This window comes from Nonomuraea deserti (assembly GCF_004348685.1).
Classification (GTDB): Bacteria; Actinomycetota; Actinomycetes; order Streptosporangiales; family Streptosporangiaceae; genus Nonomuraea; species Nonomuraea deserti.
In genome coordinates this window covers 1-44,377 of sequence record NZ_SMKO01000068.1, presented here as the reverse complement: position 1 = coordinate 44,377, position 44,377 = coordinate 1, and the positions used below count along the sequence as shown (strand labels likewise).

The 44,377-nt window shown below is 71.9% G+C and carries 40 protein-coding genes; 17 read left to right on the top strand and 23 right to left on the bottom strand.

The window, feature by feature from the left end; all coding sequences use genetic code 11:
• The 3 genes from E1292_RS24370 to E1292_RS24360 form a co-directional block, all read right to left on the bottom strand.
• Positions 1 to 597, bottom strand: a 597-nt coding sequence (locus E1292_RS24370; protein ID WP_132597529.1) for an alpha/beta fold hydrolase, incomplete at its 3' end; no start/stop codon positions are given.
• 90 nt (positions 598 to 687) lie between these two features.
• Positions 688 to 1,086, bottom strand: a complete 399-nt coding sequence (locus E1292_RS24365) for an RNHCP domain-containing protein (RefSeq protein WP_132597528.1) — start codon at positions 1,084 to 1,086, stop codon at positions 688 to 690.
• Positions 1,086 to 1,445, bottom strand: coding sequence for an RNHCP domain-containing protein (locus tag E1292_RS24360; protein WP_132597527.1), 360 nt, complete (start codon positions 1,443 to 1,445; stop codon positions 1,086 to 1,088). The genes E1292_RS24365 and E1292_RS24360 overlap by 1 nt, the downstream gene beginning before the upstream one ends.
• Positions 1,446 to 1,737: 292 nt before the next feature.
• Here E1292_RS24360 and E1292_RS53985 point away from each other — a divergent pair, with 292 nt between their 5' ends.
• Complete coding sequence (locus tag E1292_RS53985) at positions 1,738 to 4,317, top strand: acyl-CoA dehydrogenase family protein (RefSeq protein ID WP_246090300.1); 2,580 nt, start codon at positions 1,738 to 1,740, stop codon at positions 4,315 to 4,317.
• Here the strand turns inward: E1292_RS53985 and E1292_RS24345 are convergent, their stop codons facing one another.
• Both E1292_RS24345 and E1292_RS24340 read right to left on the bottom strand, forming a co-directional pair.
• The gene (locus tag E1292_RS24345) at positions 4,318 to 5,007 is read right to left on the bottom strand and encodes a class F sortase (protein ID WP_246090299.1); all 690 of its coding nucleotides are present in this window, start codon (positions 5,005 to 5,007) and stop codon (positions 4,318 to 4,320) included.
• Between the two features lies 1 nt (position 5,008).
• Entirely contained in the window at positions 5,009 to 5,470 is a 462-nt protein-coding gene (locus E1292_RS24340) for a hypothetical protein (RefSeq protein WP_132597526.1), read from the bottom strand.
• Positions 5,471 to 5,648: 178 nt separating this feature from the next.
• Between E1292_RS24340 and E1292_RS24335 the strand changes: the two genes are divergently transcribed.
• Positions 5,649 to 6,458, top strand: coding sequence for an MBL fold metallo-hydrolase (locus E1292_RS24335; protein ID WP_132597525.1), 810 nt, complete (start codon positions 5,649 to 5,651; stop codon positions 6,456 to 6,458).
• 127 nt (positions 6,459 to 6,585) lie between these two features.
• Here the strand turns inward: E1292_RS24335 and ligD are convergent, their stop codons facing one another.
• Positions 6,586 to 7,593, bottom strand: coding sequence for a non-homologous end-joining DNA ligase (ligD, locus tag E1292_RS24330; protein ID WP_132597524.1), 1,008 nt, complete (start codon positions 7,591 to 7,593; stop codon positions 6,586 to 6,588).
• Between the two features lie 326 nt (positions 7,594 to 7,919).
• Between ligD and msrB the strand changes: the two genes are divergently transcribed.
• A complete protein-coding gene (gene msrB, locus E1292_RS24325; protein WP_132520334.1) occupies positions 7,920 to 8,321 on the top strand; it encodes a peptide-methionine (R)-S-oxide reductase MsrB in 402 nt (133 codons plus the stop codon).
• A 181-nt stretch (positions 8,322 to 8,502) separates the two neighbouring features.
• On the opposite strand, the gene E1292_RS24320 is transcribed toward msrB, so the two are convergent.
• The 3 genes from E1292_RS24320 to hemG form a co-directional block, all read right to left on the bottom strand.
• Complete coding sequence (locus E1292_RS24320; protein WP_132597523.1) at positions 8,503 to 9,363, bottom strand: hypothetical protein; 861 nt, start codon at positions 9,361 to 9,363, stop codon at positions 8,503 to 8,505.
• Positions 9,364 to 9,528: 165 nt separating this feature from the next.
• Positions 9,529 to 10,230 (bottom strand): hydrogen peroxide-dependent heme synthase, encoded by a 702-nt coding sequence (hemQ, locus tag E1292_RS24315; RefSeq protein ID WP_439331901.1) that lies wholly within the window; start codon positions 10,228 to 10,230, stop codon positions 9,529 to 9,531.
• 5 nt (positions 10,231 to 10,235) lie between these two features.
• Entirely contained in the window at positions 10,236 to 11,639 is a 1,404-nt protein-coding gene (gene hemG, locus E1292_RS24310) for a protoporphyrinogen oxidase (RefSeq protein WP_165974709.1), read from the bottom strand.
• Positions 11,640 to 11,854: 215 nt separating this feature from the next.
• Between hemG and E1292_RS24305 the strand changes: the two genes are divergently transcribed.
• The gene (locus E1292_RS24305; RefSeq protein ID WP_132597521.1) at positions 11,855 to 12,838 is read left to right on the top strand and encodes a DUF4349 domain-containing protein; all 984 of its coding nucleotides are present in this window, start codon (positions 11,855 to 11,857) and stop codon (positions 12,836 to 12,838) included.
• A 63-nt stretch (positions 12,839 to 12,901) separates the two neighbouring features.
• Here the strand turns inward: E1292_RS24305 and hemE are convergent, their stop codons facing one another.
• Positions 12,902 to 13,906 carry a uroporphyrinogen decarboxylase gene (gene hemE, locus E1292_RS24300; RefSeq protein WP_220447037.1) on the bottom strand — a complete coding sequence of 335 codons (1,005 nt, stop codon included), beginning with the start codon at positions 13,904 to 13,906 and terminating at the stop codon, positions 12,902 to 12,904.
• A 698-nt stretch (positions 13,907 to 14,604) separates the two neighbouring features.
• On the opposite strand from hemE, the gene E1292_RS24290 reads away from it, so the two are divergent.
• From E1292_RS24290 to E1292_RS24270, 5 genes are all read left to right on the top strand, one after another.
• Positions 14,605 to 15,186 (top strand): DUF3000 domain-containing protein, encoded by a 582-nt coding sequence (locus E1292_RS24290; protein WP_132597519.1) that lies wholly within the window; start codon positions 14,605 to 14,607, stop codon positions 15,184 to 15,186.
• 111 nt (positions 15,187 to 15,297) lie between these two features.
• A complete protein-coding gene (locus tag E1292_RS24285; protein ID WP_132597518.1) occupies positions 15,298 to 16,524 on the top strand; it encodes a ribonuclease D in 1,227 nt (408 codons plus the stop codon).
• 134 nt (positions 16,525 to 16,658) lie between these two features.
• Positions 16,659 to 17,804 (top strand): Gfo/Idh/MocA family protein, encoded by a 1,146-nt coding sequence (locus E1292_RS24280; RefSeq protein ID WP_132597517.1) that lies wholly within the window; start codon positions 16,659 to 16,661, stop codon positions 17,802 to 17,804.
• Complete coding sequence (locus tag E1292_RS24275) at positions 17,801 to 18,967, top strand: dihydrodipicolinate synthase family protein (protein ID WP_132597516.1); 1,167 nt, start codon at positions 17,801 to 17,803, stop codon at positions 18,965 to 18,967. The genes E1292_RS24280 and E1292_RS24275 overlap by 4 nt, the downstream gene beginning before the upstream one ends.
• A complete protein-coding gene (locus tag E1292_RS24270; RefSeq protein ID WP_132597515.1) occupies positions 18,964 to 19,866 on the top strand; it encodes a sugar phosphate isomerase/epimerase family protein in 903 nt (300 codons plus the stop codon). The genes E1292_RS24275 and E1292_RS24270 overlap by 4 nt, the downstream gene beginning before the upstream one ends.
• A gap of 158 nt (positions 19,867 to 20,024) precedes the next feature.
• Here E1292_RS24270 and E1292_RS24265 read toward each other — a convergent pair whose 3' ends face one another.
• The 6 genes from E1292_RS24265 to E1292_RS24240 form a co-directional block, all read right to left on the bottom strand.
• Positions 20,025 to 22,625 (bottom strand): PEP/pyruvate-binding domain-containing protein, encoded by a 2,601-nt coding sequence (locus tag E1292_RS24265; protein WP_132597514.1) that lies wholly within the window; start codon positions 22,623 to 22,625, stop codon positions 20,025 to 20,027.
• A gap of 79 nt (positions 22,626 to 22,704) precedes the next feature.
• Complete coding sequence (locus E1292_RS24260; RefSeq protein WP_132597513.1) at positions 22,705 to 23,625, bottom strand: alkaline phosphatase family protein; 921 nt, start codon at positions 23,623 to 23,625, stop codon at positions 22,705 to 22,707.
• A gap of 8 nt (positions 23,626 to 23,633) precedes the next feature.
• Positions 23,634 to 24,407, bottom strand: a complete 774-nt coding sequence (locus E1292_RS24255; RefSeq protein WP_132597512.1) for a sugar phosphate isomerase/epimerase family protein — start codon at positions 24,405 to 24,407, stop codon at positions 23,634 to 23,636.
• A complete protein-coding gene (locus tag E1292_RS24250; RefSeq protein ID WP_181958286.1) occupies positions 24,404 to 25,396 on the bottom strand; it encodes a LacI family DNA-binding transcriptional regulator in 993 nt (330 codons plus the stop codon). The genes E1292_RS24255 and E1292_RS24250 overlap by 4 nt, the downstream gene beginning before the upstream one ends.
• Positions 25,397 to 25,512: 116 nt before the next feature.
• Positions 25,513 to 26,799 carry a hypothetical protein gene (locus tag E1292_RS52280; RefSeq protein WP_181958285.1) on the bottom strand — a complete coding sequence of 429 codons (1,287 nt, stop codon included), beginning with the start codon at positions 26,797 to 26,799 and terminating at the stop codon, positions 25,513 to 25,515.
• Positions 26,800 to 26,998: 199 nt separating this feature from the next.
• Positions 26,999 to 27,571, bottom strand: coding sequence for a TetR/AcrR family transcriptional regulator (locus E1292_RS24240; protein WP_132597511.1), 573 nt, complete (start codon positions 27,569 to 27,571; stop codon positions 26,999 to 27,001).
• Between the two features lie 75 nt (positions 27,572 to 27,646).
• Between E1292_RS24240 and E1292_RS24235 the strand changes: the two genes are divergently transcribed.
• From E1292_RS24235 to E1292_RS24215, 5 genes are all read left to right on the top strand, one after another.
• Positions 27,647 to 28,378: an SDR family NAD(P)-dependent oxidoreductase gene (locus E1292_RS24235; protein ID WP_132597510.1), complete on the top strand. Its 732-nt coding sequence runs from the start codon at positions 27,647 to 27,649 to the stop codon at positions 28,376 to 28,378.
• Between the two features lie 112 nt (positions 28,379 to 28,490).
• Complete coding sequence (locus tag E1292_RS24230) at positions 28,491 to 29,231, top strand: hypothetical protein (RefSeq protein WP_132597509.1); 741 nt, start codon at positions 28,491 to 28,493, stop codon at positions 29,229 to 29,231.
• A gap of 62 nt (positions 29,232 to 29,293) precedes the next feature.
• Positions 29,294 to 30,457 carry a thiolase family protein gene (locus tag E1292_RS24225; protein WP_220447036.1) on the top strand — a complete coding sequence of 388 codons (1,164 nt, stop codon included), beginning with the start codon at positions 29,294 to 29,296 and terminating at the stop codon, positions 30,455 to 30,457.
• Positions 30,454 to 32,541, top strand: coding sequence for a 3-hydroxyacyl-CoA dehydrogenase NAD-binding domain-containing protein (locus tag E1292_RS24220; protein WP_132597507.1), 2,088 nt, complete (start codon positions 30,454 to 30,456; stop codon positions 32,539 to 32,541). The genes E1292_RS24225 and E1292_RS24220 overlap by 4 nt, the downstream gene beginning before the upstream one ends.
• 100 nt (positions 32,542 to 32,641) lie before the next feature.
• Entirely contained in the window at positions 32,642 to 33,025 is a 384-nt protein-coding gene (locus tag E1292_RS24215) for an SSI family serine proteinase inhibitor (RefSeq protein WP_132597506.1), read from the top strand.
• A 66-nt stretch (positions 33,026 to 33,091) separates the two neighbouring features.
• On the opposite strand, the gene E1292_RS24210 is transcribed toward E1292_RS24215, so the two are convergent.
• Together E1292_RS24210 and dxs are read right to left on the bottom strand one after the other, a co-directional pair.
• Positions 33,092 to 34,564 (bottom strand): amino acid permease, encoded by a 1,473-nt coding sequence (locus E1292_RS24210; protein WP_132597505.1) that lies wholly within the window; start codon positions 34,562 to 34,564, stop codon positions 33,092 to 33,094.
• A 63-nt stretch (positions 34,565 to 34,627) separates the two neighbouring features.
• Positions 34,628 to 36,532 (bottom strand): 1-deoxy-D-xylulose-5-phosphate synthase, encoded by a 1,905-nt coding sequence (gene dxs, locus E1292_RS24205; RefSeq protein WP_132597530.1) that lies wholly within the window; start codon positions 36,530 to 36,532, stop codon positions 34,628 to 34,630.
• A 132-nt stretch (positions 36,533 to 36,664) separates the two neighbouring features.
• On the opposite strand from dxs, the gene E1292_RS24200 reads away from it, so the two are divergent.
• Both E1292_RS24200 and E1292_RS24195 read left to right on the top strand, forming a co-directional pair.
• Positions 36,665 to 37,552, top strand: coding sequence for a neutral zinc metallopeptidase (locus E1292_RS24200; protein ID WP_132597504.1), 888 nt, complete (start codon positions 36,665 to 36,667; stop codon positions 37,550 to 37,552).
• A gap of 49 nt (positions 37,553 to 37,601) precedes the next feature.
• Positions 37,602 to 38,318, top strand: a complete 717-nt coding sequence (locus tag E1292_RS24195) for a neutral zinc metallopeptidase (RefSeq protein ID WP_165974708.1) — start codon at positions 37,602 to 37,604, stop codon at positions 38,316 to 38,318.
• An 88-nt stretch (positions 38,319 to 38,406) separates the two neighbouring features.
• Here E1292_RS24195 and E1292_RS24190 read toward each other — a convergent pair whose 3' ends face one another.
• Genes E1292_RS24190 through E1292_RS24175 form a run of 4 tightly spaced genes read right to left on the bottom strand, consistent with a single transcriptional unit; the run spans position 38,407 to position 42,838 of the window.
• Complete coding sequence (locus E1292_RS24190) at positions 38,407 to 39,609, bottom strand: ROK family transcriptional regulator (RefSeq protein WP_132597502.1); 1,203 nt, start codon at positions 39,607 to 39,609, stop codon at positions 38,407 to 38,409.
• 35 nt (positions 39,610 to 39,644) lie between these two features.
• Positions 39,645 to 40,907, bottom strand: coding sequence for a sugar ABC transporter permease (locus E1292_RS24185; RefSeq protein WP_132597501.1), 1,263 nt, complete (start codon positions 40,905 to 40,907; stop codon positions 39,645 to 39,647).
• A complete protein-coding gene (locus E1292_RS24180; RefSeq protein WP_132597500.1) occupies positions 40,904 to 41,668 on the bottom strand; it encodes an ATP-binding cassette domain-containing protein in 765 nt (254 codons plus the stop codon). The genes E1292_RS24185 and E1292_RS24180 overlap by 4 nt, the downstream gene beginning before the upstream one ends.
• Positions 41,669 to 41,725: 57 nt before the next feature.
• Positions 41,726 to 42,838: a sugar ABC transporter substrate-binding protein gene (locus tag E1292_RS24175; protein WP_132597499.1), complete on the bottom strand. Its 1,113-nt coding sequence runs from the start codon at positions 42,836 to 42,838 to the stop codon at positions 41,726 to 41,728.
• 186 nt (positions 42,839 to 43,024) lie between these two features.
• On the opposite strand from E1292_RS24175, the gene E1292_RS24170 reads away from it, so the two are divergent.
• The gene (locus E1292_RS24170; protein WP_132597498.1) at positions 43,025 to 43,570 is read left to right on the top strand and encodes a GrpB family protein; all 546 of its coding nucleotides are present in this window, start codon (positions 43,025 to 43,027) and stop codon (positions 43,568 to 43,570) included.
• Positions 43,571 to 43,717: 147 nt separating this feature from the next.
• On the opposite strand, the gene E1292_RS24165 is transcribed toward E1292_RS24170, so the two are convergent.
• On the bottom strand, positions 43,718 to 44,377 hold a 660-nt coding region (locus E1292_RS24165; RefSeq protein WP_132597497.1), incomplete at its 5' end, for a sulfite exporter TauE/SafE family protein.

Here is a 44,377-nt window from a genome sequence, read left to right as displayed (position 1 = left end):
GCCCTCCACCGCCGGCCCGACCACGCTGCCGAACCACGACCAGTCGCCGCCCAGCGCGTCGTGATCCGCCGGGGTGAACATCTCCGGGTCGTATGCGGCCGCCGCCTCGTGCCGTTCCTTCGCCGCGCGGCCCGCGACGGCGGCACGCAGGGACGCCTGGCCGGAGACCGACATGCCCGCGAACCAGTCGAGACCGTCCGCGCCGTACGGGGCCGGCCCTGACACGCCGACCACGGCCCTGACACGATCGGGCAGCAGGGCTCCGCAGGCCAGAGCGTGCGAGCCGCCCCCGGAATGGCCCATCACCGCGAACCTGCCGATGCCCAGCTCGTCGGCGACCCTCGACGCGTATCCGGCCGCCGATGCCAGGTCCCGGCCGGGCGACGGCGTGGAACCGCCGTACGCGGGACGGTCGTACGACACCCAGCGGATGCCGAGCCGCTCGGAGACCGCGAAAAGCGGCGCCGGCGGCGAGCCGACATTGGGGGTGCCGTGGTGCCAGAGGACGACCGGCCCGTCGCCGCCGGCGGCCGGACCCGTGTCGTACACGTGGAGTGTGCGGCCGTCGCCGAGGTCCAGATCGTGTTCGCTGACCACGCGGGAAGCCTAACGTCACGGGCCGACAGAATGCGGGGCCTCCGTACGGACGGCGTACGGACGGCGTACGGAGACCCCATCGCGGACCCGTCAGAGGGCCAGCAGGGCGCTGACCGGCAGGCGGGTGTCGTACAGCGGGCGGATGGCGATGCGCAGCAGCGCCAGCGCGTTGTCGTCGCCCGCGATGCGGTTGGCGCTGAGCTCGCCGCAGGACTGGCAGTGATGGATGATCAGCCACTCCCCGTCCTGGCGGACGCTGACGCTCAGCGCCGCCATCCGGCCCCGGCAGGCGGCCCGCCTGTCCCCGGGGATCCGGCGGTCGACGTGCAGGCTGGTCAGGCAGTGCGGGCAGTGGTTGCGGTGCGCGGTGCCCGGCGCGACCGCCGGCACGTCGAGGCGGCACCCCACGCAGCGGAACGCGTCGTCGGGAGCCTGGTGATGTGCCTTGCGCCGTTGCGGCCGTTCCTGGTCCGTTCTCCTGCGCGGCATCAGAGGTCGCCGAACGCTTCGAGCGGGAACGGCGGCTGCGCGATCGGACGTACGGCCATGCGCATGAGGATGAGCTGGTTGTCGTCACCGCAGATGGGGTTGGACGTCAGCTCACCGCACCGGGTGCAGCGGTGGATGAGCATCCAGTCGCCGGCGCGCAGGACGGCGATCGAGATCGGGATCATCCGCGACCCGCACTCCGACGGGCCGCCTTCCGCGTGGTCGAGCACGTGCCGCGAGTGCAGGCAGCTCGGGCAGTGGTTGCGCCGGGTGCCGTCGGGTGCGTTGGCGGTCACGGTCAGGCCGCAGCGTACGCACGGGAAGGTCTCGGTGGTCGTGATGGAACGATGGGTGGACAACCTGGGGTACTCCTTGCCGAATGGATCATGAAAGAGCAGCAAGGTGCGCCAAGCGGGCCTCGCGGGCACGCTGAATACGGCAGGCGGTCCGGCAGGTCAGAGGAGACCTCAGAAGCAGGAGCCGCCCATGGTACGGCGAGGCGCGCGTGGCGCGACGGCAGGCATTCGTCCCCCACTTCCCGGGCACGACGGCCCATAGACGTCACGGTTCGGACAGCAGCGAGGGTAACGGTCGTGGTCTGGCGACCGCGAATGGTTTTCGCCGGCCGAATAACGTTCTAGATTCGTGCGCATGGGCATCGGGCTGACCGAGGAACACCAGGCGCTCGCCGACTCGGTACGAGGATTCGCCGGGCGCGCTGCCGACCACGCCGCGCTGGCCGGCCAGGGCCTGCTGGGCCTGCACCTGCCCGAGGAGGTGGGCGGGCAGGGGTACGGGCTGCTGGAGTTGTGCGTCGCCCTGGAAGCGCTGGGCGAACGGCGCGTCACCGGCGCCTATCTGCCGACGGTCGTGGTGTCGGCGGCGCTCGCCTGGGCGGGCGCCGGCGGGCACGGCGAAGGGCGGGACCTGCTCCAGGTCCTCGCCGACGGCTCCTCGACCGCCACCGTCGTGCTCCCCACCCGGCCTGCCATCACACCACCCGTCACCACACCACGAACAGGGCCACCCTCCGTCACACCGCCCACCTCGGTACCGGCGATCACATCGCCCTCCATCACACCGTCCAACGGAGCACCCGCCGCCGTGTCGCCCACCCGACCAGGCGCGGGGCCGGTCGCCGGCAGTGCCGTTCTCGCGCTGGGGTCGGCGGCGGCCGATCTCTTTCTCGTCCCGGTCGGCGGGGGCACGTGGGCGGTGCTGGACCGCGCCGGCGTCGTCGCCGAGCCCGTCGACGGGGTGGACCTCGACCGGGAGCTCTGCTCCGTCACCGTACGGGCCGCACCCACCGACCGTACGGTGGACGACCCGATCCCCTCCGCCCCGACCACGAACGACCCGACCACGAACGACCGGACGACGGGCCGCCCCATGCCCGCGAGCCGGATGGCCGCCGGTCTGGTGCTGGACGGCGTACCGGTACGGGAGATCGCGGCCGTGCTGCTCGGGGCCGACGGGTGCGGCGTTGCCGCGTGGGCGGTCACGACGGCGGCCGAACACGCCAAGGTGCGCGAGCAGTTCGGGCGGCCCATCGGGCAGTTCCAAGGAGTCAAGCACCGGGTGGCCGCCGCCCTGGTGGCTCTGGAACAGGCCCGCGCCGCCGTGTGGGATGCCGCCAGAGCCATGGACGACCTCCGAACCGTGACCGTCGCCCCCGCCATGAACGTCGCGGCCCGGAGTGACACGGACCGCGACGACGCGAGCAGGGGTGACACGGACGCGCACGGCGAGGCCCGAAGTGACGCGGCCCACCACGGCGAGGCCCGAAGTGACGCGAACCTTGACGACACGGCCGGGAACGACACGAGCCAGGACGACGCGGGCCGGGGCGGCGATGGGGTGCATGGCCTGTGTGACGAGGTCAGGCTGGCGGTCGGGGTGGCGGCGGTGCTCGGGCCGGATGCGGCGGTACGGTGCACGGCGGACACGATCCAGGTGCTGGGCGGCATCGGCTACACCTTCGAGCACGACGCGCACCGCTACTACCGCCGAGCCCTGTCCGGCCGGATGCTGGTGGGAGATCCCGGGCCGTGGGCCGAGGAGGTGGCCGGGCTCGCGGTGTCGGGGACACGTCGCCGGATGGAGCCGGACCTGCCCGAGGAGGCCGCCCCCGTCGGGGACGCCATCAGGGCGCAGGCCCGGTCGCTGCGTGCGGCGAGCCCGGCGGAACGGCGTGACCGGCTCGCGCGGGAGGGCTGGATCATGCCGTACCTGCCCCGGCCGTGGGGCAGGGACGCCACGCCGCTCGAACAGGTGATCATCCACCAGGAATTCCGCGACCTCGGGCGGCCGAACCTGGGCATCGCCGCGTGGGCGGTCCCTTCCATCGTCCGGTACGGCAGCCGCGAGCAGCAGGATCGATTCCTGCCGGGCACGTTCGCCGGGGAGATCGTGTGGTGCCAGCTCTTCAGCGAGCCTGGCGCGGGCTCCGACCTGGCCGGGCTGTCCACGAAGGCCGCCAGGGTGGAGGGCGGCTGGGCGCTGACCGGTCAGAAGATCTGGACGTCGCTCGCGCAGCACGCCCACTGGGGCATCTGCCTCGCCCGGACTTCTCCTGATAAATCAAAACATGACGGCATCACGTACTTTCTGGTGGACATGTCCTCGCCGGGCATCACCGTGCGACCGCTCAAGGAGATCAACGGGGCGGAGGTCTTCAACGAGGTGTTCCTCGACGACGTGTTCGTACCGGACGACCTGGTGGTCGGCGACGTGGACGCAGGCTGGCGGGTGGCCCGCGACACGCTCTCCCACGAACGCGTCGCGCTCGGCGACTCGTGGGGCCCGGGATCCCAGCACACCGACATGGCCGAGCTCATCACGAGGCTGCCGCCGCTCCGGCAGTCGCAGCGGGAGCAGGCGGGCCGGCTGTGGGCGGAGGGCCAGGCCATCTCGGCGCTCGGCCTGCGCGTCACCCTCGCGAAGCTGTCCGCCGCCGCCCGCGACCCGCGCGCACGCCACGATCGCGACCGGGCCGGAGCAAGCCGCCGCGCGTCCGCCGGGGACCCGTGGACCGCGTCCAGCGTGCGCAAGCTGCTCGGCATGCGGCACGCGCAGGCGGTCTCGGAGTTCTGCTGGTCGCTGGCCCCGGCGGACCGGCACTGGAGCCGCATGATCCTCACCACCCGCGCGTTCACGATCGGCGGCGGCACGACGGAGGTGCAGCTCAACATCATCGCCGAGCGCGCGCTCGGCCTGCCACGCGACCCGTGATCAGCTTCCGGGATAGTACGGCGCCGCCAGGTGCGCGTACACGATCGTGTTGTCCTCATAGCTGTGCGCCCGCCGGTCGAACGCCCCGCCGCAGGTCACCAGCCGCAACCCCGGGTAGGAGAGCCTGGCGTAGACCTTCTTGGCGGGGAAGCGGCGCTTCGGGGTGTGCTCGACCTTGTCCACGACGAAGACGGCCACCGAGCGGTCGGCGCGCAGCACCTGCACCTGGTCGCCGCGCTTGACGTTCTTCAGGCTCGCGAAGACGGCCGGGCCGGTCCTGGTGTCCAGGTGGCCGGTGATCACGGCTGCGCCGCGCTGGCCGGGGACGGGCCCGTAGCGGTACCAGCCGGCCTGGTTCGGCGGGTCGAACGGCGGGTTCTCGATGGCGCCGTCGGCGTCCAGGCCGAGTTCCATGAGCGGGGCGGCCACGCCGATGGACGGGATGTAGACGGCCGTGGGCCGGGCGGCCCGCATGGGCTCGGCCACCTTGGACAGCGGCACGTCCGTGAGCGGCACGCCGCTGGTCGGTGCGGGCGACTCGTGACGTACGGAGGCGACGGGCTCCTGCTCGCCACCCACGATGCCGCTGAGCCCGAGCCCGATGAGCAGCACTCCGGCCAGCGACGCGACCGTGGCGACCAGCACGATCGTCCGCTGTCCCGGCGCGCGGCCCCCGGCGGGTCCGGCCACCCTAGGCGACACCCTTGCGGCGCCGGATCGCGAGCCCGGCGAGCCCGGCTCCGGCCAGCAGCGCCGTCCCGCCCAGGGCGAACGGCCACATCGGCTCGCCGGACGCGAGCGCTCCGCCACCGGTTTCCGGATGCCCCTCCGGAACCCGGTGCTCGTGTTCGCCGGCCGGACGCCACGGTTCGCCGGACTCCACCGTTCCCGGCCAAGGATCGGCCGGTTTCGGCTCGTGCGACCAGGACTCCTCCGACTCGTGCTCGTCCGGCCCCGGCTCGGGAACGGGCTCGCCGGAGGGCTCGTCGCAGAGGATCGGCAGCGGGAGGAGGCAGGTGGGCAGCTCGACCGGCACCAGATCGGCGGAGGCGGAGGCGGAGGCGGAGGCAGGGCTGAGGCCTGCTGCCAGGCTCGCGCCCGCGATCGCGAAGGCGGTCATCGCGCCGGCCACGAGACGTCGCGCTCTTGCCATGTGAAGGCTCCAAGATCGGTTGGACGTCCCCCGATACACAAGAGAGCCTTGCGAACTATTAGATCTGGAGTCAAGTTATGTGATCGAAGTGAAACCGACCGGACACGGAGGGTTTGGGCTCTTCCTCAGGTGGCAGCAGAAAAGGTTGCAAAGCGACGAAGGTCAGGGGTGAGCCGCCGTGAAGGGAAGCCTGCAGTTCATCGGCAACGCGACCGTGCTGATCCGCTACAACGGCTTCACGCTGCTGACGGATCCCAACTTCCTGCACCGGGGACAGCTCGCCTACCTCGGCTACGGTCTGGCCTCGCGCCGCCTCGCCGATCCCGCCGTCGAGATCGAGGACCTGCCGCCGCTCGACGCGGTGGTGCTGTCCCACATGCACGGCGACCACTGGGACCGGGTGGCCCGCAAGGGCCTGGACAGGGCGACGCCGATCATCACGACGACCGCCGCGGCCGGTCGGCTGCGCCGCGGCGGGTTCCGGGCGAGCGTGGGTCTGGCGGAGTGGCAGCAGCACGAGCTGCGCGGCCCCGGCGGCCTGGTGAAGATCACCGCCCTGCCGGCCAGACACGCGCCAGGCCCTGCCGAGGCGCTGCTGCCGCCGGTGATCGGCACGATGCTGGAGTTCTGCAACCGGGACGAGCGGGTGGAGCTGACCATGCACATCAGCGGCGACACCCTGCTCGACCGCCGTCTCGACGCGATCCCGCGCCGCTTCCCCGACATCGACCTGGCCGTCGTGCACCTCGGCGGCACGAAGCTGCTCGGCACGCTGCTGGTCACCATGGACGGCGAGCAGGGGGCCGCCTGGGTGGACCTGATCCACCCGCACACCGTCGTGCCCGTGCACTACGACGACTACACCGTTTTCAGCTCGCCGCTGGACGACTTCCGCCACCACATCGAGCGGGCCGGACTGTCCGACAAGGTCGTCTACCTGGAGAGGGGCGAGGTCCGCGAGCTGGTCCCGCACCATCTCGTGCGGTGACCCGTCAGAACGCACCGGCCGCGCGCCGCCGCCGCACCCGGCCGCCGACGTCACTCTACGTCGATCACAGAATGACGTGGGTTCGGGCCGGTTCCCGTGCGCCGGGCGCACGGCCCGGGCGCGAGGTCTATTCCTCCTTGCCGGACCTGGCCCGGCTCGGCTGCACCCGCATCGGCTCGCCCGGCATCTTGGGGTAGTTGGGCGGATAGGGCATGTCGCCGCGGTCGTCCCCGGCGTAGAGGTCGAGCAGAGGCTCAATGGAGTAGGCGCGGTCGTCGATGGCCGCGTGCACGTCGCCCAGCTCGGCGAAGCGGGCGGGCACCGTGCGGATGTCGAAGTCACGCGGGTCGGCGTCGGCCAGCTCGTCCCAGGTGAGCGGCGTCGAGACGGGCGCGTGCGGCTTGGCCCTGACGGAGTAGGCGCTGACCACCGTGCGGTCTCTGGCGTTCTGGTTGTAGTCGATGAACACCCGCTCGCCGCGCTCCTCCTTCCACCACGCCGTGGTCACCAGGCCGGGATCACGCTCCTCCACGGCCCTGGCCAGGGCGATGCCGGCGTGGCGCACCTGGATGAAGTCCCAGCGCGGCTCGATGCGCACGGCGATGTGGGCCCCGCGGTTGCCCGACGTCTTGACGAACCCGTCCATCCCGAGGTCGGCCAGCACCTCGCGGGTGAGGAAAGCGGCCTTGCGCGCCGCGTCGAACTCCAGCCCAGGCTGCGGATCGAGGTCGATGCGCAGCTCGTCGGGGTGTTCGGCGTCGGTGGCGCGCACCTGCCACGGGTGGAAGTCGATGGTGCCGAGGTTGGCGCTGTAGGCGATGGCGGCCACCTCGGTGACCCGCAGCGACTGCGCCGTGCGCCCGCTCGGGAACGTCACCGTCACCGACTGGAGCCAGTCGGGATGCCGGGGCGGCATGCGCTTCTGGTAGATCGCGTCGGTCTGCACGCCGTCGGGGTGGCGCTTCAGGTTGGTTGGCCGGTCTCGTAGCGCCCGCAGCGCTCCCTCGCCGACGCTCACGTAATATTCCACCAGCTCCCGCTTGGTGGCGCCGATCCCAGGGAAATAGACCTTGTCGGGGTTGGTGACCTTGACGGTCCGCTCCCCCACCTCGAGTTCTATGTACGGCGATGCCATGCCACAGAACCTACTCCCCTCCTCCGACAAGGCGGGGTGGGCCCGTCCCGGAGCCTCCTCGGTGGCGGGACCGAGGGCTCGACGGGACGGGCCGCCAGACCGTCCGCCGCCGTTCCGGGCGCTGGCGCGCCACCCGGCCGGCCGTGGCGATCCCCCGGCGGCGCCAGCACGGGCGTGGGCTGTGCCGCTCGGCGGGATCCGCGGACGATCTCACCCCTTGGCAGGAGGCGATGAACACCCCCTTGCCGACAAAGACGCGAATTCGCACCAGAAAGGATGCTTCCCCGGCGGAGATCTCTTTTTGCCGGAAGTCGTACTCTGGAGGCATGGACAAGGTCGTCAAGAGCGAGGCTGAGTGGCGGGCCCAGTTGTCACCCGAGGAGTACCAGGTCCTCAGGGAGGCCGGCACCGAGCGCCCGTTCACGGGGGAGTACGTCGACACCAAGACCGAAGGGGTCTACTCGTGCCGCGCCTGCGGCGCCGAGCTCTTCCGGTCCGACACGAAGTTCGAGTCGCACTGCGGCTGGCCGAGCTTCTTCGAGCCGTCCGGCTCCGAGGCGGTGAAGCTCATCGAGGACCGCAGCCTCGGGATGGTGCGCACGGAGGTGCGCTGCGCCCGGTGCGACTCGCATCTGGGGCACGTGTTCCACGGCGAGGGCTATGCGACTCCGACCGATGATCGGTACTGCATCAACTCGATCTCCCTTACCCTTGAACCCAAGGGGTGATCGGACAATGACAGTGCGTGCCGATCGCCTCCACCGGGTAGGAGAATCGTGTGCGTCGTGTCCATCTTCGCCACCGCTGGGTGACGATCGAGACCATAGGACGCGTGGTGACGCAGCGGTGCGAGCGGTGCGCCAAGACGCGGGTGCGAGTGCGCTAGACCGAAGCTAGACCGCGCCCCGCTCAGCCCGGAGCCGGATGCGTGACCCGGCAGCTGGTATCGGCAGGCCCCAGGATGTTGGCCAGCACCGGGTTGCCGTTCTCGCCGAATCCCGCCTGCACGAAGACCACCGGACGGGCCACCCCGCGGGCGCGCAGATAGTCGAGGCCGCGCCGGCAGAGCGTCAGTGCGGTGGCGGAGTTGTCGGCGGACTCCGGCAGATCCGTGTAGATCCGCAGATACCCGCCGACCGTGCGGATGTCCTTGAGCCGCTTCAGCGCCTTGTCGTCCGCCCCCCAGCGCGTACGGAAGAACTCCGCCGCCTCGCGGTCCGTGTGCCGCGACGGCCCGTCGGCCCGGTAACCGGCGACGTCGCCGGGCTCGGGACCGCCCGCCAGCAGGTCATCCGGGTCGGTCGTGCCCGACACCAGCCCGGGCTCGGCCGCCTCGGGGCTCGCGGCTCCCGGGCCCGCCTCCGGCGCCACCCCGCCGCCGGTGGCCTTGGGCGGCGCGGGCCTGCGCACCTCGCGCGACCTGGCCCGCGCACCGGCATCCGCATGCGCCTCCGCGCCTGCCTTTCCTGGCAGCGCCGACGGGCCGTTTCCCCGCTGGGCGCCACTGCTCGGCAGGGCCGGCGGGGCTTCCGCGGCGGCGGGACGCCCAGCGGTGGTGGCGGCGGTCAGCACGCCGCCGATGGTCCCGTTGGCGCCGAGCACCGCGGCGGCCCCGGCCAGCACGATCGTCCCCACCAGCAGCCCGCGCCCGCGGGTGCGGCGCCGGCCATGCAGCCCTCGTCGGCGGTCCCGCCGCGCGCGCCCCGCCGCATGACGACCCGCCGCATGACGACCGGCCGCGCGCCGGCCGGGCGTGCCCGACTCGTCCACCCCGCCTCCCTGCCCGGACCCGCACGGGGCCCGCGGTTGGAACGTGCCGGCCCTGCGCACGCCCGACGAATTAGGGATCTCCCTGATTGTGACAAGGCGGGCCGATCAAAACAGTTGGATGGCCAACTCGGGTCTTGATCTTTTGCAGCGGGACGGCGGCGCGCGTCAGGGGAGGGCGGCGACGAGCTCCTGCACCGGCTTGCGGGCGCCGGTGTAGAACGGGATCTCGACCCGGGTGTGCCGGCGGGCCTGCGCGCCGCGGAGCGTCCGCATCAGGTCGACGATCCTGTGCAGCTCGTCGGCCTCGAACGCCAGCATCCACTCGTAGTCGTTGAGCGAGAAGCACGCCACCGTGTTGGCCCGCACGTCGGGGTAGTCGCGCGCCATCCGGCCGTGCTCGGCCAGCATCGCCCGGCGCTCGGAGTCGTCGAGCAGGTACCACTCGTAGGAGCGGACGAACGGGTAGACGCTCACGTAGGCGCGCGGCTCCTCCTCGGCGAGGAAGGCCGGGATGTGCGACTTGTTGAACTCGGCCGGCCGGTGCAGCGCCATCGCCGACCAGACGGGCCTGCTGTGCCGGCCCAGCGTGGTGCGGCGGAACCGGGCGTAGACGTCCTGGAGGTCCTCGGGCGTGGGCGCGTGCCACCAGAACATGTAGTCGGCGTCGGCCCTGAACCCCGCCACGTCGTAGACCCCCCTGGTCACGACGTCCTTCCCGGCGGCCTGGTCGAGCAGCTCGGTGACCTCCCGCGCGAGGCCGTCGCGGTCGCTCGGGCACGGCCCGGTCGCCTGGAAGACCGACCACATCGTGTAACGGATCACCTGGTTGAGTTCGCGGGCCTTCGGCCGCGCGGCGCCCTCTGTCATGGTGTTCATTCTCCTCGTAGCGACAGGTGGTCCAGAATCTGGGAGGCCGCCGTACGCGCGGCGCCGATGCACGCCGGGATGCCGATGCCGTCGTAGGCCGCGCCGCACACGGCCAGCCCCGGCTGCACGGCCACCGCGGAACGCACCTTGGCCACCCGGTCGAGGTGGCCCACGTTGTACTGCGGCAGCGCTCCGCCCCAGCGCGTCACCCGGCTGTCCACGGGCAGCCCGCGCACGCCCATCACCTCTCCCATCTCGGCCATGGCCAGCGACACCAGCTCGGTGTCCTCGCGCTGGAGCAGGTGCTCCTCGCCGATCCTGCCGATCGAGCAGCGCAGGATCACCAGGTCTCTGGCCAGGTGAGGCCACTTCACCGAGCTGAACGTGACCGCCTTGACCGGCCGGCCCTCCGCGGGCGGCACCAGGTAGCCGCTGACGGCGGGCGGCTCGGGGAAGGCGTCGACCGGGTAGGCGAGCGTGACGATGGCCATGCTGGCGTAGTCGATCCTGGCCAGCTCTGCCGCCGCCTTGGGAGCCTCGTCCTTGAGCAGCCGGCTCGCGGCGGGCCCCGGCACGGCCACGATCACCGCGTCGGCCTCGATGGTCTCGGGCCTCGGCACGGGGCCCGTCACGAGCCGCCAGCCGTGCTCGGTCCTGCGCAGCTCGCGGGCGGTCACGCCGGTCCTGATGTCGGCTCCGGACGCCTTGGCGACCGCCTCGGGCAGGCCGCCGACGCCGTTCTTGAGCGAGGTGAAGACGGGCCCCGCGTCCTTCGGCGCGTCCTCGACGAGCTGCCGGGCCGCGGACAGCAGCGAGCGCTCGGAGCGTGCCACGGCCGCCACGCGCGGCATCGTGGCCTCCAGCGACAGCATGTCGGAACGGCCCGCGTAGACGCCGCCGAGCAGCGGCTCGACCAGCCGCTCCACGACCTCCGAACCCATCCTGGCGCGGATGTAGGAGGCCACCGACACGTCGGTGCGCACCAGGGTGGGCGGCAGGAGCTGGTCGAGCGGCACACGCAGCAGCCCGCCGGGCGAGACGATGCCGGACCTCGCCAGCTCGGTCAGGTCGGACGGCACGCCCATGACCTGGCCCTTCGGCAGGTGACGGAGCGTGCCCCTGGTGTAGACGGCCGAGCGCGTCGTGCCGGGGAACACCAGCTCCTCCCCGAGCCCGACCGCCCTGGCCAGCTCGGCGCCCTCGGGCCGGCGGGCCAGCATGGCCTCCGCTCCCGCGTCGACGCTCACTCCGGCGACCTCCGAGGCGTACAGTTTGCCGCCGATGCGCGGTGAACCCTCGAGGACCGTCACCTTCACCCGTTCGCCCGCTCCCTGGCGGAGGTGCCACGCGGCGGCCAAACCGGAGATCCCGCCGCCGACCACCACCACGTGCGCCTGATTCCCTTCCACGCCTCCCGACGCTACCGCCTCACAACGTCGCCCACCCGCCCGGGTCGGCCAGGCGGCGGGCAGACGGCGGGCAGGCGGCGGCCAGGCGGCGGGCAGGCGGCGGGCAGGGCCACCGCGCCCGCCTCCCACGCAGTGGAGGCCATGAACACCCCCATAGATGCAGGACCGTGATTTCCGCCGTCAAACCGGGGTGATGTGGGAGCCGTCTTAAGGGCATGAGACGAATGCGGTACGGCATCGCGTTATCGGCCGCCTGCCTGGTCACGCTCCTGGGTGGCTGCGGTGGCGGCGGCAGCCTGTCGGCCGGCGAGTCGGGGGCCGCCGCGCCGGCCATGGACTCCACCCAGGTGCAGCCCGAGTACGCGGACCAGCCCCGGGCCAAGGCGCAGGCCACCGGGCGGCCCTCCCGGCAGGCGGACGGGGTCGGCGGGGACGGCGTCGTCTCCGGCGTCGAGGTGACCCGGCAGGAGCGGCAGGTCATCTACACCGGGAGCATGACCGTACGGGCCGAGCGGGTCTCCACCGCCGTGCAGCAGGCCAAGCAGATCGTCACCGCGGCCGGCGGCTACCTGTCCAAGGAGGAGACCAACTCGGCCACCGCCACGGAGGACTCGGCCATGCTGGAGTTCAAGATCCCGCCGGCGAAGTACGCCGAGGTGGCCGGCCGGCTCGGCAAGGATCTGGGCAGGCAGCTGTCCATGAACCAGGGCACCCAGGACGTCACGCTCCAGGTGGCCGATGTGGAGAGCCGGCTGAAGTCGGCGCAGCAGTCGCTGGAGTCGCTGCGCACGCTGCTGAAGAAGGCCGACACGATCGGCCAGGTGCTGCAGGTCGAGCGGGAGATCTCCGATCGCGAGGCGGACCTGGAGTCGCTGCAGGCCCAGCAGAAGGAGCTGGCCGCGCAGGTCGCGATGGCGACGTTGACGCTCCGGCTGGTGGGGCCGGTGGCCACGGTGGCCGACCCGGACGAGGAGCCGGCGGGCTTCATCGGCGGGCTGGAGGCCGGGTGGGGCGCGCTGGTGTCGTTCGTGAAGGTGGCGCTCACGGTGCTCGGCGCGGTGCTGCCGTGGGCGGTCGTCTCGCTCCCGCTGCTCGCCCTGGTGATCTATCTGGTACGCCGCGACCGCGCCGCCCGTTCCCGTGTCGTGGCTCCTCCCCCGGGCCCGAAACCGGGCGACCCGGACCCCACAACCGTCTGAACACCGGCACCGCGCCGCACCTCGGCGTTTCCCCGGTTGTCCGGCCAGGGCGCAGGCGTGACGTCAGGTCAGGTCGCCGGCTTCGTGGACGAGGTCGGTCAGGCGCTTGAGCTGGTCGGGGTCGGTCGAGGGCAGGACGCCGTGGCCGAGGTTGAAGACGTGCCCCTCGGCCGCCCGGCCGCGCCGCAGCACGTCGCGGGCCCTGCGTTCGGCCACGTCCCACGGCGCCAGCAGGACGGCCGGGTCGAGGTTGCCCTGCAGCGCCTTGCCGGGGCCGACCCGGCGGGCCGCCTCGTCGAGCGGCACCCGCCAGTCGACCCCCACCACGTCGGCCCCCGCCTCGCCCAGCACGCCCAGCAGCTCGCCCGTGCCCACGCCGAAGTGGATGCGCGGCACGTCCCGGACGCCTTCGAGGATGCGCCGGGTGTGCGGCAGGACGAACTCGCGGTAGTCGTCCGGCGCCACCGCCCCCACCCAGGAGTCGAAGAGCTGCACGGCCGAGGCGCCGGCCGCGACCTGGATGCGCAGGTGTTCCAGGACGATGGCGGACAGGCGCTCCATGAGGGCGTGCCACAGCTCGGGCGCGCCGTACATCATGGCCTTGGTCTTGTCGTGGTTCTTCGACGGGCCGCCCTCGATCAGGTAGGAGCCGAGCGTGAACGGCGCGCCCGCGAAGCCGATCAGCGGCGTGCCGCCCAGCTCTCCGGTGAGCGCCTGGATGGCCTCGGTGACGTACGGCACGTCGCCGGGCTCCAGCGGGCGCAGCGCGTCGAGGCCCTTGGCGTCGCGGATCGGGTCGGCCACGACCGGGCCGACGCCCGGCTTGATGTCGAGGTCGATGCCGATGGCCTTGAGGGGGACGACGATGTCGCTGAAGAAGATGGCCGCGTCCACGCCGTAGCGGCGGACCGGCTGCATGGTGATCTCGACGATCAGCTCGGGCGTCGCGCACGCGGTGAGCATGGGCACGCCCTCGCGGACCTTGAGGTATTCCGGCAGCGAGCGCCCGGCCTGGCGCATGTACCAGACCGGGGTGTGCGGGACGGGCTGGCGGCGGCAGGCACGCAGGAACGCTGAGTCGGCGAGATTCACCCCACAAGCGTGCCACGCCGGGGCACCGGTCCCGCCAGGGGACGGCGTCCTGCGGCGGGACCAATGCCCCGGAGGAGAAGGATCTGTGCCCGGTGACGGATTCCGCGGCGACACGAAGCGACCGTGTCGGGAAAAACCTCCATTGGACCTAGCAAATCATGATCAGATAGCCGGATGAAGGTTTACCGGTCCGCTTGGCGTCGGCGTCCCGTACGGTCGAACACACCCCATGCCCGCCCAGAGAGCCGGTCTCGACTGAGCCAAATGTTCGCCAAGCAACCGCGCGGCATCGATTCAGCGACCACTTTCGGGACACGCCGAGCGCGTTGCGGGGAATTGTCAGCGGCTCGTGCCAACGTCGGAGCCACAACCCGAAGAAAGGCCCCGCTTCGATGACTCGTGCGATGCCCGCGTTGTGGAGTTTCCCAGAGCGCCGCAGTGAGTGTTGCCCGTCCTGTGCCGGTGTGCGCCCGTTCGAGCAGCCTCCGTGCGCCGACGGGCACGAGCAGGGCGAGTGCCCCGAGTGGGCCTGCGCCGAGTGCGGACACGCGATCCTTCTCGGCTCCGCCGAGTCCACCCGGCCCGTTCGCCCGCTCGTTACGGCAGCGGCTTGATCACCAAAGATGAGCACCCCCGTGGTCCCCTTCCGTCCGTCTTCGACCTACGCTTCGGCTATGACACTCGGTGACCAGCCACCGCCTCCCGCCGAGTTCACCCGCGCGGCGGAGAGTCTGCGGCTGTCCGAGGTCCGTCCGGAGATCGAGCTCGAGGACCTGCCCGCGCCGCAGCGGCTGGCCCCCTACTCCGCCGCCATCGGCGCCTCCGTCTACCGCGACGACGACGAGCTCGCGGTCGGCCGGCTGATCCTCCTCTACGACCCCGACGGCCAGCGCGGCTGGGAGGGCCCGTTCCGCCTGGTCGCCTATGTCAGGGCCGACATGGAGCCGGAGATCACCTCCGATCCGCTGCTCGGGCCCGTGGCCTGGAGCTGGCTGACCGAGGCCCTCGACGCGCACCAGGCCGGCTATTCCGCCGCCGGCGGCACGGTGACGAGAGCCGTGTCCGAGGGGTTCGGCAACAAGGCCGACGACCCGGTCACGACCGAGCTCGAGCTGCGGGCGTCCTGGTCTCCCGCTCAGGAGGATCTCTCCGGCCATGTCGCCGCCTGGTGTGACCTGATGTGCCTGGCGGCGGGGATCCCGCCGCTCCCGCCCGACGTGGCCGCGCTGCCCCGCCGACATGACGACCAGACGTGATGCGCGCTCCGACGCCGATCCGCCCGGGTACGCACCACGTTTCCCTGCCTCGCTACGCTGGAATGCGTTTCCTCTCCGGCTGTGGGTCGGAGTAGCCACGGAAAAGGTCGAATGACAGAAGAACGCACAGTCGAGCCGCTGCTCGAACCCCGCGAAGGCATCCCGCCGGTCATCGCGGACGCGGCCGGGCTGGCCACGGTCGTGGCGCGGTTCGCCGCGGGAGGCGGCCCCGTCGCCGTCGACGCCGAGCGTGCCTCCGGCTACCGCTACGGCAACCGCGCCTACCTGGTGCAGCTGCGCAGGGCCGGCGCCGGCACCGCGCTGATCGACCCGGTCGGCTGCCCCGATCTGTCCGCCCTCGACCAGGCCGTGGCCGACGCGGAGATCGTGCTGCACGCCGCCTCGCAGGACCTGCCGTGCCTCATGGAGCTGGGCTTCAGGCCGCGGGAGATGTTCGACACCGAGCTGGCCGGCCGGCTGCTCGGCTACGAACGCGTGGGCCTCGGCACGATGGTCGAGACCGTGCTCGGGCTGCGGCTGGAGAAGGGCCACTCGGCGGCCGACTGGTCCACCAGGCCGTTGCCGGAAGACTGGCTTCGCTACGCCGCGCTCGACGTGGAGGTGCTGGTCGAGCTCCGCGACGTGCTCCACTTGCAGCTGGCGGAGAGCGGGAAGCTGGAGTGGGCGCGCGAGGAGTTCGCCGCCGTGCTCAACACCCCGCCGCCCGTGCCGCGGTCCGATCCGTGGCGCCGCACCTCGGGCATCCACAAGGTGCGCAACGTACGCGCGCTGGCCATCGTGCGCGAGTTGTGGACCATGCGCGATCGCATCGCGCGCGAGGCCGACCTGGCGCCCGGCAGGGTGCTGCCTGATGCCGCGATCGTCACCGCGGCGCTCGAAGGGCCCCGCACCAAGAAGGCACTGACCGAAATTTCGGCATTCACCGGGCGAAGCGCGCGGCGGCACATGAGCGACTGGCTCGCCGCGGTGGCCAGGGCCCGCACGCTGCCCGACAGCCAGCTCCCCCAGCCGAGCACGCCCGGCGACGGGCCGCCCCCGCCCAACCGGTGGGCCGACCGCGATCCGGCCGCCGCCAAGCGGCTGGCGGCGGCACGGGCGGTGGTGTCCGCGCTGGCCGACGAGCTCCACATGCCGACGGAGAACCTGCTGCAACCCGACGCCGTCCGCAGACTGACCTGGGAGCCGCCGGTCGAGATCACCGACGAGAGCGTGACCGCGCGGTTGCGCGAGCTCGGGGCGCGCGAGTGGCAGCTGTCGCTCGCCGCCCACCCCATCGCCAAGGCGCTGGCCAGGCTGGAGCCGCGCGGCGAGCGCTGAGCACGGCGGCCTCCGAGCGGGGCCGCCACCCGGCGTCCGGGCCTCCTGACGGCCCGCGCCACTTGACGCCCTGGGCCGCAGAGCCGTACGGTTCGGGAAAGCGCTTTCCACCCGTTTGTCCCGAAGGGATCTTCATGAGCGTGCGCACCATAGGCGTCGTGATGAACGGCGTCACCGGACGAATGGGCTATCGCCAGCATTTGGTCCGTTCCGTTCTGACCATCAACGAGCAGGGCGGTGTCACGCTCTCGGACGGCGGAAAGGTCAAGCTCAAGCCCATACTGGTCGGTCGTAATGCCGACAAACTTGCAGATATTGCGTCTAAGCATGACATTTCGGATTTCACTACGGAACTGGACGCGGCCCTCGCCGACGACGGCAACCTCATTTACTTCGACGCCCAGGTCACCAGCGCCCGCGTCAAATCCGTGCTCAAGGCCATCGAGGCGGGCAAGCACATCTACGCGGAGAAGCCGACGGCCGAGTCGACGCAGGAGGCGGTAGCGCTGGCCGAGGCCGCCGCTGCCAAGGGCGTCAAGAACGGCGTCGTGCAGGACAAGCTGTTCCTCCCCGGCCTGCTCAAGCTGAAGCGGCTGATCGACGGCGGCTTCTTCGGCCGGATCCTGTCGGTGCGCGGCGAGTTCGGCTACTGGGTGTTCGAGGGCGACTGGCAGGAGGCGCAGCGGCCCTCGTGGAACTACCGGGCCGAGGACGGCGGCGGCATCGTGCTCGACATGTTCCCGCACTGGCACTACGTCATGGAGAACCTGTTCGGCCGGGTCGAGTCGGTCTACGCCAGGGCGGCGACGCACATCCCCGCTCGCGTGGACGAGCAGGGCACCACGTACCAGGCCACCGCCGACGACGCCGCGTACGGGATCTTCGAGCTTGAAGGCGGCGTCATCGCGCAGATCAACTCCTCGTGGGCAGTCCGGGTGAACCGGGACGAACTGGTCGAGTTCCAGGTGGACGGCACGCACGGCAGCGCCGTGGCGGGCCTGCGCAACTGCCGCGTACAGCACCGCTCCGCCACCCCCAAACCCGTCTGGAACCCCGACCTGCCGGCCACGGCGCGCTTCCGCGACGGCTGGCAGGAGGTGCCGGACAACGCCGAGTTCGACAACGGGTTCAAGGTCCAGTGGGAGGCGTTCGTCCGGCACGTGGTGGAGGACGCGCCCTTCCCCAACGACTTCGCCTCGGGCGCCCGCGGCGTGCAACTCGCCGAGCTGGGGCTGCGTTCCAGCGCCGAGGGCCGCAGGATCGAGGTGCCGCAGCTGTGAGGATCGACCTGCCCGGCATCGGGGCGTACACCCTGAACGAGCGGACGGCCTGGCCGGTGCCGGACTCCCCGGCCACCAGCCGCGTCGTGTACGCCGCCGCGCACGTGGTGGCCGACCCGCTGGGCGACAACACGCCCGGCTCCCCCGCGGCCGTCGACTGGGACGCCACCCTGCGTTTCCGCCACCACCTGTGGTCGCACGGACTGCGCGTCGCGGACGCCATGGACACCGCCCAGCGCAACATGGGCCTGGACTGGACGGCCACCAAGGAGCTCATCCGCCGCAGCGCCGCCGAGGCGCGTACGGCCGGCGACCCCGCGACGCTGGTGTCCTGCGGCGCGGGCACCGACCACGCGCCCCAGGCCGCCGACCTCAACACGATCACGGCCGCGTACGCCGAGCAGATCGAGACCGTGCAGTCCGCCGGCGCCGGCGTGATCATCATGGCCTCCCGCCAGCTCGCGGGAGCCGCGGCGGGTCCCAAGGACTACCACCAGGTGTACGGCAAGCTGTTCGGCCTGGTGGACCGGCCGGTGATCCTGCACTGGCTGGGCGAGATGTTCGACCCGCAGCTGGCCGGCTACTGGGGCGCGCCCGACGTGGCGGCGGCGACCGAGTCGTTCCTGGAGCTGATCCACGCCCACGCGTCCATGGTGGACGGGGTGAAGGTGTCGCTGCTGGACGAGGAGCACGAGGTGGGGCTGCGCGCCGCACTCCCCGACGGGGTCAAGCTCTACACCGGCGACGACTTCAACTACCCGTCGCTGATCCGGTCGGGCTCGCACGCGCTGCTCGGCATCTTCGACGCCATCGCCCCGGCGGCGGCGGCCGCGCTGCAGGTGCTCGACGCGGCCGAGGCCGCCGGTGACGACGCGGACCGCGACCGGCTGCTGGCGTCGTACGACGGGATCCTGGCACCGACCGTCCCCCTGTCCAGGAAGATCTTCGAGACGCCCACGTACCACTACAAGACCGGCATCGTCTTCCTGGCCTGGCTCAACGGCCACCAGGACGCGTTCGCCATGGTGAACGGCGCCCAGTCGGCCCGCTCGCTGCTCCACCTGTCGGAGGTGTTCCGCCTGGCCGACCAGGCCGGGCTGCTGGCCGACCAGGAGCTGGCCGTGCGCCGCATGAAGGCGCTGCTGGCGGTGAACGGGCTGTGACGCTCTCACTGAACCAGCGGACGACCCGGCGCTGGACCGTGGCCGAGGCCGTGGACGGATGCGTGCGGCACGGCCTGGAGGCGATCGGGCTGTGGCGGGAGAACGTCGCCGAGCAGGGGCTCGCGGAGAGCGTGAAGCTGGTCAGGGAGGCCGGGCTGCGCGTGTCGTCGTTGTGCCGGGGCGGCTTCATGACGGCCGGCGGGCTGCCGGGCGACGAGGGCCGCCGCGCCTTCGTCCGCGCGCTCGACGACAACCGGCGGGCCATCGACGAGGCGGCGGAGCTGAGGGCGGCCTGCCTGGTGATGGTGGTGGGCGGCCTGCCCGGGGTGACACCGGGCGAGCCGCTACCGACCGGCACCGCGAACGCGGGCGGCGTGGCGGCGGGCGGGTTCTCGCGGGATCTGGCCGGGGCGCGGGAGCGGGTGGCCGAGGCGCTGGCGGAGCTGGCCCCCTACGCCGGGGAGCGGGGGGTCAAGCTGGCTCTCGAGCCCCTCCACCCCGTCTACTGTCCCGACCGGGCCGTCCTGTCCACTCTCGGCCAGGCGCTCGATCTGAGCCTGGCCTACCCGGAGGAGCAGGTCGGCGTGGTGGTGGACACCTTCCACGTCTGGTGGGACCCGAGGTTGTTCGAGGACATCGCCCGCGCGGGCCGCAGGATCGCGTCGTACCAGGTGTGCGACTACCTGCACCCGCTGCCCGCGGACGTGCTGCTCGGACGGGGCATGATGGGCGACGGCGTGATCGGGTTCCCGCCGATCACGAAGGCGGTCCTGGCCGCCGGATACACCGGCGACGTCGAGGTGGAGATCTTCAACGCCGACATCTGGGCCGCCGACCCCGACGAGGTGGTGGCCACGATGAAGGCCCGCTACGAGGACGTGGTGCCGGCCACCGGCTGACCCGCGGGGCGTGCCGCTCCCCGCAAGGGACGGCACGACTCCGCCGGTGACGCCGCTCCCCGCGAGGGACGGCACGACTACGCCGGTGATGTTGCGCCTCCCGGGCGTTGGCCGGTCTCCGCCCCGCCGTGATCCCGGCCGCCCGGCCGCCGGAGGTGTCAGGTCGGGAGCGTCACGGTGCCCGCGGCGCCGTTCACGGTGATCTTCTGGCCGGTGGTGACGCGGTGGGTGGCGTCGGCGACGCCGACGACGGCCGGGATGCCGTACTCCCTGGCCACCACCGCGCCGTGCGACATGGAGCCGCCCATCTCCATCACGAGCCCGCCCGCCGTCAGGAACAGCGGGGTCCAGCCCGGGTCCGTCGAGGGGCAGACCAGGATCTCGCCAGGCTCCAGGTGCGCGCCGATCGGGTCCATGACCACCCTCGCCACGCCCGTGACGGTGCCCGCCGACGCGGCCGTCCCGATCAGCGCGCCACCAGAGCCGGAAGCAGGGGCGGGGGTGGCGAGCGCCTCGGGCTCGGTGCCGTCGGAGAGCAGCACCCTGGGCACGTGCCTGCGGCGCGACTCCCGTTCGTACGCCTCCCGCCGCTCCGCCACGAGCCCGCGCAGGTCGCCGCCCGCCAGAGCGGCCCTGGCCTCTCTCAGGTCGAGGAGGAACACGTCCCGGGCCGCGTCCAGCACCCCGAGGCCGACCAGGTGCTCCCCCACCTGCAGCAGGCTCCGCCGCACCCCGGCGAGGAGCTTGACCACGTAGAACTTGGGCAGCTCGCGCAACCCCACGTACATCCGGGTGCGCCCGAGCGCGAACCGCACGACGGCGGCCCGCCACCGGCCCTTGCGTCCGGCCTCGGCGGCCACGCGGGCGATCTCCGTCCGCGCCTCCCGCGCGCCCTTGGCGAACAGCGCGGCGGGCGCGAGGGCGGCGTCGCCGTCCATGCGCAGGTAGTTGGCGATCACACCGAGGATGTGCGCGGGCTCCTCCGACCAGCGGGGCACGCCCAGGTCGATCTCGGCGACTCCGCGATGGCCGTACGTGTCCAGGAATCTCGTGATCTCTCGCTGGGCGATGGGCGGGAGCGTGCCGGCCCGGTAGCGGCGGACGAGCTCCTCCACCGGCTCCGTCATGAACGGCTCGGGCTCGACGCGGGTGGACAGGTCCCACAGTTCCAGGTCCATCTCCGTGGTCGGGTTGCGGGGGACGCTGCGCAGGACGTCCTGCATGTCGCCGATCGGCACGCCGGAGAGCTTGGAGGACAACACGAACAGGCCGTAGCCCGTGACCACGATCGGCATGATCGAGACGATGAGGGGGAACGCGCGGGACAGCACGCGCTGGGCGTGGTCGAGGCGCTGCTCCGGGGTGGCCTCCGGCGGCGGCGGCAGGCGCCGGTCGATCATCTCGCCCACGCGGGCGGTGTACGCCAGGGCCTTGCCCGGCCTGGTCAGCGCGAGCAGCGCCCGCGAGGGGGCGTGGATGCGGCGGGCGAAGCGGCTCAGGCCGCGGATCACCGGGCGGCGGGAGGTGTACGTCAGCGGCAGCCGGGGATCCGTCACCAGCTGTTCGATGACCGGGCCCGTGCGCGCCTCCCCGAGCTGCAGCATGCGCGGCATGATGGCGCGGCCGGCCTTGCTGCGTACGGCGGTGGTGAGGTCCATCCACAACCGCTGCCCCGACTCGGTCATGGAGGCGGGGCCGTCGAGGGGGTCGGCGGGGCCGTAGCCGAACAGTCCGACCGCTCCCGAGGCGACCAGCCGCAGGGCCGACAGCCCCATGGGCGTGATCGGTCCCATGACGCCCTGGGCGACGTTGAACGAGAAGTACGCCCGCAGGCCCGGCCTGGGGTTGTCCGGCAGCGGGTAGAGCGTGGTGATCGGGCGCGCCTGGGTGAGCCAGAGCCCGCCGTCGTGGTCGATGGCCCACTCGGTGTCCTGGGGGGCGCCGTAGTGGTCTTCGACGCGCGTGCCCAGCCCGGCCAGGGCGAGCACCTCGGCGTCGGTCAGGCAGAGTTCTTTCCCGGGTTCTCCGTCCGGCGGGGTCTCGACGCGTTCCGTGCCGCCGCCGGGCAGCGCGCGGACGGCCAGCCGCTTGTCGCCCGCCTGGCGTTCGAGGATCTCGCCCCCGTGGACGATGAAGCGGTCGGGGTTCACGGCGCCGGAGACGACGGCCTCGCCGAGCCCGGGGGCCGCGTCGATGACGGCCTCGCGCCGCCGGCCCGTCACCGGGTTGGCGGTGAACATGACGCCGGAGACCCGCGCGTCCACCATGGTCTGGACGACCACCGCGAGCCGCACGGCGGCATGGTCGATGCCGTTCGACTCGCGGTAGGCGACGGCGCGGTCGGTCCAGAGCGAGGCCCAGCAGCGGCGTACGGCGTCGACCACCGCGTCCTCGCCCACCACGTTGAGGAAGGTGTCCTGCTGCCCGGCGAAGCTGGCGAACGGCAGGTCCTCGGCTGTGGCGGAGGAGCGCACGGCCACCGGCACGTCGTCGCCGAGCGCGGTGTACGCCTTCACGATGGTCTCGCGCACGGCGTCCGGCACCGGGGCCCGCAGCAGGTGCCGCCTGGCGCGCTCGGCGAGCCCGTCGCCGCTGGTCTCCAGGCCCTCGGCGACCTGACGGTAAGCCTGCGTGGTCAGCACCCAGCCGGGTGGTACGGGCAGCCCCGCCCTGGTCAGCTCGCCGAGGTTGGCGGCCTTTCCGCCCACCTCTGCGAGCATCCCCGCGTCGATCTCGGAGAAATCCAGTGCCGTGTTCATCAGATATACCCCTGCCGTTCGGCGTCCTGACACGAGTGTCACGCTTTCCCGGCAGAAATTCAACACTTGATGAAAGACGTCATAGTTCCAGCGGCGCGCCGTCCAGGTCCCACGCGGGATCGACGGCCACACCGAGGATGGCGAGCACCGTGGGGCCCACGTCGACCAGCCGGGGACCGGCCAGGAAACGGCCGCCCAGGTGCTCCCCCAGCCGGTTGGCGATCACGAACACCGTGCGCTCCTCCTCCGCGACGCCACCGTGACCGCCCTCGTCCACGTGACCGTGGTCGGTGGTGACGAGCACGGTCCAGCATTCGCGCGCGTACGAGGGCCGGGCGCGGACGGTGTCGAGCAGGCGCCCCAGGTAGGCGTCCTGGGTCTGGAGGGCGGCGGTGTACTCGGGACAGTGCGGGCCGAGATCGTGGGCCACCTCGTCGGTGTCGCCCAGGTAGACGAACACGGCGTCCGGGTCGGTCTCAGCCAGGTGCCGCTCGGCCGCTGCGGCGACCTGCTTGTCGGCCTCGGCCCAGCCGATCGCGTATCCGTCGAGCACGAACCGGTGGTCGACCGCCGGGCCGAACGCGCCGTGCTCCGCGAGCGCCGCCCAGGAGAAGAAGGCCGCGGTGTTCAGCTCGGGGCGGGCCTTCTTCGCGCGAGTCAGGAAGTCCGGAAATTTCTGGAACTGGGGTGCGGTGAAGCCGTTGTCTACGACGCCGTGCCTGTCGGGCCAGGCCCCGGTGGCGATGGACGACCAGCCGGGCCCCGAGTCCGTACGCGACCTGATCACCCGTCCGCCGGCCGGGGGCTCGGAGGTCTTGCGCACGACCTCGCCGGGCGACTCCGTACGCGGTGTGCCGGCCTCACCGTAGGGGAGCATGCTGGTGCCGTACGCGCCGGAGGCCATCAGCTCGGCCAGCACCGGCGCGCCCACGGCCTGGAGCCGGTCGAAGCGCAGGCCGTCCATCCCGACGACGAGCACTTTGTTCTTCGATGGGGACATCCCCCTATCTAAGCGGTGAAACGTCGCACCCATTCGGCCGCGCCCGGCAGGATCTCCTCGACCGGAGCGACCTTCGGATACCACGTGCGCTCCCACTCCAGCGACACCCAGCCCGCGTAGCCCGCGCCGCGCAGCAGCCCGCCCGCCTCGTCGAGCGGCACGGACCCGGTCCACAAGGGCACCGGCGTGGTGTCGCCGGCCGCGACCGCGTCCTTGACCTGGACGTACGCCAGGTGAGGCCCGAGCGCGGCGAGCGAGTCGGCCGGCGGCTCGCCGTTGCGCCAAGGGTGCAGCAGGTCCCACAGCGCGCCGGTGGTCTCGGGGCAGCCCGTCTCGGCGAGCAGGACGGTCACGGCGGCGCCGGTGGCCATGTCGTCGTGCGTCTCGACGAGAACGCGGCAGCCGAGGGCGCCCGCCGTGCCGGAGACCGCCTTGAGCCTGCGGGCGCCGACGGCCGGATCGTCGCCACGGGGGAAGACCCGCACGCCGGGAGCGCCCAGGTCGGCGGCGAGCCGCAGGTCGGCGAGGAGCGCCGCGATGACGGGTTCGTCCGGCCCGGGCTCACATACGCCGACATATCCAGCGAGGGCCGAAATTTCCAGGCCCGCCCGCTCCACCCGCTCCCGCACCGACCGCCGCTCCGCGGCGTCCAGGCCGGCGTGCACGCCGGTCTCCGGGTGCAGGCGCAGCTCCAGCCCCTGGCAACCGCCTCCGGCCGCGATCTCGATCGCCCTGTCGAGCCCCTCGCCGGGCATGCCCAGCGTGCTGACCGCCAGCCTCATGTCATCCTCCGCACGCTCTCCCGCAGCACGACCTCGCCCGCGACCTGCTCGACCACGACCGGATCTCCTTCACCCAGCGCCAGCTCCAGCGCCCGGGCCCCCATGTCCTTCAGCGGCAGGCGCACGGTCGTCAGCGCGGGCACGTGATCACGCAGCGTGACGATGTCGTCGAACCCGGCCACCGAGACGTCGTCGGGCACCCGGACGCCGCGCTCGCGATAGGCCGCGAGCGCCCCGACCGCCATCACGTCGTTGACCGCGAATACGCAGGTCGCGTCGCCTGCCTGCGTGGCCGCGGCGTAGCCGCCGTCGCGGTCGAACGGCCCGTGGATCACCTGCGGCGCGGGCAGCCCCAGCTCCTCCAGCGCCTCGACGAACCCGGCGCAGCGGTCGGCCGCCGTCACCAGATGCGGCGGCCCCGCCAGCACCGCGAACCGCGTGTGCCCCAGATCGGCCAGGGCCCGGGCCAGCTCGGCCGCGCCCTGCCGGTTGGCCGGCGCGACCGTGTCGACGCCGAGCAGGTCCTGGCCCACGCAGGCCGCCCGCCCGCCGCCCGCCTGGTATCGGGCCAGCTCGTCGCGCAGGCGCCCGGTGACGGCCGGGTCAGCCACGCGCGAGCCGACCAGCAGCACCGCCCTGACGCGCTGGGCGTTGAGCGTCGCCACGTAGGCGATCTCCTGCTCGGGGTCGCGGTGCGTGGTGCCCACCATGACGAGCAGGCCCTCGGTGGCCGCTGCCCGCATCGCCCCGTCGGCCAGGGCCGCGAAATAGGGGTCGGTCAGGTCGTGGACGACGATGCCGATGACGTTGCTCGCGCCGCGGGCCAGCGTCTGGGCCGCGATGTTGGCGCGGTAGCCCAGCTCGTCGGCGGCCTGCTCGACCCGCGCCCGCAGAGCCGCGCCGACCTGGCGGGTGCTGCCGTTGAGCACCCGCGAGGCGGTCGCCAGGGAGACGCCCGCCTGCTTGGCGACGTCTTCAAGCGTGACCACGAGACCTCCCAGGAAAGCGGTTTCCAAGTCTGCCAGACCAGCACCTGGATCCGCATCCTACGGGTGGACCGCGGTCGGCGGCCCACACGGAGAGTGGTCTGTCCTGCGCCCGGGCCCTACGCCCAGGGGAACAGGATGTCGAGCAGCCCCTTCCGCTCCTCCTCGGTCGGCTCGGGCTCGGGCACCGGGGCCTGCGTCGGCTGCGTCGCGGGAGGCTGATCCTGCGACTCCTGGCTGGGGGTCCTCGGCTCCTTGGTCACCCGCGTCTCGTTCGAGGTCTCGGTGTCCCGCATCTGACCCTGCGGGGCCCGGGTGGACCTGGGGCTGGCCTTGGTGGTCGGGTCGCCGATGTCGCGCGTGGGCGACGGGCGGCTCTGCGGCTCGCGCGTGGGACGGGTCTGCCCCTGCGGACGGTCCGGCCGCGCCGGCTCCGTGGGCTCGTCGGTGGCCGAGTCGGAGGGGACGGGCTCGGTCTCCTCCTCCACCGGCGTCTGCTCCTCCTCCGAGGGGACGGCCGAGTCGGAGGGGGCGGTCACCTCTCCGGCGCTGGCGCACCTGCCGCCGGCGCACGGGTCGTCGGAGGACGTACCGGTGAGCATCCAGCCCACCCCGACGCCGACCAGCACCACCGCGGCGGCCGCCACCAGCAGGACCCGGGTGCGGTGACGCACCTCGCCCTCGCCGCCACCGCCGCCGCCGCGGGAGGAACGTCCCTCGGCGGAATCGTCGGTCCAGCCGGAGCCGAGGAAGCCGCGCTTGGGCTTGTCGTCATCCCGGTCGTCCGCCTCGTAACCCCGGTCGAGCGGAAGGTAGGCGGCCTCGTCGTCGGCGTGGCGGGAGCCGCGCTCGTCGAACACCTCGTGCGGGCCGCTCGGACCGCCGAACTCGTGCGGGCCGCTCGGACCACCGAAATCATGCGGGCCGCTCGGACCGCCGAACTCGTGCGGGCCGCTCGGACCACCGAAGTCATGCGGGCCGCTCGGACCACCGAACTCGTGCGGGCCGCTCGGACCGCCGAAGTCGTGCGCGCCACTGGGCCCGCCGAACTCGTGCGGGCCGCTCGGGCCGCCGAACTCGTGCCCGCTGGAACCGCTCAGCACGTCACGGTGGGAGTCGCTCCCGCCGCCCAGCACGTCATGGGGATCGCCGCCACCCAGCACGTCACGCGGGGCGCTCCCCCCGTCGAGCACGTCATGCGAACCGCCGGCGTCGTACGCCGAGGTCGTCCCGCTGAGCACGTCGTGATGACCGGGGTCGTCAAGGACGTCACGCCGCTCTATCAACTGGGGCTCGGCGCCCTTTTCAAGCGGAAGGATGTAGGTCTCGTTGCCGACCACCTGGATGGCGGGTTGCTCGTCGGTGTCTTCAGTGCTCCACCGCGGGGACAGCACATCACCCGTCATCTCCGGGTTTAACGACCTACCCTGCCCATCCTCGTATGGCCTGTCGTTCTCGTCGCGCGCCACGATGGAACCTCTCTAATACGAATACGACCCGCCCTTTCCTAGCAGACACGACCATCACTTGTCCGGAAATTTCACATGTTTCCCTAAAAACACACTGTGTAACGTGCGTCCCAAAACTGCCGACGCAGCAGGCGCCTCAGCGGACGAGACCGGACACCAGCTCGTCGAGCGCCGACGTGATCCGCTCGACACCCACCCCGCCTCTCCTGAGCCGATGGGCGAGCAACTCGGCGGACAGCGGCGCCAGCAGCGCGTCGGCCAGGCAGTAGGCGTCGGCCTCCGGGCGCAGCCGGCCGATCAGCATGACCAGGTGACCGTGGTAGGCGTCGTACGCGCCGCCGAAGCGGGCCAGCGGGCTCGCCGTCTCGGCCATGAGCAGCAGGTCGAGTTGCTCGACCGTCCGGTCCGCCAGCGCCCGCAGGAACGCCCTGACCCGCTCGGCCGGGTCGGCCCCCGGACCGAGAGGCGGCGGGCCCTCGAGGAACGCGGCCTGGAACTCCCGCTCCCGCCGATCGATGAGCGCGTACGCGAGGCCCGACCGGTCACCGAAGCGCCGGTAGAGCGTGCCGACGCCCACTCCGGCCGCCGCCGCCACCTCCGCCATGGACAGGCCCTCCACCCCGTGCGCGGCCACGATGCGCTCGGCCGCGGACAGGATCTTCGCGCGGTTGCGGGCCGCGTCACTGCGCTCGCGTCTCACGATCGCCATCCTTGCACCGCTTGCATCCGGAATCGATTCCGCTTACGGTCTTAAGCGGAACGCATTCCGATTCGAGGAGGAGTCATGGAACGCAAGGTCGCCCTCGTCACCGGCGGCAGCAGAGGCATCGGCGCGGCCATCGCGCGGCGCCTGAGCGGCGACGGCTTCGACGTCGCCATCACGTACCGAAGCGCCGGCGACCGGGCCGCCGCCGTGGTCAAGGAGGTCGAGGCGGCCGGCGGGCGCGGGCTGGCCCTGCGCGCCGAGGCCGCCGACCCGCGCGAACTCGTCGAGGCGGTCGAGCGGACGGCGCGGGAGCTGGGCCGGCTCGACGTGGTGGTGGGCAGCGCCGGCATCGCGCCGTACGGACCGCTGGAGGAGGTGACGCTCGCCCAGGTCGACGAGGTGCTGGCCGTGCACACCCGCGCGTCGTTCGTGCTGGCGCAGGCGGCGGCCCGGCACCTGCCGGACGGCGGCCGCATCGTCTTCATCGGCAGCAGCCTGGCCGAGCGGGTGCCGTACGCGGGCTGGACGGCGTACTCGATGAGCAAGTCCGCCCTGGTCGGCCTCGCCAAGGGCCTGGCCAGGGACCTGGGTCCGCGCCGCATCACCGCGAACGTCGTGCAGCCCGGCTCCACCGACACCGAGATGAACCCCGCCGACAGCCCCGAGGCCGACGCGGAACGCGGCTACACGGCGCTCGGCGCCTACTGCTCGCCCGGCGACATCGCCGCCACCGTCGCCCACCTCGCCGGCGACGGCGGGCGCACCATCACGGGCGCCGCCATCCCCGTGGACGCCGGCGTCACGGCCTGACGCGGCGGCGGCTCGCCCCCGGAGCCCCGACCGTGCCGGCGGCAGCGAGGGCTCCATCCAATGGACGCGAATCGCGGGCGTCGCTACGCCGGGTGACGCCATCATGACGGTCATGCTGTTGACCGAGATGGCGCCCCCTCCAGGCGCCGAGCAGGTGGCCGGGCTGCGGGCCCGCGCCCGGGCCGCCCGCCACCGCGCCTTCGTCGCGCTGTCCGCCTCGATCGCGGTGCTGACCACCGCCCAGTTGCTCGCCGACCGGGCGCCGACCAGGGAGCAGACGGCGCCGCTCGCGGTGTTGTCCCTGGTGGCCCTCGCGGCGGCGCTGCCCGCGATGACCGCCACCCAGTACGCCTGGGGCGTGCGGGCCCGCCTGGTCCGGTGGCGCGAGCACGAGTTGTACGGCGCCGCGCGCTCGGGCGGGACACGGCCGTTCAGCCGGCTCGCGATCGCCGCTGGCTGGGCGGTGACGCTGCTGCTCGGCGGCACCACGCCGGGCTTCTTCGACCAGGCCGCCCTGTACGCCGTCGCCGACGACCTGAGCTGGGCGGTGGAGGCGCTGGCGGTGACGACTTGCGGGGCGGGGGTGCTGTTCCTCCTGTGGTGGGCCCGCGACGCGCTGGGGCTGCTGGCGCGCGCCAGGCGATCGGGCGCCTCCCCCGGCGATCCGTGGGATCCGGGCCACGGCCCGCGCCCGCGCGCGGCGGCGCTCCGGACGGGCGCGCTCTGGGCGGGTGCGGCCGTGGCGGTGGCCGCCCTGCTCGCGGCCCGCGCCCATCTCTGGGAGCCGGCGACGGCGGCGGTGTACGCGCTGCTGACCGCCGCCCTCGTCCTCGGAGTAGTTACCGACGAGTAGCATAGGCGCGGAACCCCATTCAGCGAACGAGGAGCGAATCCGTGCCTTCCTCTCGTGACGTCGTGTTCGTCGACGGCGTGCGCACACCCTTCGGCCGGTCGGGGCCGAAAGGGCTGTACGCGGAGACCCGCGCCGACGACCTGGTCGTCCGCGTCATCCGCGAGCTCATCAGGCGCAACCCCGGCCTGCCGCCCGAGCGCGTCGACGAGGTCGCCATCGCCGCGACCACGCAGATCGGCGACCAGGGCCTGACCATCGGCCGCTCGGCGGCGGTGCTGGCGGGGCTGCCGAAGACCGTGCCCGGCTACGCGATCGACCGCATGTGCGCGGGCGCGATGACCGCGGTCACCACGGTCGCGGGCGGCATCGCGTTCGGCGCGTACGACGTCGCCATCGCCGGCGGAGTCGAGCACATGGGCCGCCACCCGATGGGCGAGGGCGTCGACCCCAACCCGCGTTTCCTGTCGGAGAAGCTGGTCGACCCGAGCGCCCTGGTGATGGGCATGACGGCGGAGAACCTGCACGACCGCTACCCGTCGATCACCAAGGAGCGCGCCGACGCGTACGCGGTGCTGTCGCAGGAGCGGGCGGCCAAGGCCTACGCCGACGGCAGGATCCAGCCCGACCTCGTGCCGACCGCGATCAGGACGGCGGAGAAGGGCTGGGGCCTGGCGGTCGAGGACGAGGCGCCCAGGCCGGGCACGACCATGGAGGGGCTGAGCGCGCTCAGGACGCCGTTCCGCCCGCACGGCCACGTCACGGCGGGCAACTCCTCCGGCGTCAACGACGGCGCCACCGGCTGCGTCGTGGCCGCGAAGGAGGTCGCGGACGAGCTGGGGCTGGCGCCGAAGATGCGGCTCGTGTCGTACGCGTTCGCGGGCGTGGACCCCGAGGTCATGGGCGTGGGGCCGATCCCGTCCACGGAGCGGGCGCTGCGCCTGGCCGGCCTGGACATCTCCGACATCGGGCTGTTCGAGATCAACGAGGCGTTCGCCGTACAGGTGCTGGCCTTCCTCGAGCACTTCGGCATCGCCGACGACGACCCCCGCGTGAACCCCTACGGCGGCGCCATCGCCTACGGCCACCCGCTGGCCTCCTCGGGCGTGCGGCTGATGACGCAGCTCGCGCGGCAGTTCGGCGAGCGTCCGGACGTGCGTTACGGCATCACCACGATGTGCGTCGGCCTGGGCATGGGCGGCACTGTGATCTGGGAGAACCTGGCATGAGCGAGCTGGAGAACTGGCGTGCGCTGCTGAGCGAGCGCGGCACCGACGAGGTCGTCACCAAGGCGCTGGTACGCGACGTGCGCCTGCCCGGCGGCGCGGGCACCATGGCGCTGATCACCCTGGACAACGGCTTCGACCACACCAGGCCGAACACGTTCGGCCCGCACGGCCTGTTCGCGCTGAACGGCGCCCTGTCGGAGATCGCCGAGCGCACCGACCTGGCCGCGGTGGGCGTGACGGGCAAGCCGTTCATCTTCGCCGTCGGCGCCGACCTGAAGGGCGCGACGGCGCTGGCCACCCGCGAGGAGGCGCTGGCCGTCGCCGCGCTCGGCCACCACGTGTTCCGCCGGCTCGGCGAGCTGCCGATCCCGTCGTTCGCGTTCGTGAACGGCGCCGCCATGGGCGGCGGGCTCGAGGTCGCGCTGCACTGCACGTACCGGACGATCTCCTCGGGCGTGACCGCGGTGGCGCTGCCGGAGTGTTTCCTCGGCCTGGTGCCCGGCTGGGGCGGCACGCAGCTGCTGCCACGCCTGATCGGCCCGGCGAACGCGGTCAAGCTGATCATCGAGAACCCGCTGGCCCAGAACCGCCTGACCAGAGGCAAGGAGGCGTACGAGCTGGGCGTCGCCGACGCCGTGTTCGAGCCCGCCGACTTCCTGGAGGAGTCGCTGCGCTGGGCCGCCCGGGTGATCAACGGCGAGATGGTCGTGGAGCGGCCCGAGCACGACGGCTGGGACAAGGCGGTCGGCGACGCGCGGTTCCTGGTCGACATGAAGCTGCGCGGCGCGTCGCCCGCCCCCTACCGGGCGCTCGACCTGATCGCGCAGGCCCGCACGGCCACCCGCGACGAGGGGTTCGCCGCCGAGGACGAGGCGCTGGCCGACCTGCTGACGGGCGACGAGTTGCGAGCCGGGCTCTACGCGTTCGACCTGGTGCAGCGGCGTGCGAAGCAGCCGGCGGGCGCGCCGGACCCGTCGCTGGCCCGCAAGGTGACCAAGGTCGGCATCGTCGGGGCGGGGCTGATGGCCTCGCAGATGGCGCTGCTGTTCGCCCGCCGGCTCGAGGTGCCGGTCGTGCTGACCGACCTCGACCAGGCCAGGCTCGACAAGGGCGTGGCGTACGTGCGGGACGAGATCGGCAAGCTGCTGGCCAGGGGCCGCGTCTCGCAGGACCAGGCCAACCGGCTCACGTCGCTGGTGACCGGTTCGCCGGCCAAGGACGCCTTCGCCGACGCCGACTTCGTGATCGAGGCGGTCTTCGAGGACCTGGCGGTCAAGAAGCAGGTCCTCGCCGAGGTGGAGGCGGTGGTCCCGGCCGGATGCGTGCTGGCCACGAACACCTCCTCGCTGTCGCTGACCGCGATGGGCGCCGATCTCGCGCACCCCGAGCGCCTGGTCGGGTTCCACTTCTTCAACCCGGTCGCGGTCATGCCGCTGCTGGAGATCGTCAGGGGCGCCGCCACGGACGACGCCACGCTGGCCACGGCGTTCGCGGTGGGCAGGGCGCTGAAGAAGTCGTCGGTGCTGGTCAAGGACGCTCCGGCGTTCGTGGTGAACCGGCTGCTGACCCGTTTCATGGGCGAGGTCGTGGCGGCCGTGGACGAGGGCACGCCGCTGGAGACGGCCGAGCACGCGCTCGACGGGCTGGGCCTGCCGATGACGCCGTTCGCGCTGCTGCAGCTGGTCGGGCCCGCCGTCGGCCTGCACGTGGCGGAGACGCTGCACGAGGCGTTCCCCGAGCGGTTCGGCGTCTCGGCGAACCTGGCCAAGCTGGTCGCCGCCGGCAAGCCGGGCGTCTACCTGCCGGACCTCACGCTCGACGAGGAGGCGGCGGCGCTCTTCGCGGGCGGCTCCCAGGCGTCCACCGCCGAGCAGGTGCGCGAGCGGGTGCTGGAGGCGCTGGCCGAGGAGATCCGGATCATGCTGGACGAGGGCGTCGTCGCGGCGGCGCAGGACATCGACCTGTGCATGATCCTCGGCGCCGGCTGGCCGTTCCATCTCGGCGGCATCACGCCGTATCTGGACAGGTCCGGCATCGCACAGCCCCGCTTCCTCGCCCCGGGCGTGGCCTCGATGCCCATGTGATCTGACGCGTGATTTTACGGGGGCCCGCTCGGCGGGCCTCCGCACGCCGCGCCCTCCTCAGCCGTAGCGTTTGGTGCCGTCCAACGAACGGAGAGTAACCATGATGAGAGCAGCCGGCACCATCGCGCTCTGCGGAGTCCTCCTGGCGGGCGCGTCGTCGCCCGCCGTGGCGGCGCGCGACCCCAAGGTGCAGCTCAAGATCGTCAATTCGGTCAAGGGCGGGGCCACGAAGACCGCCTGGCTCCACTGCGCGCCCACCGGGGGCTCCCACCCCGACGCCCGCACGGCCTGCCGCCAGCTGCGCCGGGTCGGGGGCGACCCGGCCAAGCTCAACGTCTCGCCCGACGCCGCGTGCACGAAGGAGTTCCGGCCGCACGTGGTCGGTGTCGTCGGCCGGTGGTACGGCAAGACGGTGAAGTGGGGGAAGGTCTTCGCCAACGGCTGCCAGGCCAAGGCAGCGACCGGGGCCGTGGCCGCGCTCTGACCCCGGCACGGGGCCCGTCACGGGGGTGGCCCGCGCCCCACCCCCGATGTTGCCCAGCGGTGGTGCTCAGCGGCCGGCTTTCTGCCAGGGCATCGCCGTCCTGCTGTGCCAGTAGCCGTACGCGAAGTAGAGCACGACGCCGATGATCATCCAGATGACGAACCGCAGCCACGTCTGCACCGGCAGGTTGAGCATCAGGTAGACGCAGGCCAGCACCGACAGGATCGGCAGGACCGGCACCAGCGGCGCCTTGAACGCCCGCGGCAGGTCCGGCCTGGTGCGCCTGAGCACGATCACGCCGATCGAGACCACGACGAACGCGAAGAGCGTGCCGATGTTCACCAGCTCGGCCAGCTCGCCGAACGACACGAATCCGGCCAGCGCCATCGTCACCAGCCCGATGAGGATCGTGAGCCGGACCGGCGTGCCGAAGTGCGGGTTGACCTTGGCCATCGGGCGCGGCAGCAGCCCGTCGCGGCACATCGCGAAGAGCACCCGGGTCTGGCCCAGCAGCAGCACGAGCACCACGGTCGTCAGCCCGGCCAGCGCGCCCACGCTGATGATCCCCGCCAGCCACGGCTGGCCGACCGCGATGAAGGCGTCCGACAGCGGCGCCGACGTGCTCAGCTCGCTGTAGCGCTGCATGCCGACGACGACGAGGGAGACGGCGACGTACAGGACCGTGCAGATCGCCAGCGAGCCGAGGATGCCGCGCGGCACGTCGCGCTGCGGTGTGACGGTCTCCTCCGCGGCGGTGGCCACGATGTCGAAGCCGATGAACGCGAAGAACACGATCGCCGCGGCAGAGAAGATGCCGATCACGCCGAACGCGACCGGCGTGATGCCGAACACCAGCTGGATGAGCGGCGCCTTCAGGCCCTCCACGCGCGGCGTGGGCACCGGCTCGGGGATGAACGGCGTGTAGTTGGCCCCGTTGATGAAGAACAGCCCGGCCACGATGACCAGCAGCACCACGGCGACCTTGGTGATCACCAGGATGAGGTTGACGCGCGACGACAGCTTGATGCCGACCGCCAGGATCGTCGTGAGGACGGCGACGATGACGATGGCGGGCAGGTTGACCACGGGGTCGTCACCGGCGATCGTGGCGGGCAGCTCGATGCCGACGGACGCCAGCATCGAGGCGAAATAGCCCGCCCAGCCCACCGACACCACGGCGGCGGCCAGCGCCAGCTCCAGGACCAGGTCCCAGCCGATCACCCAGGCGGGGAACTCCCCCAGGGTGGCGAAGGAGAAGGTGTAGGCGGAGCCGGCCACCGGGATCGTGGAGGCGAACTCGGCGTAGCACAGCGCGGCAAGGGCGCACACGACGGCGGCGACGATGAAGGAGATCGCCACCGCCGGGCCGGCCAGTTCCTTGGCGACCTGTCCCGTGAGCACGAAGATCCCCGTACCGACGATCACGCCGATGCCGAAGACCGTCAGGTCCGTGGCGGTCAGGCGCTTGCGCAACTGGTGTTCGGGGGCTTCGGTGTCGCGGATCGACTGCTCGACGCTCTTCGTGCGAAAGATGTCCACGCTCAGCGATCCTTCCCACGCCCTCGGCCATCATGCGCCGCCGAGGCCCGCCCCCGAAGGTGTTCAGCGGCGGGCGGGCTCGGCGGATTGGGCGCGCTTGGCGACCGACTCGGTGATCTGGCGGGCGAGGTCTTGACCGGTGAGGCCGATCCGGCCGAGGATCGCGGCCCGCTTGGCGTGGTCGAGGAACTCCTGCGGGATGCCGAAGGTGCGGACGGGCACGTCGACGTCGGCGTCGCGCAGCAGCCGGGCCACGGCGTCGCCCACCGCGCCCACCCGGCCGTTGTCCTCGACGACGGCCACCAGTTTGTGCTCCTTCGCCGCCGGGACGAGCGCCTCGTCGAGAGGCTTGACCCAGCGGGGGTCGACCACGGTCGTCGCGATGCCCTGGGCGTCGAGCAGGACCGCCGCGTCCATGCAGACCTGCGCCATCGGGCCCACGCCGACCAGCAGCACGTCGGGCTCGGCCGCGTGCTCGCCCTCCGGGTCGTCCTTCGGGGCGCGCAGCACGTCCATCTCGCCCAGCCGGCCCACCGCGTCGAGCGCCTCGGCGACCGGGCCCTTGGGGAAGCGCAGCACGGTCGGGCCGTCGGAGACCTCCACGGCCTCGCGCAGCAGCTCGGTCAGCCGGTCGCCGTCGCGCGGCACCGCGACCCTGAGCCCGGGCACCACCTGGAGGATGGACAGGTCCCACATGCCGTTGTGGCTGGCGCCGTCGTCACCCGTGACGCCCGCCCGGTCGAGCACGACGGTGACCGGGAGCCGGTGCAGGGCGACGTCCATGAGGAGCTGGTCGAACGCGCGGTTGAGGAAGGTGGCGTAGACGGCCACCACCGGGTGCATGCCGCCGAGGGCGAGCCCCGCGGCGCTGGTGAGCGCGTGCTGCTCGGCGATGCCGACGTCGTAGATGCGGTCGGGATAGGCCTCGGCGAACGCGTTGAGGCCGGTCGGGTGGAGCATGGCCGCGGTGATCGCGACGAGGTCGTCGCGCTCCTTGCCGAGCCGGACGAGCTCCTCGCTGAACACGTTGGTCCAGATGCGGCCCTTGGGCTTCTCCGCGCCGGTGAGCCGGTCGAAGGCGCCGGGCGAGTGGAACTGGTCCTCGTCGTGGTCCTCGGCGGGGGCGTAGCCGCGGCCCTTCTGGGTGAGCGCGTGCACGATGACGGGACCGCGGAAGCCCCGGGCCTTGCGCAGGGCCGCCTCCATGGCCTGCTCGTCGTGGCCGTCGATGGGCCCGACGTATTTCAGGCCGAGGTCCTCGAACATCACCTGCGGCGCGATGACGTCCTTGACGCCCTTCTTGAAGCCGTGGAGCGCGTCGTAGAGGACGGGAACGTTGCCGATCTTGTCTTTGACGTATTCGAGGACGTCCTCGTAGTGGCGGTTGACGCGCAGCGAGGACAGGTGGGAGGCCAGGCCGCCGATGGTGGGCGAGTAGGAGCGGCCGTTGTCGTTGACCACGATGACGACGGGCAAGTCCTTGGCGGCGGCGATGTTGTTGAGCGCCTCCCAGGCCATGCCGCCGGTCAGCGCGCCGTCGCCGATCACCGCGACGACCGTGCGGTCGCGCTCGCCGCGCAGCTTGAACGCCTTGGCCAGGCCGTCGGCGTAGGACAGCGCGGTCGAGGCGTGGGAGTTCTCGACGAAGTCGTGGTCGGACTCGGCCCGGCTCGGATAGCCCGACAGGCCGCCCTCCTGCTTGAGGGCGTCGAACCCGGACGCGCGGCCGGTGAGCAGCTTGTGCACGTACGCCTGGTGGCCGGTGTCCCAGACGACGGGGTCGTCGGGCGAGTCGAAGACCCGGTGCACGGCGATGGTCAGCTCGACCACGCCGAGGTTGGGGCCGAGATGGCCGCCGTACTTCGCGCACGAGTCGACGAGCAGGTCACGGATCTCCCCCGCGAGCCGCGGCAACTCCTCCACAGCGAGCCGTTTGACGTCCTGCGGTCCCTTTACCGAGCCCAGCAACCCGCTCACGGATCCGACTCCCCTCTGCTCTTGTCCGCCGATTCCCCGAGTGTAGTTCGCGGACGCCTCACTGACTCCATCGAGTCAAACCCACCCCGGTATGTCCGATCTTGACCTACTCTTTCGGTACCTATGAACTCCGTCCCCAAAACTAAACTCGCAGCACTCGTGGCGGCCGCGCTCGCTCTTGCCCTGGCAGCGGCCGGTCTGGTGCTCGTTCTGGTGGACGTGACCATGACGGCGGACGGGTTACGCAACGAGGCCCAGCAGCTCGCCGCCCCGCCCTCCCGGGCCTCGGGCCGGCAGGCCGGGGCGCCAGACCTGGGCCGGGCGATGGCGACGCGGAATCCGCTCTACAAGACCGGGCGCCTCACCGACGTGAACTGCCGGCCCGGCACCCTGCCTGCCAGGAGCATCACCGCGTACCGGCGCTTTCTGAGCCGTGTGACCGCGTGCCTGAACCGGGTGTGGGGCGCGCAGTTCCGCAAGGCGGAGATGACCTTCACCAAACCGCGGCTGCGCATCATCACTCGGAAAGTCAAGACGCCCTGCGGGGTGTGGAACGCCGGCGCGGACGGCGTCTACTGCTCCACCGACCGCACCATGTACTTGATGATCAGCAAGGACCAGCTGCGCAACCCGTTCCCGCTCGGGATCACCCGGTTGATCGCCCACGAGTACGGCCACCACGTCCAGCAGATCTCCGGCATCTGGAACTACTACTGGACGGCCAGGACCCTGGCGGGCAAGGCCAGGCGGCTGCAGCTCTCGCGCAAGTCCGAACTCCAGGCGGAGTGCTTCTCCGCCGCCTTCATGAGCACGATGCGGGGCTCGGACCTGGTCTCCGACGCCGACTGGGCCTACACCGTGGAATGGTTCAGGAAGAACGGCGCCAAGGGCTGGCCCCAGAACGACCACGGCAAGGGCCCGACGCAGGCGGCCTGGATGTTACGCGGGTTCAAACGCGGAACGCCTGGCGCGTGCAACACCTGGGCCACCGCGTCACGTAACGTCAGATGATCTAAGATCCGCCATCGTGCGCTTATCCCACTTAGCGGTAGCCATGTGCATGGTCGCGGGTCTGCTCGTACCGAGCCCCGCCCGCGCGGCGCAACGGACCGCGCACGCCGGGCTCTCCGGCGAGATGAGCGGCGCTGTCATGCCGCTGGAGTGCGACGTCCCGGCGATCCGGCTGGGCAGCGTGGCCTCGCTCAGGTCGTTCCACCGCGCGATGGCCGACTGCGCCGACCGGTTCTGGGCCGTCACGTTCGCCGTGGCCGGCCTGGCCTACACCCCGCCCACAGTCACGATCACGACGGGAACCGACTCGGTGTGCGGCACGATCACCGGCAACGGCGCCCAGTACTGCCCCGAGCAGCGGACGATCGCCGTCCGGATCATGCGGCACGAGCTGCGTGACCCGTTCAGGATGAACATCGCGCACTCCATCGCCCACGAGTGGGGACACCACGTGCAGCAGCTCACCGGCGTGCTCGGCGCGCACGAGGCGCTGTACCAGCCGGCCTCAGGGCGCGCGCGGACCCTGCTGAGCCACCGGCTGGAGATGCAGGCCGAGTGCTACGCGGGCGTCTTCTACAGCGCCGCGCTGGACTCGATCGAGCCCGGCATCGAGTGGGAGACGTGGATCGAGGCGGTGAGCGAGGCCGACGAGAGCGAGACCCACGGCACGCCCCGCAACCTGGCGCTCTGGCAGGACCGCGGCTTCCGCGGCGGGGCGACCGGCTTCTGCGACACCTGGACGGCGGGCGACTCCCAGGTCACCTGACCCTTCGGCCGCGGCGGTCCTCAGGCGTTGGCGCGGGCCAGCACCTCGCGGTCCTCAGGCGTTGGCGCGGGCCAGCACCTCGCGGTCCTCAGGCGTTGGCGCGGGCCAGCACCTCCAGCGGGTCGGACAGGACGTGGGCGAAGGCGAGTTCGGCCGCCCCCACCAGGGTGGCGGCGTCGCCCAGAGCCGACGTGCGCAGCCGCAGCCGATCACGCTGCGGCGCCATCGCGTGCAGCGTGAGCTGCGTGCGCACCTGCGCCGCCGAGCCGAGATAGATCTCCCGCAACATCCCGCCGAAGATCAGCATCTCAGGGTTGAAGATGTTCACCAGGTTCGCGACGCCGAGCCCGAGCCATTCGCCGACCCGCTTCAGACCCTCCTGCGCCACGATGTCGCCCCGGTCCGCGGCCTCCACCACGGCCCTGACCGCGTCCCTGCCCTGCTGCGCGCCGAACCGGCCGGCCGACTCCAGCAGCGCCCGCTCCCCCACCTCCGCCTCCAGGCAGCCGCTGGAGCCGCAGCCGCAGGCCCGCCCGCCCGGGTTGACGACCATGTGACCGACCTCCCCGCCGTAGCCGTCGTGGCCGCCGAGCAGGTGGCCGCCCGCGATGATCCCGCCGCCGATGCCGACGTCGCCGTGCAGGTAGATGAGGTCCTTGACGGCCACGCCGACCCCGCGGCTGTGCTCGGCGAGGGCGGCCAGGTTGGCGTCGTTGCCCACGCTGACGGGCAGCCCCAGGCCCAACCTGCGGCCGAGCTCCTCTCCGAACGGCACCTCCTCGTCCATGAGGTTGGGGCCGAACGTGACCACGCCGTCGGCCTTGCGCACGCCGCCGGACACGGCCGCCGCCGCGCCGACGCACACGGTGTCGGCCCTGGTCTTGCGCCGCATCTGCCGGGCGAACCCGGACAGCGTCGCGGCCAGCTCGTCCAGCTTGAACCGGCCGCGGTCGCGCGGAACCTCCCTGCGGTCGAGGATGACCCCGCCCAGCCCGACGCGGGCCACCGCGAGCCGGTCGGGGCCCACGTCGAAAGCGAACACGTAGACCCGCGCCGACTCCGGCCGCACCACGAGCGAGGGGCGCCCGGCACGGCCCGTCTCGCGCGGCAGCTCCTCGCGTACGAGCCCCGCGGCGGTGAGGTCGGAGGTCAGGGCCATGATGGTGCTCCGGTTGAGCCCCATCCTCGAGGTGAGTTCGGCGCGCGAGATCGGCCCGCCCAGATGGACGTGCCGGAGCAGCGCGCCGAGATTGTGGCGTCTGATGTCCTCTTGAGAGGGTCCGGCACGCATGGTCTGGGGTTCCTTCAGGGGCTGCGAGTCGCTGATCACCTTAATCCAGCGGCCGCCGCCCGCTTGCGCGCCATGGCGTCGACACCCGCGGCGAGCAGCAGGACGGACCCGGTGACCAGGTATTTCACGCTGGCCCCATACCCCATCAGACCCATGCCGTTCTCGATCACGGCCACCACGGCGCCGCCCATCACGGCGTCCAGCACCCTGCCCTTGCCGCCGAACAGGCTCGTGCCGCCGATGACGGCCGCGCCGACGGCGTACAGCAGGACGGAGCTGCCGCCGGTGTTCGGGTCGACGGAGCTGGCCCTGGACGCGGCCACGATCCCGCCGATCGCGGCCATCGAGGAGCAGATCACGAAAGCGCTGATCTTGAGCCGGTCGACCGGGATGCCCGCTCTCCTCGCGGCCTCGGCGTTGCCGCCGACCGCGTACAGGTGCCGGCCGAACGCGGTGCGGCGCAGCACCACGGTCCACACGACCAGCAGCACCAGGATGAGCGGCACCACGATCGGCACGCCCGTGAGCGAGACGAGCTCGGGGTTGCGGCTGCGCTCCAGGTTCAGCGCGAAGACCGCGAGCCCGGCGAAGAGCGCCAGCATGCCCACGCGGAACGCGATCAACGACATCGGGTCGGCGGTCAGGCCGCGCTTGGCGCGGGTCCTCGCCCGCCTGAGCTGCACGCCCGCGAAGACCGCCACGCAGAGCGCGTAGAGCGCCCAGCCCAGCCACGGCGGCAGGTTCCTGTTCGCGATGGCGACGATCACGCTGTTCCTGATGGAGATGTTCGTGCCCTCGTCGACCAGCACCAGGACCAGGCCCTGGAAGGCGAGGAACGCCGCCAGCGTCACGACGAACGACGGGATGCCCACCTTGGCGACCAGGGTGCCGAGCACCGTGCCGATGAGCACCCCGGTGACAATGGCGGCCGCCACGCACACGTACCAGGGCAGGCCCGCGCTGGTCAGCGTGACGGCGAGCACCGCCGCGCACACGCCGCTGGCGAAGCCGGCCGACAGGTCGATCTCGCCGAGCAGCAGCACGAACACCAGCCCCATCGCGATCAGCGTGATCGCGGCGCCCTGGGTGAACAGGTTGGCGAAGTTGATCGCGGTGACGAACGAGGGCCGCGCGACCGCGAAGACCGCGCAGAGCACCACCAGGCCGAGCACGGCCGGCAGCGCGCCCATGTCACCGCCCCGCACCCGCTGCAGGTAGGCGAGGAAGCTGTTGCCGATCGACGGTGACTGCGTCGCCGCGACGATCGCCTCGCCGGGTAGTTCCTTGACCTTGTTCATGGCGTGACCCCGTTCTTGAGGCCGAGATCGCCGCTGCGGCCGGAGGTGATCAGTTCGACGACCTGCGCGTGCGTCACGTCGGCGGTCTTGACCTGGGCGGCCATCCTTCCGAGATAGAGCGCCGCGATCCGGTCGGAGACGGCGAACACGTCGTTCATGTTGTGCGAGATGAGCACGACGGCCAGCCCGGTGTCGGCCAGCCTGCGCACCAGTTCGAGCACCTGCGCGGTCTGGGCCACGCCCAGGGCCGCGGTCGGCTCGTCGAGGATGACGACTTTGCTGTTCCACAACACGGCCTTGGCGATGGCCACGGTCTGCCGCTGCCCGCCGGACAGGCTGGAGACCTGCTGCCTGATGGACTTCACCGTGCGCACGGACAGGCTGCTGAGCGTGCGCTCGGCCAGTTCCTCCATGCTGTCCTCGTCGAGCAGGGGGCCGCGCCTTCGCTCCCTGCCGAGGAACATGTTCTGGACGATGTCGAGGTTGTCGCACAGGGCGAGGTCCTGGTAAACGATCTCGATGCCCAGCTCGCCCGCGTCGCGCGGGCTGTGGACCTGGACCGGGCGGCCGTCGAAGTGGATCTCGCCGTCGTCGATCGGGTAGATGCCGCCGACGCACTTGACGAGCGTCGACTTACCGGCGCCGTTGTCGCCGACCAGCGCCGTGACCTCGCCGGCGTACGCCGTGAACTCGACCTTGTGCAGGACCTTCACCGGGCCGAAGCTCTTGTCTATCCCGCGCACTTCAAGGAGGGGGGTCATGGGGCTCCCTAAGGGAGGGTACGGCCGCGCTCGTGGCGCGGGCCGTACCCCTCGGTCTTATTCGATTCCTGCCTCGGTGCACTTCTCGGCGAAGTCACCCGTGCACAGTTCCTCCTTGGTCACGAAGCCGTCGGCCACCACGTCCTTGACGTTGTCGAAGTAGATGGCCTGGGGCTCCATCAGCTCGGCGGGCACGTCCTGGCCGCTCTCCGGGTCCTTGACGCTGCTGCTCGCCGTGGGCTTCTCGCCCTTGGCCAGCGCCACCGCGAGCTTGGCGGCGGCGTCGGCCTCCTTCTTGACGGCCTTGTAGACGGTCATGCACTGGTCGCCGGCGAGGATGTTCTGCAGGCCCTGGACGGTGGCGTCCTGCCCGGTGACCGGCACCTTGCCGTTGAGGTTGTTCTTCTTCAGCACGGTGATGGCGGCGTTGCCGAGGCCGTCGTTGGCGGCCAGCACTCCGGCGATCTTCGGCTGCTGGGTCAGCATCTGCTCGAAGATCGTCCCGGCCTGGGTGTTGTCCCAGTCGGGCACCGACTGCTCCGGCCCCTTGACGTACTCGCCGGCGTCGAACTTGGGCTTGAGCACCCCGTCGTACCCGGCCTTGAACAGGGTGGCGTTGTTGTCCGTCGGCGACCCGTTGAGGTAGGCGACGATCGGCTTCTCCGCCTTCTTGTCGGTCAGGCACTTGGCCAGGCCCTCGCCCTGGAGCTGGCCCACCTTGGTGTTGTCGAAGCTGACGTAGTAGGCGGCGCCGCCGCCGAGCGTCAGCCGGTCGTAGTCGATGGTGGCCACGCCCTGCGACCTGGCCTTGTCGATGACCGTCTTGCCGGTGCCGCTGTCCAGATTGACGATCATCAGGACGGTGGCGCCGTTGGTGATCATCTGGTCGGCGATGGTCTGGAACGCCGTCTTGTCGTTCTGGGCGTTCTGGATGTCGTACTGGACGCCGGCGGCTTTGAACGCCTCTTCGAGGTACTTGCGGTCCGCCGTCTCCCACCGGGCCGAGGACTTGCTGTCCGGCAGGATGACGCCGATCTTGCCCGCCGGCGCCGCGGAGGCGGTGGCGGAGGCCGTCGTCGAGGTGGTCTGACCGCTTTCGCCCCCGCAGGCGGTGAGACCGAGAGCGAGCGCGGCTGCCGCGGCGGTCAGGCTGAGGATCCCCTTGCGCATGGTGCAGGGTCCTTTCTTCCGGAGGGGCCCGGATGAATGTTGTTTGCGGCAACGTATTCCGGGATCGCCTGCTTTGGAAGACCCAGTAGCGCGGTAGTTTGTTGTTTCTAGTAACAATCAGGAAACACGACGCCCGCCGCCGGGCCCTCGGGCGCGCGGGGGATGGGGGTCGGCGACAATCGGGGCATGGGAGATCCGGTCGAGATCGTCGACTACGATCCGGGCTGGCCCGCCGGCTTCGCCGCGCTCGGCCGGACGATGCGCGCGGCGCTCGGCTCCGTCGCGGCGCGGATCGACCACATCGGCTCGACGTCGGTGCCCGGCCTGGCCGCCAAACCCGTGATCGACGTGCAGATCGCGGTGCGCTCACTCGAACCGATCGAGGCGTACAAGCGTCCGCTGGAGCTCGCCGGCCTGGTCCACCGGGCGGACAATCCCGAGCTGACCAAACGCTACTTCCGCGAGGCTCCCGGACACCGCAGGACCCACGTCCACGTGCGCGAGCTCGGCAGCTTCTCCCAGCAGTTGCCGCTGCTGTTCCGCGACTACCTGCGCGCGCACCCCGCCGCCGCGGCCGAGTTCGCCGAGGCGAAACGGCGGTGCGCCGACCGATTCCGCGACGCGCGGCGGGACTACGTCGCGGCCAAGGAGCCGTACGTGTGGGACATCGTGCGACGCGCGGACGCCTGGGCCCAGCGCACCGGCTGGCGCCCCGCCGCCAGCGACGCCTGAGCCGCCCTTGAAACCCCGGCGCGAGCAACACCTGAGCCGCCCTTGAAACCCCGGCGCGAGCAACACCTGAGCCGTCCCTGACCTCCCGGCGCGAGCGACTCCTGAGCCGCCGCGGCGTTCCCCGGTGAGGCCTGAGCCGCGGTGTTGTCAGGGCGACCCCATGACGACGTTCTGCACGATCAACGCGAGCGCCGAAGCGGTCGCCACCACCAGCACGGCCGTCCGCGCCTTCCCGCCGTCGAGATAGCGCCGCAGCGGCCCCGACGCCAGGAACCCGAGCACCATGGGCACGACCAGCGCCGCCCCCGTCGCCACGGCCCGTGCGGGCAGCTCGTCCACCAGCGCCAGGATCGCCAGCGATTGCAGCGCGCTCAGGCAGAAGAACATCGCCAGCGTCGCCCTGATCTGCGGGCCCTTGGCGCTCTGGTACACCAGCGCGATGGGCGGCCCCCCGATGCCCGTAGCGGTGCCGGTGACGCCTGACACGAACCCGGCGGAGGTGATCGTCAGGCCGGTGCGCGGCACGCCCAGCGCCCTGGCGGTCAGCACCACGGCGGCCAGCACCATGACCGCCACGAAAATGCTCCTGGCGTATATGGATGTGTAGACAATGATGACTGCACCGATGGCGCTGCCCGGCACCCTGCCCAGCAGCGCGAACCCCACTCCCCGCCACTCCACCCGCCGCCATTCGACGGCCAGCGTGAACAGCGGCATCGCCAGGTTGACGACCTGGATGGCGCCCGGCATCAGTCCTGGTTCGAGCATCGTCAGTACGGGCGCCGCCACCAGCCCCAGCCCGAACCC

Excerpts from the sequence above, each read along its gene's own strand:
- E1292_RS24260 (WP_132597513.1), bottom strand. The coding sequence starts at position 23,625 with ATGTCCCCATCGAAGAACAAAGTGCTCGTCGTCGGGATGGACGGCCTG.
- E1292_RS52280 (WP_181958285.1), bottom strand. The coding sequence starts at position 26,799 with ATGACGGGTGATGTGCTGTCCCCGCGGTGGAGCACTGAAGACACCGAC.
- E1292_RS24190 (WP_132597502.1), bottom strand. The coding sequence starts at position 39,609 with ATGCGTGCCGGACCCTCTCAAGAGGACATCAGACGCCACAATCTCGGC.
- E1292_RS24265 (WP_132597514.1), bottom strand. The coding sequence starts at position 22,625 with ATGAACACGGCACTGGATTTCTCCGAGATCGACGCGGGGATGCTCGCA.
- E1292_RS24235 (WP_132597510.1), top strand. The coding sequence starts at position 27,647 with ATGGAACGCAAGGTCGCCCTCGTCACCGGCGGCAGCAGAGGCATCGGC.
- E1292_RS24195 (WP_165974708.1), top strand. The coding sequence starts at position 37,602 with ATGGTCGCGGGTCTGCTCGTACCGAGCCCCGCCCGCGCGGCGCAACGG.
- E1292_RS24200 (WP_132597504.1), top strand. The coding sequence starts at position 36,665 with ATGAACTCCGTCCCCAAAACTAAACTCGCAGCACTCGTGGCGGCCGCG.
- E1292_RS24365 (WP_132597528.1), bottom strand. The coding sequence starts at position 1,086 with ATGCCGCGCAGGAGAACGGACCAGGAACGGCCGCAACGGCGCAAGGCA.
- E1292_RS24185 (WP_132597501.1), bottom strand. The coding sequence starts at position 40,907 with ATGAACAAGGTCAAGGAACTACCCGGCGAGGCGATCGTCGCGGCGACG.
- E1292_RS24170 (WP_132597498.1), top strand. The coding sequence starts at position 43,025 with ATGGGAGATCCGGTCGAGATCGTCGACTACGATCCGGGCTGGCCCGCC.
- E1292_RS24240 (WP_132597511.1), bottom strand. The coding sequence starts at position 27,571 with ATGGCGATCGTGAGACGCGAGCGCAGTGACGCGGCCCGCAACCGCGCG.
- E1292_RS24280 (WP_132597517.1), top strand. The coding sequence starts at position 16,659 with ATGAGCGTGCGCACCATAGGCGTCGTGATGAACGGCGTCACCGGACGA.
- E1292_RS24220 (WP_132597507.1), top strand. The coding sequence starts at position 30,454 with ATGAGCGAGCTGGAGAACTGGCGTGCGCTGCTGAGCGAGCGCGGCACC.
- E1292_RS24180 (WP_132597500.1), bottom strand. The coding sequence starts at position 41,668 with ATGACCCCCCTCCTTGAAGTGCGCGGGATAGACAAGAGCTTCGGCCCG.
- msrB (WP_132520334.1), top strand. The coding sequence starts at position 7,920 with ATGGACAAGGTCGTCAAGAGCGAGGCTGAGTGGCGGGCCCAGTTGTCA.
- E1292_RS24255 (WP_132597512.1), bottom strand. The coding sequence starts at position 24,407 with ATGAGGCTGGCGGTCAGCACGCTGGGCATGCCCGGCGAGGGGCTCGAC.
- E1292_RS24285 (WP_132597518.1), top strand. The coding sequence starts at position 15,298 with ATGACAGAAGAACGCACAGTCGAGCCGCTGCTCGAACCCCGCGAAGGC.
- E1292_RS24340 (WP_132597526.1), bottom strand. The coding sequence starts at position 5,470 with ATGGCAAGAGCGCGACGTCTCGTGGCCGGCGCGATGACCGCCTTCGCG.
- ligD (WP_132597524.1), bottom strand. The coding sequence starts at position 7,593 with ATGGCATCGCCGTACATAGAACTCGAGGTGGGGGAGCGGACCGTCAAG.
- hemQ (WP_439331901.1), bottom strand. The coding sequence starts at position 10,230 with ATGACAGAGGGCGCCGCGCGGCCGAAGGCCCGCGAACTCAACCAGGTG.
- E1292_RS24305 (WP_132597521.1), top strand. The coding sequence starts at position 11,855 with ATGAGACGAATGCGGTACGGCATCGCGTTATCGGCCGCCTGCCTGGTC.
- E1292_RS53985 (WP_246090300.1), top strand. The coding sequence starts at position 1,738 with ATGGGCATCGGGCTGACCGAGGAACACCAGGCGCTCGCCGACTCGGTA.
- E1292_RS24230 (WP_132597509.1), top strand. The coding sequence starts at position 28,491 with ATGCTGTTGACCGAGATGGCGCCCCCTCCAGGCGCCGAGCAGGTGGCC.
- E1292_RS24215 (WP_132597506.1), top strand. The coding sequence starts at position 32,642 with ATGATGAGAGCAGCCGGCACCATCGCGCTCTGCGGAGTCCTCCTGGCG.
- E1292_RS24290 (WP_132597519.1), top strand. The coding sequence starts at position 14,605 with ATGACACTCGGTGACCAGCCACCGCCTCCCGCCGAGTTCACCCGCGCG.
- E1292_RS24175 (WP_132597499.1), bottom strand. The coding sequence starts at position 42,838 with ATGCGCAAGGGGATCCTCAGCCTGACCGCCGCGGCAGCCGCGCTCGCT.